54 protein-coding genes and 4 tRNA genes are annotated in these 50,046 nt (G+C 64.6%); 33 read left to right on the top strand and 25 right to left on the bottom strand.

Going from position 1 to position 50,046, the window contains the following annotated elements:
- Together Q319_RS24330 and Q319_RS0108250 are read left to right on the top strand one after the other, a co-directional pair.
- A partial coding sequence (locus Q319_RS24330; RefSeq protein ID WP_029481783.1) for an IS66 family transposase occupies positions 1 to 332 on the top strand: 332 nt, incomplete at its 5' end.
- Between the two features lie 74 nt (positions 333 to 406).
- Positions 407 to 1,057, top strand: coding sequence for an HD-GYP domain-containing protein (locus Q319_RS0108250; RefSeq protein WP_051655209.1), 651 nt, complete (start codon positions 407 to 409; stop codon positions 1,055 to 1,057).
- Between the two features lie 261 nt (positions 1,058 to 1,318).
- On the opposite strand, the gene Q319_RS0108245 is transcribed toward Q319_RS0108250, so the two are convergent.
- Both Q319_RS0108245 and Q319_RS0108240 read right to left on the bottom strand, forming a co-directional pair.
- Positions 1,319 to 1,393, bottom strand: a tRNA-Val gene (locus Q319_RS0108245).
- A gap of 101 nt (positions 1,394 to 1,494) precedes the next feature.
- Complete coding sequence (locus tag Q319_RS0108240) at positions 1,495 to 2,367, bottom strand: alpha/beta hydrolase (protein ID WP_029481780.1); 873 nt, start codon at positions 2,365 to 2,367, stop codon at positions 1,495 to 1,497.
- Between the two features lie 144 nt (positions 2,368 to 2,511).
- Between Q319_RS0108240 and Q319_RS0108235 the strand changes: the two genes are divergently transcribed.
- Positions 2,512 to 4,002: a lycopene cyclase family protein gene (locus Q319_RS0108235; protein ID WP_051655208.1), complete on the top strand. Its 1,491-nt coding sequence runs from the start codon at positions 2,512 to 2,514 to the stop codon at positions 4,000 to 4,002.
- Between the two features lie 180 nt (positions 4,003 to 4,182).
- The gene (gene sdaAB, locus Q319_RS0108230) at positions 4,183 to 4,848 is read left to right on the top strand and encodes an L-serine ammonia-lyase, iron-sulfur-dependent subunit beta (RefSeq protein ID WP_029481775.1); all 666 of its coding nucleotides are present in this window, start codon (positions 4,183 to 4,185) and stop codon (positions 4,846 to 4,848) included.
- Positions 4,849 to 4,908: 60 nt separating this feature from the next.
- On the opposite strand, the gene Q319_RS0108225 is transcribed toward sdaAB, so the two are convergent.
- Both Q319_RS0108225 and Q319_RS0108220 read right to left on the bottom strand, forming a co-directional pair.
- Positions 4,909 to 5,907, bottom strand: a complete 999-nt coding sequence (locus Q319_RS0108225) for a hypothetical protein (RefSeq protein ID WP_156039236.1) — start codon at positions 5,905 to 5,907, stop codon at positions 4,909 to 4,911.
- 98 nt (positions 5,908 to 6,005) lie between these two features.
- Positions 6,006 to 6,749, bottom strand: a complete 744-nt coding sequence (locus tag Q319_RS0108220; RefSeq protein ID WP_029481772.1) for an IclR family transcriptional regulator — start codon at positions 6,747 to 6,749, stop codon at positions 6,006 to 6,008.
- Between the two features lie 212 nt (positions 6,750 to 6,961).
- Here Q319_RS0108220 and hutU point away from each other — a divergent pair, with 212 nt between their 5' ends.
- The 6 genes from hutU (at position 6,962) to sdaAA (ending at position 13,860) form a co-directional block, all read left to right on the top strand.
- Complete coding sequence (hutU, locus tag Q319_RS0108215; RefSeq protein ID WP_029481770.1) at positions 6,962 to 8,644, top strand: urocanate hydratase; 1,683 nt, start codon at positions 6,962 to 6,964, stop codon at positions 8,642 to 8,644.
- Positions 8,641 to 9,261: a hypothetical protein gene (locus Q319_RS0108210; RefSeq protein WP_029481768.1), complete on the top strand. Its 621-nt coding sequence runs from the start codon at positions 8,641 to 8,643 to the stop codon at positions 9,259 to 9,261. Before hutU ends, Q319_RS0108210 begins: the two co-directional genes overlap by 4 nt.
- Entirely contained in the window at positions 9,258 to 10,169 is a 912-nt protein-coding gene (locus Q319_RS0108205) for an arginase family protein (protein ID WP_029481766.1), read from the top strand. Before Q319_RS0108210 ends, Q319_RS0108205 begins: the two co-directional genes overlap by 4 nt.
- Entirely contained in the window at positions 10,162 to 11,358 is a 1,197-nt protein-coding gene (gene hutI, locus Q319_RS0108200) for an imidazolonepropionase (protein ID WP_029481763.1), read from the top strand. The genes Q319_RS0108205 and hutI overlap by 8 nt, the downstream gene beginning before the upstream one ends.
- Positions 11,358 to 12,851, top strand: a complete 1,494-nt coding sequence (hutH, locus tag Q319_RS0108195) for a histidine ammonia-lyase (RefSeq protein WP_029481761.1) — start codon at positions 11,358 to 11,360, stop codon at positions 12,849 to 12,851. The genes hutI and hutH overlap by 1 nt, the downstream gene beginning before the upstream one ends.
- A gap of 118 nt (positions 12,852 to 12,969) precedes the next feature.
- Positions 12,970 to 13,860 carry an L-serine ammonia-lyase, iron-sulfur-dependent, subunit alpha gene (gene sdaAA, locus Q319_RS0108190; protein WP_029481759.1) on the top strand — a complete coding sequence of 297 codons (891 nt, stop codon included), beginning with the start codon at positions 12,970 to 12,972 and terminating at the stop codon, positions 13,858 to 13,860.
- Positions 13,861 to 13,961: 101 nt separating this feature from the next.
- On the opposite strand, the gene Q319_RS0108185 is transcribed toward sdaAA, so the two are convergent.
- The gene (locus Q319_RS0108185) at positions 13,962 to 14,576 is read right to left on the bottom strand and encodes a helix-turn-helix domain-containing protein (protein WP_029481757.1); all 615 of its coding nucleotides are present in this window, start codon (positions 14,574 to 14,576) and stop codon (positions 13,962 to 13,964) included.
- Positions 14,577 to 15,030: 454 nt separating this feature from the next.
- A complete protein-coding gene (gyrA, locus tag Q319_RS0108180; protein ID WP_029481756.1) occupies positions 15,031 to 17,466 on the bottom strand; it encodes a DNA gyrase subunit A in 2,436 nt (811 codons plus the stop codon).
- 226 nt (positions 17,467 to 17,692) lie between these two features.
- Here gyrA and Q319_RS24325 point away from each other — a divergent pair, with 226 nt between their 5' ends.
- From Q319_RS24325 to Q319_RS0108160, 4 genes are all read left to right on the top strand, one after another.
- Positions 17,693 to 18,364: a tyrosine-protein phosphatase gene (locus Q319_RS24325; RefSeq protein WP_245619049.1), complete on the top strand. Its 672-nt coding sequence runs from the start codon at positions 17,693 to 17,695 to the stop codon at positions 18,362 to 18,364.
- A 152-nt stretch (positions 18,365 to 18,516) separates the two neighbouring features.
- Positions 18,517 to 18,867: a roadblock/LC7 domain-containing protein gene (locus Q319_RS0108170; RefSeq protein ID WP_029481755.1), complete on the top strand. Its 351-nt coding sequence runs from the start codon at positions 18,517 to 18,519 to the stop codon at positions 18,865 to 18,867.
- A 76-nt stretch (positions 18,868 to 18,943) separates the two neighbouring features.
- Complete coding sequence (locus Q319_RS0108165) at positions 18,944 to 19,285, top strand: roadblock/LC7 domain-containing protein (protein ID WP_029481754.1); 342 nt, start codon at positions 18,944 to 18,946, stop codon at positions 19,283 to 19,285.
- The gene (locus Q319_RS0108160) at positions 19,282 to 19,602 is read left to right on the top strand and encodes a roadblock/LC7 domain-containing protein (RefSeq protein ID WP_029481753.1); all 321 of its coding nucleotides are present in this window, start codon (positions 19,282 to 19,284) and stop codon (positions 19,600 to 19,602) included. Before Q319_RS0108165 ends, Q319_RS0108160 begins: the two co-directional genes overlap by 4 nt.
- Positions 19,603 to 19,647: 45 nt before the next feature.
- On the opposite strand, the gene Q319_RS0108155 is transcribed toward Q319_RS0108160, so the two are convergent.
- The 6 genes from Q319_RS0108155 to Q319_RS0108130 all read right to left on the bottom strand — a co-directional run bounded on the left by Q319_RS0108155 (position 19,648) and on the right by Q319_RS0108130 (position 24,611).
- Positions 19,648 to 20,382 carry a zinc dependent phospholipase C family protein gene (locus Q319_RS0108155; protein ID WP_029481751.1) on the bottom strand — a complete coding sequence of 245 codons (735 nt, stop codon included), beginning with the start codon at positions 20,380 to 20,382 and terminating at the stop codon, positions 19,648 to 19,650.
- 77 nt (positions 20,383 to 20,459) lie between these two features.
- Positions 20,460 to 21,194, bottom strand: coding sequence for a triose-phosphate isomerase (gene tpiA / locus Q319_RS0108150; protein WP_029481749.1), 735 nt, complete (start codon positions 21,192 to 21,194; stop codon positions 20,460 to 20,462).
- Positions 21,194 to 21,511, bottom strand: coding sequence for an NIPSNAP family protein (locus tag Q319_RS0108145; protein ID WP_029481748.1), 318 nt, complete (start codon positions 21,509 to 21,511; stop codon positions 21,194 to 21,196). The genes tpiA and Q319_RS0108145 overlap by 1 nt, the downstream gene beginning before the upstream one ends.
- Positions 21,512 to 22,681, bottom strand: coding sequence for a phosphoglycerate kinase (locus Q319_RS0108140; RefSeq protein WP_029481746.1), 1,170 nt, complete (start codon positions 22,679 to 22,681; stop codon positions 21,512 to 21,514). It abuts the gene before it with no gap.
- Positions 22,682 to 22,881: 200 nt separating this feature from the next.
- Positions 22,882 to 23,877: a type I glyceraldehyde-3-phosphate dehydrogenase gene (gene gap, locus Q319_RS0108135; protein ID WP_029481744.1), complete on the bottom strand. Its 996-nt coding sequence runs from the start codon at positions 23,875 to 23,877 to the stop codon at positions 22,882 to 22,884.
- 197 nt (positions 23,878 to 24,074) lie between these two features.
- Entirely contained in the window at positions 24,075 to 24,611 is a 537-nt protein-coding gene (locus Q319_RS0108130; RefSeq protein ID WP_245619047.1) for a YceI family protein, read from the bottom strand.
- Between the two features lie 254 nt (positions 24,612 to 24,865).
- Here Q319_RS0108130 and Q319_RS0108125 point away from each other — a divergent pair, with 254 nt between their 5' ends.
- The 5 genes from Q319_RS0108125 to Q319_RS0108105 all read left to right on the top strand — a co-directional run bounded on the left by Q319_RS0108125 (position 24,866) and on the right by Q319_RS0108105 (position 28,540).
- Entirely contained in the window at positions 24,866 to 25,288 is a 423-nt protein-coding gene (locus Q319_RS0108125) for a DUF2946 family protein (RefSeq protein ID WP_029481741.1), read from the top strand.
- A gap of 43 nt (positions 25,289 to 25,331) precedes the next feature.
- Positions 25,332 to 25,775, top strand: coding sequence for a DUF1775 domain-containing protein (locus Q319_RS0108120; RefSeq protein WP_029481739.1), 444 nt, complete (start codon positions 25,332 to 25,334; stop codon positions 25,773 to 25,775).
- Between the two features lie 41 nt (positions 25,776 to 25,816).
- Positions 25,817 to 26,227 carry a copper resistance CopC family protein gene (locus tag Q319_RS0108115; protein WP_029481738.1) on the top strand — a complete coding sequence of 137 codons (411 nt, stop codon included), beginning with the start codon at positions 25,817 to 25,819 and terminating at the stop codon, positions 26,225 to 26,227.
- Complete coding sequence (locus Q319_RS0108110; protein ID WP_029481737.1) at positions 26,224 to 27,024, top strand: CopD family protein; 801 nt, start codon at positions 26,224 to 26,226, stop codon at positions 27,022 to 27,024. The genes Q319_RS0108115 and Q319_RS0108110 overlap by 4 nt, the downstream gene beginning before the upstream one ends.
- A gap of 103 nt (positions 27,025 to 27,127) precedes the next feature.
- On the top strand, positions 27,128 to 28,540 hold the full coding sequence (locus Q319_RS0108105; protein WP_029481736.1) for an aspartate kinase: 1,413 nt from the start codon (positions 27,128 to 27,130) through the stop codon (positions 28,538 to 28,540).
- 17 nt (positions 28,541 to 28,557) lie between these two features.
- On the opposite strand, the gene bshB1 is transcribed toward Q319_RS0108105, so the two are convergent.
- Positions 28,558 to 29,289 (bottom strand): bacillithiol biosynthesis deacetylase BshB1, encoded by a 732-nt coding sequence (bshB1, locus tag Q319_RS0108100; RefSeq protein ID WP_034414299.1) that lies wholly within the window; start codon positions 29,287 to 29,289, stop codon positions 28,558 to 28,560.
- 103 nt (positions 29,290 to 29,392) lie between these two features.
- Here bshB1 and Q319_RS0108095 point away from each other — a divergent pair.
- Positions 29,393 to 29,467: transfer RNA gene (locus tag Q319_RS0108095), tRNA-Thr, on the top strand.
- Positions 29,468 to 29,657: 190 nt separating this feature from the next.
- Positions 29,658 to 29,840 carry a hypothetical protein gene (locus Q319_RS26950; RefSeq protein WP_156039235.1) on the top strand — a complete coding sequence of 61 codons (183 nt, stop codon included), beginning with the start codon at positions 29,658 to 29,660 and terminating at the stop codon, positions 29,838 to 29,840.
- A gap of 148 nt (positions 29,841 to 29,988) precedes the next feature.
- Here Q319_RS26950 and Q319_RS0108085 read toward each other — a convergent pair whose 3' ends face one another.
- The 3 genes from Q319_RS0108085 to mnmC2 all read right to left on the bottom strand — a co-directional run bounded on the left by Q319_RS0108085 (position 29,989) and on the right by mnmC2 (position 32,710).
- Complete coding sequence (locus Q319_RS0108085) at positions 29,989 to 30,987, bottom strand: isocitrate/isopropylmalate dehydrogenase family protein (RefSeq protein ID WP_029481733.1); 999 nt, start codon at positions 30,985 to 30,987, stop codon at positions 29,989 to 29,991.
- Positions 30,988 to 31,073: 86 nt separating this feature from the next.
- Positions 31,074 to 32,066 carry an FAD-dependent oxidoreductase gene (locus Q319_RS0108080; RefSeq protein ID WP_029481731.1) on the bottom strand — a complete coding sequence of 331 codons (993 nt, stop codon included), beginning with the start codon at positions 32,064 to 32,066 and terminating at the stop codon, positions 31,074 to 31,076.
- A complete protein-coding gene (gene mnmC2, locus Q319_RS0108075; RefSeq protein ID WP_029481730.1) occupies positions 32,045 to 32,710 on the bottom strand; it encodes a tRNA (5-methylaminomethyl-2-thiouridine)(34)-methyltransferase MnmC2 in 666 nt (221 codons plus the stop codon). Before mnmC2 ends, Q319_RS0108080 begins: the two co-directional genes overlap by 22 nt.
- A 270-nt stretch (positions 32,711 to 32,980) precedes the next feature.
- Here mnmC2 and Q319_RS0108070 point away from each other — a divergent pair, with 270 nt between their 5' ends.
- The gene (locus tag Q319_RS0108070) at positions 32,981 to 35,632 is read left to right on the top strand and encodes a hypothetical protein (protein WP_029481729.1); all 2,652 of its coding nucleotides are present in this window, start codon (positions 32,981 to 32,983) and stop codon (positions 35,630 to 35,632) included.
- A gap of 107 nt (positions 35,633 to 35,739) precedes the next feature.
- On the opposite strand, the gene Q319_RS28215 is transcribed toward Q319_RS0108070, so the two are convergent.
- Positions 35,740 to 36,066, bottom strand: a complete 327-nt coding sequence (locus Q319_RS28215) for a hypothetical protein (RefSeq protein WP_034414284.1) — start codon at positions 36,064 to 36,066, stop codon at positions 35,740 to 35,742.
- Positions 36,067 to 36,357: 291 nt separating this feature from the next.
- On the opposite strand from Q319_RS28215, the gene sdhC reads away from it, so the two are divergent.
- From sdhC to Q319_RS0108045, 4 genes are read left to right on the top strand one after another with little or no spacing between them, the layout of a single operon-like run.
- Complete coding sequence (gene sdhC / locus Q319_RS0108060) at positions 36,358 to 36,714, top strand: succinate dehydrogenase, cytochrome b556 subunit (protein WP_029481727.1); 357 nt, start codon at positions 36,358 to 36,360, stop codon at positions 36,712 to 36,714.
- 1 nt (position 36,715) lies between these two features.
- Positions 36,716 to 37,093, top strand: coding sequence for a succinate dehydrogenase hydrophobic membrane anchor subunit (locus Q319_RS0108055; RefSeq protein WP_029481724.1), 378 nt, complete (start codon positions 36,716 to 36,718; stop codon positions 37,091 to 37,093).
- A 53-nt stretch (positions 37,094 to 37,146) separates the two neighbouring features.
- Positions 37,147 to 38,898 carry a succinate dehydrogenase flavoprotein subunit gene (gene sdhA, locus Q319_RS0108050; protein WP_029481723.1) on the top strand — a complete coding sequence of 584 codons (1,752 nt, stop codon included), beginning with the start codon at positions 37,147 to 37,149 and terminating at the stop codon, positions 38,896 to 38,898.
- A 53-nt stretch (positions 38,899 to 38,951) separates the two neighbouring features.
- Entirely contained in the window at positions 38,952 to 39,722 is a 771-nt protein-coding gene (locus tag Q319_RS0108045) for a succinate dehydrogenase iron-sulfur subunit (RefSeq protein ID WP_029481722.1), read from the top strand.
- A gap of 27 nt (positions 39,723 to 39,749) precedes the next feature.
- Here the strand turns inward: Q319_RS0108045 and Q319_RS0108040 are convergent, their stop codons facing one another.
- From Q319_RS0108040 to hemB, 4 genes are all read right to left on the bottom strand, one after another.
- The gene (locus tag Q319_RS0108040; RefSeq protein ID WP_029481717.1) at positions 39,750 to 40,106 is read right to left on the bottom strand and encodes a hypothetical protein; all 357 of its coding nucleotides are present in this window, start codon (positions 40,104 to 40,106) and stop codon (positions 39,750 to 39,752) included.
- Between the two features lie 10 nt (positions 40,107 to 40,116).
- A complete protein-coding gene (locus tag Q319_RS0108035; RefSeq protein ID WP_029481716.1) occupies positions 40,117 to 40,626 on the bottom strand; it encodes a hypothetical protein in 510 nt (169 codons plus the stop codon).
- 90 nt (positions 40,627 to 40,716) lie between these two features.
- Positions 40,717 to 41,304 carry a cyclin-dependent kinase inhibitor 3 family protein gene (locus tag Q319_RS0108030; protein ID WP_245619045.1) on the bottom strand — a complete coding sequence of 196 codons (588 nt, stop codon included), beginning with the start codon at positions 41,302 to 41,304 and terminating at the stop codon, positions 40,717 to 40,719.
- A complete protein-coding gene (gene hemB, locus Q319_RS0108025) occupies positions 41,301 to 42,377 on the bottom strand; it encodes a porphobilinogen synthase (protein WP_081845944.1) in 1,077 nt (358 codons plus the stop codon). The genes Q319_RS0108030 and hemB overlap by 4 nt, the downstream gene beginning before the upstream one ends.
- Positions 42,378 to 42,455: 78 nt before the next feature.
- Here hemB and Q319_RS0108020 point away from each other — a divergent pair, with 78 nt between their 5' ends.
- The 5 genes from Q319_RS0108020 to Q319_RS0108000 all read left to right on the top strand — a co-directional run bounded on the left by Q319_RS0108020 (position 42,456) and on the right by Q319_RS0108000 (position 45,287).
- Positions 42,456 to 43,436, top strand: a complete 981-nt coding sequence (locus Q319_RS0108020) for a heme-dependent oxidative N-demethylase subunit alpha family protein (RefSeq protein ID WP_029481710.1) — start codon at positions 42,456 to 42,458, stop codon at positions 43,434 to 43,436.
- Positions 43,437 to 43,446: 10 nt separating this feature from the next.
- Positions 43,447 to 43,914 (top strand): guanyl-specific ribonuclease, encoded by a 468-nt coding sequence (locus Q319_RS0108015; protein ID WP_342667884.1) that lies wholly within the window; start codon positions 43,447 to 43,449, stop codon positions 43,912 to 43,914.
- Complete coding sequence (locus Q319_RS0108010; RefSeq protein WP_029481702.1) at positions 43,911 to 44,309, top strand: barstar family protein; 399 nt, start codon at positions 43,911 to 43,913, stop codon at positions 44,307 to 44,309. Before Q319_RS0108015 ends, Q319_RS0108010 begins: the two co-directional genes overlap by 4 nt.
- A gap of 187 nt (positions 44,310 to 44,496) precedes the next feature.
- The gene (locus Q319_RS0108005; RefSeq protein ID WP_029481700.1) at positions 44,497 to 44,886 is read left to right on the top strand and encodes a hypothetical protein; all 390 of its coding nucleotides are present in this window, start codon (positions 44,497 to 44,499) and stop codon (positions 44,884 to 44,886) included.
- A 23-nt stretch (positions 44,887 to 44,909) separates the two neighbouring features.
- Positions 44,910 to 45,287 (top strand): inorganic diphosphatase, encoded by a 378-nt coding sequence (locus Q319_RS0108000; protein WP_081845947.1) that lies wholly within the window; start codon positions 44,910 to 44,912, stop codon positions 45,285 to 45,287.
- Positions 45,288 to 45,300: 13 nt separating this feature from the next.
- Here Q319_RS0108000 and Q319_RS0107995 read toward each other — a convergent pair whose 3' ends face one another.
- The 3 genes from Q319_RS0107995 to Q319_RS0107985 are packed head-to-tail and all read right to left on the bottom strand — an operon-like array spanning position 45,301 to position 48,305.
- On the bottom strand, positions 45,301 to 46,056 hold the full coding sequence (locus Q319_RS0107995; RefSeq protein WP_029481696.1) for an RNA methyltransferase: 756 nt from the start codon (positions 46,054 to 46,056) through the stop codon (positions 45,301 to 45,303).
- A 54-nt stretch (positions 46,057 to 46,110) separates the two neighbouring features.
- Positions 46,111 to 46,932, bottom strand: coding sequence for a hypothetical protein (locus Q319_RS0107990; protein WP_029481694.1), 822 nt, complete (start codon positions 46,930 to 46,932; stop codon positions 46,111 to 46,113).
- Entirely contained in the window at positions 46,929 to 48,305 is a 1,377-nt protein-coding gene (locus Q319_RS0107985; RefSeq protein WP_029481692.1) for a glycogen synthase, read from the bottom strand. Before Q319_RS0107985 ends, Q319_RS0107990 begins: the two co-directional genes overlap by 4 nt.
- Positions 48,306 to 48,440: 135 nt before the next feature.
- Here Q319_RS0107985 and Q319_RS0107980 point away from each other — a divergent pair.
- Positions 48,441 to 48,516: transfer RNA gene (locus Q319_RS0107980), tRNA-Ile, on the top strand.
- 24 nt (positions 48,517 to 48,540) lie between these two features.
- A tRNA-Val gene (locus tag Q319_RS0107975) sits at positions 48,541 to 48,615 on the top strand.
- Between the two features lie 173 nt (positions 48,616 to 48,788).
- Here Q319_RS0107975 and Q319_RS0107970 read toward each other — a convergent pair.
- Entirely contained in the window at positions 48,789 to 49,637 is an 849-nt protein-coding gene (locus Q319_RS0107970) for an AlbA family DNA-binding domain-containing protein (protein ID WP_162178629.1), read from the bottom strand.
- Between the last annotated feature and the right edge of the window lie 409 nt (positions 49,638 to 50,046).

Below are 50,046 nucleotides of genomic sequence, written 5' to 3'. Positions count from 1 at the left end.
CGGCCTCTCCCCCAGTGCCGGGCCGCCGGTGGAAACCCAAGCAAACCAAGGGCCGCAATCTGGCTTTACGGTGTCAGCAGCACCGGGGCGCGGTGCTGCTGTTTCTCGAACGGGATGACGTTCCCTTCGACAACAACCAGGCGGAACGCGATATTCGGATGTTTTGCATCAAACGCAAAATCTCAGGGGGCTTCCGTTCTGTCGCGGGCGGCGAGGCGTTCTGCCGGATTCGCAGCTATGTCTCCACACTTCGCAAGCAGGGCATGAATGTTTGGCAGGGCCTCGTGAGTGTCTTTCGCGGTGACATCCTCATGCCGAACTTCTCGCGCTGAGTAGTTACCGGGGTTTTTCCTCTGTTTCTCATCCTGGTGAAGCCACGGCGAAGCCCACAGCCGTAGCCTTGAGTATGTTGGTCTCCTCCCTGACCGGACGCCCCGCCACACCAGAAGCCAGCGGGGCCTGTGAAGCGGCGCTGCGGGCACTGGGACAGGCGCTGGAAGCCCATGACAGCGAGATGAAGGGCCACACGGACCGGGTGACCGAAATGGCCCGGTGGATGGCCGAGGCCCTGTCGTGGTCGCCGTCCCAGTGGCAGGCGCTACGCTGGGGGGCGTACCTGCATGACGTGGGCAAGATCGAGATCCCGGACACGGTGCTGTACAAGCCGGGTCCACTGGACGACCTGGAATGGGCGGTCATGCGCTCACATGTCGAAGAGGGTGTTCAGTTCGCCACGGCGCTGGGTTTTCTGCCTGATACGACGCTGTGCGTGATTGCCGATCACCACGAGCGCTGGGACGGCCAGGGGTACCCGGCGGGCAAGGCAGGGTGTCAGATCAGTCTGGCGGGCCGGGTTCTGGCGCTGTGTGACGTGTACGACGCGCTGGTCAGCGACAGACCATACAAGGCGGCGTGGACGCCGCAGGAAGCGCTGGCCGAGATCGGCGCGCAGGCCGGGCGGCAGTTTGACCCTGTATTGACGGAAGTGTTCGTGGCCTTGCTGCGGCAGCGCAGGGCAGACGCCGACTGGGCTGTTCTGAGTGGCTGTCACCAGTGATGCAGCGACGCGGGCCGGACCGTTGGGCGTGACTGGAGGGAGTCCGCGTCCAGCCAGTCTCCGGCCCTGTCCCGGTCTGTCTGGTGTGGCTCCGCAGACCGCGTGCCCAGTGGGCGTTGGAGAATCTGGTCGATAGATCGCCCATGACCCCGCCCCACATCGTCCCGGGCCTCGACTGACGTGCTACACCGGACAACCGGAAACGACCTGAACGTGTCCGTAAGCCAATTGGAAAACCCCGCACCAGGCGGGGCATTTTCGTGGTGGGCGGTATAGGATTTGAACCTACGACCACTCGCTTGTAAGGCGAACGCTCTACCGCTGAGCTAACCGCCCGCACGGGGGCCTATCCTAATGGCCCGGGCGAACAGGATCAAGGGGCAAAGTCAGTGGGGGGGGGGGAACAGGTGCGCCCACGCAGCCCATCTGCCCGGTTTTTACGGCAGTTTGTGTGTCTCAATGAAGTCGATCACCTGTTGCCGCGTGCTGCCCAGAAAGGTCAGGGGCCGCGCCATCGCCGCGATAATGGTGATGTGGTTCAGGCCCGGCAGCACCTTCAGTTCCGACGGCACGCCCGCTTTCTTCAGGGCCGCTTGCATGGTGACGCCGTTGTAGGGGTCCACCGTCGTGTCGTTGGCGGCCACCAGCAGCAGGTTGGGCGGCGCGTCGGGGCGTACATGGCGGTCCGGCATGATGTCATCTGGGTTGCCGCCCACTGGAAAGGCCAGGGCGGTGGGTTCACCCCGGAAGTCGTAGGTGTATGGCCCGGCCACGCCGATCACGCCACGCACCGCGCTGATGGGCACGCCCGCCTCCCTCAGCCAGCGGGCGTTGTCCACCACTTCCACGGCATTAAAGCCGCCCGCCGAATGGCCCATCACGAACAGGTTGTCGGGGCTGCCGCCGTAGCTCTGGGCCTTGTCGCGCAGCACTTTAAGGGCGGCGGCGGCGTCCTGGATGTAGTCCGGGTAGCGGTGTTCGGGGGCCAGACGGTAATTCATCACGCCTGTCACGTAACCCGCGCGGGCCAGCGACTCGCCCACGAACTTGTGACTATCCTTGTTGCCGTTCTGCCAGGAGCCGCCGTGGATGAACAGCACCACCGGGGCGTTCTGCACGTTCTTCGGCGCGTACACGTCCATCACATTGCACGGCGCGGGGCCGTAGGGCACATTCTGGGTCACGTTCAGGCTGCCGGTGAAGGTCACGGCGTTCAGGGTGTTCTGGGGCGAGCAGGCGGCCAGCGTCAGGCCCAGGGTGGCGGCGGCCAGACCCAGGCCAGCGGCGCGGGTGAATTTGCGTGAAGACATGAAAGAGAGGCTAATCCCGCCTTCCTGGCCCCGGTGCCGCCAAACGCACAGTTCGGCCCGAACCGGGCTTTAAATTGCTTTGGGAATTGTCGGGCGTCCGAAGCCCCACAGACCCACCGTCGTGGGGGCGCTAGCCTGCTGCGAATGCCTGTGGACGCCCTTTCAGATCAAACAACCGATGTGCTGGTGGTGGGCGGCGGCCCCTCCGGTCTGGCGCTGGCCGCCGAACTGGCGCGGCGTGGCCTCAGGGTACGCGTGGTAGCCCCGCATCCGCCGCAGCCGTTTGCCCCCACTTACGGCTCGTGGCTGGACGAGCTGCCTGACTGGGCGCAGGCTTGCACTGCTCAAGTCTGGACCGATGTGCGGGTCTACACCGGACCTCAGCCTACGCCCCTGCTGCGCCCCTATGCGCTGCTGGACAACCGCCGCCTGCTGGATAGCCTGCTGGAACGGGCGGGGGAGGGGCTGCGCTGGACGCAGGGCAGGGTGACGGGCGCGGAACAGCGGGGCAACCTGTGGCATGTCTGGGGCGAGGCGGGCGAGGAATGGACGGCCCGGCTGGTGGTGGACGCCTCCGGGCATGGCGGCCTGCTGCTGCCCACACCATTTGAGGGCGGCGCGGCGTTGCAGACGGCTTACGGCATCGTGGCCCACTTTCAGCGTCCTCCCAGCCCTCCCGGCTCGATGGTCTGGATGGATTACCGCGCTCTTCATCTGGACCCGAATGAAGTCCGAGCCGAGCCGACATTTCTTTATTCCATGCATCTGGGCGGGGACCGCTATTTCGTGCAGGAGACCAGTTTGATCGCCCGTCCCGCGCCCACCCGCGAATTCATGCAGGCACGTCTGTATGCCCGCCTGGAGGCACTCGGCACGCCCCCGCACGACACTGAATCCAACGAGTGGGTGGCCTTCCCGATGAACGCGCCTGCACCTGTTCCTGGCCCGATTCTGGCTTACGGCGCGGCGGCGGGGCTGGTCCACCCGATCAGCGGCTTTCAGGTGGCCGGGGCGCTGCACGACGCGCCGCGTGTGGCGGGGGCCATCGCGCGTGCGTTCGCGCAGGGGAGTGACGCTGCCGCCGCTGGCTGGGACGCCCTCTGGCCCCCGGAACGCCGTGCCGCGCGGGGGGTCCATCTGCTGGACCTGGGAGCGCTGCTGGAACTGCCGGGGGACCGCTTGGGGCAGTTTTTTGCGGCCTTCTTCCGCCTGCCCGCCGCCGAGTGGCACGCTTTTCTCGCGCCGCATACCGGGGTGCGCGAGCTGGCCCGCAGCATGCTGAAGGTGTTTGCACACGCCCCGAACGCTGTGCGGCTGCCCCTGGTCCGCGCCGCGCTGGCCCATCCCGGTGTCAGCCTGCGCGCCCTGCGTGAAGCGGCCCGCATGAAGGAATCTGCCCACATTTCCCATCCTCCAGACGCTGGCACAGGCCACTCTGGGGGCATGACCAAATCCGATGAAGCCCAGCGTGAAGCCAATAGTGGTGACGTGGACCAGCAGGAAGTGATTGAGGAGGGCATGCAGGGCGCAGTCGGCAACGTGAACGCCGACGCTCTGGCCCCCGGCATGGACCGCGAGGAAAAACTGGAAGAGCTGCGCGAGAACATGGCGGAAGTCAGCGGCCAGCAGCAGTAATCTTCAGTCAGTCCTCCGGGATTTCTTTTCCTCTCTCGTCATATGGGCGAGAAGGGATTTTCTTTCTGACACGTCCACCCGCCTTGCCTGCTCCGTTGTCGGCCCCAGACCCTCGTTGAGAGATGCCAGTGGTGGAGGGGGTGTACGGAACTGCGGTTTCCAGACGCCTATACTCCCCCCATGTCCCTCCTCGACATGATTGGCCCGGTGATGATCGGCCCCAGCAGCAGCCACACGGCGGGGGCCTGCCGCCTGGGTCTCGTGGCCCACCATCTGCTGGGGGAGGCCCCAAAGCGGGCCAAGATCGGCCTGCACGCCTCGTTTGCAAAGACCGGGCGCGGCCACGGCACGCATCTGGCGCTGGTGGCCGGACTGCTGGGCTTTCTGCCCGACGACGCCCGGTTGCCTCGCGCCTTTGAGGAAGCGGCGGCGGCGGGTCTGGAGTACGAATTCAAAGATGTGGACCTGGGCGACGTGCATCCCAACACCGCGCACATTGAGCTGTACGGCGATGAGGAGAAGGTCACGGTGCAGGGCAGCAGCACGGGCGGCGGCGTGATTCTGGTGACGGCGGTGCAGGGCCTGGGCGTCAACTTCGGCGCGTTCAGCCCCACCGTCCTGCTGCGCTACACCGATGCGGTGGGCATGATCGCCCGCATCGCCAGCACCATCGCCGCCGATGGCGTGAACATCGCCGCCCTGACCTGCACCCGCCAGACGCGCGGCGGTCAGGCGCTGCTGGCGATTGAACTGGACGCGCCCCTCAGTCCACAGGCGCTGGCTTTTCTGGACCACTGGCCGGACACCAACTGGGTGCGCCTGCTGCCCAAATTGATGGACGGATAGGCCGCGTCGTGCGCCTGAAAGCCAGAGACCGCCCCCGTCTCCTGGCCTTCGGACCGTTTCCTACTTCTTCGGCTTCAGCAGCAGTACCCGTGAGGTCTTGTCGTCGTTCAGCGGATGGCCCGAGGCCAGCAACCAGCCCTGATCGTTGATGACGCTGATATAGGAAAGGCTCCAGCCGTCCACCCGGATGGGCGCATAACTGCGGGCCGCGTGGTCATACAGGAAGATGTTGGTGTCCAGGGTGTTCACCACGGCCTGACCTTTGTTGTTCAGCGAATTCACGAACACCGCGTCCGAGCCTCTGGGCGGCGAGAGCAGCATTCCCTTGCCCGCGCCCGCCTCCCAGACGTGCAGGGCCGCGCCGTCGTCGTCGCTGCCCAGGATCAGGCCCGCGTCGTTGATGAATTCTGGGGTCCAGCCCTTCTCTGCGGCCCGCGTCACCTTCGCGCCCTGTGAGACGCCGTTTTTCGACACCACACTTCCCGCCGCATTGACCGCCGTGGCGGACACCTGCCCCAGTGGGATGATCTTGCCGCCCGGCTTCCACAGGTAACTGGCCCCCCCGGTCTGGGCCGAGGCGACGACGTTCAGGTTGGAGGAACAGCCCCGAACGCCCAGGAACAGCCCATGCGTCCGTGCGCCCGGAAAGGCGATGGGGCTGAAGGTCTTGCCGTCGTAATACAGCGGCGGCGTGCCGTTGAAAGTGTTGATGACCATGCGCCCGTCGTCTGCCAGACAGTGCCGCCCCGCCGAACTGGACAGTTCCCCGCCCCTGGCGGCGGCAGGCAGCGTGACGGGCTTGAGGGCCGCGCCGGACCACACGAACAGGGCGTCAGGAGTCTTGCCCTGCACGGCGGCGAGCAGCACCGCGCCCCTGGTGTTCAGGGCCAGTGGAAAGGTCTGGGTATATCCCGGCGGGACGGGCGCGACCTGAACGCTATATGTCGCCCCTTTCGGCGTCAGCGTGGTGGTGGGCAGCGGCGCGGCCCCGGCGCTGGAGGCCAGCAGGCCGAGCAACACGGGAACAACGGCGGAGGGAAGGCCAGGTCTGTTTCGCATGTTCACCCTCTGTCCGCCCGGCCAGGTGAAGGTGTCGCCCCACGAGCGTCACCGGAAAGGACATGGCAAAAGTGTAGGCGTCAGTGCGCGTGGGCGCATCACCCCTCCCCCCGGAACCCCAGCGTCCATCCCACCTCTGCCGCCGCACCATGCAGGGCGCGCAGCAGGCTTTCAGAGGCCGTCATCCGCGCCGTGGGCAGGCTGAGGCCCAGCGCCGCCAGAACCATGCCGCCCTCGCCGCGCAACGGCACGGCCAACCCACTTGTGCCCAGCGCCCACTCGTCCCGGCTGAGCGCGTGATTCTGCGTGCGGATGCTGCGGCTTTCGGCGTCCCAGGCGGTGGGTGTTGTCAGCGTGTGGGGTGTGAAGGCGGGTGCGGAATGGGGGAGAGCCTGCCCGGCCAGCGCCAGCAACAGCTTTCCGCTGGCGGTGGCATGGGCGGGCAACTCAAAATCCAGTTCTCCAGCCACGGGAGGTCCGTCGCGCCCCTGCACGCTGCGGGCCACACATAACACCTGATCACCGTGCAGCACGCAAAGGAAGGCCAGCAGATGCGTTCCGCGTGCAAGCCGTTCCATCGCGTCGTGGGCGGGGGCGTACCACGGCAGGCTGCCATACAGGGCGCTGCTCAGCTTCAGCAGCCGCCAGCCCAGCCGGTAGCGCCCCCGCCCCACCCGCACCAGCAACCCCGACGCCGAAAGCGTTTGCAGTTGCTCATGCACCGTGGACGTGGGTTGCCCCAGATGCCGCGCCACCTCTGAAAGCGTCCATTCGGTGCGGTCCGCGTCGAACAGTTCCAGCACGCGGACGGCGGCCTCAACGGTGGCATGGGTGCGGGGCATTACTGGGCCTGATTTCCGACAAGTGGATACAGTTTCTGGACCTCGTGCCTTCTCGCTGCGAAGTGCGGAAACAAGTGGCCTAACGCACAGGCCGCGATCCCCACAAGAGGTCCAGCCTTTCTGTCATTCTCCATTTCCAGCATCTTATCTGGGTTTCCGCCATACCCGGAATATCACTCCACTTCCGCCCTCTGAAGGCGAACCATAGGTCCATGACCTCAACCCAGCCAGATGCTCCCGTCATCCGCGCTCCCCGTGGCCCGCAGCGCACCGCCAAGGGCTGGATTCAGGAGGCGGCCAAGCGCATGTTGATGAATAACCTGGACCCGGAGGTGGCCGAACACCCACAGGAACTGGTGGTCTACGGCGGGCGCGGCAAGGCGGCGCGCAACTGGGAAGCCTTCCACAAGATCGTGGAAACGCTGGACCGCCTGGAAAACGACGAAACCTTGCTGATCCAGTCCGGCAAGCCGGTGGCCGTGCTGCGGACGCACGAATTTGCCCCGCGCGTGATCCTCGCCAATTCCAACCTCGTGCCCAACTGGGCCACCTGGGAGGAATTTGACCGTCTGGATCAGGCCGGATTGATGATGTACGGCCAGATGACCGCCGGAAGCTGGATCTACATAGGCACGCAGGGCATTTTGCAGGGAACGTATGAGACGTTCGCGGGCGCGGCGGACAAACACTTTGGCGGCAGCCTCAAGGGAACCATCACCGTCACCGCCGGTCTGGGCGGCATGGGCGGCGCACAGCCGCTGGCGGTCAAGCTGGCCGGGGGCGTGAGCATCACCGTAGAAGTTGATCCCACCCGCATCGCCAAGCGCCTGGAAACCCGCTATCTGGACGAGGTGGCCGACAATTTGGAGGACGCCATCAAGCGCGCCGAGTGGTACAAGTCGTTGGGAGAGGCCCGCTCGATTGGCCTGCTGGGCAACGCCGCCGAGATCATCCCGCAACTGGTGGAGCTGAACTGGACCCCGGATCTGATCACAGACCAGACCAGCGCCCATGACCCGATGTGGGGCTACCTGCCTATCACCACGCCGGATGAGGACGCCGCTGTGTTGCGGAAGGATCAGCCCGAGGCTTATAAGCAGCGGGCCTACGACGCGATGGCCGCGCACGTTCGCGCCATTCTGGAACTCCAGAAACGTGGTGCGGTGGCCTTTGATTACGGCAACAACCTGCGCCAGCGGGCCAAGGAGGCTGGGGTGGAAGATGCCTTCAATTACCCCGGCTTCGTTCCCGCCTTTATCCGTGATTCCTTCTGCGAGGGGCGCGGACCGTTCCGTTGGGTGGCGCTGTCCGGTGATCCCGAAGACATTTACGCCACCGACAGGGCGCTGCTGGACCTGTTCCCCGACGACGCCCGCCTGCAATCCTGGCTCAGTTACGCCGCCGATCAGATCGCCTTTCAGGGCCTGCCCGCCCGCATCTGCTGGCTGGGCTACCGTGAACGCGATAAAGCCGCGAAGTTGTTCAACGACATGGTGGCCGATGGCCGACTGAAAGCCCCCATCGTGATTGGACGTGACCATCTGGACGCGGGAAGTGTCGCCAGCCCTTACCGCGAAACGGAAGCCATGCTGGACGGCTCCGACGCCGTGAGCGACTGGCCTCTGCTGAACTTCGGCATTGGCATTGCCTCCGGTGCGGCGTGGATGAGCTTTCACCACGGCGGCGGCGTGGGCATGGGCTTTAGCCAGCACTCCGGTCTGGTGGCCCTCGCCGATGGCACCCCGGAAGCAGCCGAACGCCTGAGCCGCTGCCTGACCAACGATCCCGCGATGGGTGTGCTGCGCCACGCCGACGCCGGGTACGGGCTGGCGCAGGACGTGGCGCGGGAGCGCGGGCTGGATTTGCCAAGTCTGGGGATTGGGAACCGGACATGAGCGCCCTGACGCTGTTAGGTAGAGTCACCGCCTGCGCTGCGATCGTCGGGGCTGCCGCGCTGGGCCAGGCGCAAACGCCGCCCACGCCGCCCGTCACTCCGGTGACCCTGCCAGATGGGCGGATCATTCAAGTCAGCGCCCCGCCCGCCCAGGCCCACCCGGATGGGGGCTGGATGGACTGGCGACTCCATTTCAAACGGACCAGTCTGGACAGACGGTTTACTGCTCTGGGCTTCGTGCAAAGCTCAAACAACCCCAAACACGATCCGGTGGAAGTGCACCTGGTCAAGCCCTCTGGTCAGATCATCCCCCTCAAGAACAGCGACGTGTTCGACGTTCTCTGGACCATAGACGGGCAGTACCTGATCGGGCAGGGCAGCAACACCCTGAGACTCTGGAACACCAACGGCGGCCTCCGCGTCCGGCAACTGCCCCGGATGGACCGACTGGAAGTGATCCCAAATCTGGTGTGCATCGCGGTGCGAGACTTCACCGACAGCGCGGGGAATGAGACCGATGTCTGGACGGTTTACCGCCTGCACATCCCTTCCTTGTGGCCAGCCGGACAATTTAAACTTCCAGAAGAACCCACTGAACGCCAGAGGTTCTGCCGATGAGCCAGCCCACCCACCTTCCCTACGCCGGAATCCCCACCTTCGCCCGCGCGCCGTTTCAGCAGCCGGACGGCGACTGGAGCGCAGACGTGGCCGTGCTGGGCATTCCCTACGACATTGCCCTGGGCTTCCGCCCCGGCGCACGCTTCGCGCCGCGTGCCTTGCGGGAGGCGTCATTGCGGTACGTGCCGCCCTTTACCGGACTGGACGGCGTAACCCGTTTGCAGAACGTTTCCTTTGTGGACGCCGGGGATGTGGTGCTGCCCTCGCTGGAGCCGGAACTGGCGCGGGAACGCATCACCGCAGCGGCGCGGCTGGTCAAGGCGCGTTGCCGCCTCCCCGTCTTCCTGGGCGGCGATCACAGCGTCAGCTATCCGCTGCTGCGCGCCTTTAACGATCAGCCCGAATTGCACGTCATCCAACTGGACGCGCATCTGGATTTCACCGACACGCGCAACGACACGCGCTTCAGCAATTCCAGTCCCTTTCGCCGCGCTGCTGAGGAACTGCCCAATCTCGTTCACATCACCACCATCGGTCTGCGTGGGCTGCGCCATGACCCGGAGGCGGTGGCGGCAGCGCGGGCGCGCGGGCATACGCTGGTGCCGATGGATGAGGTAGAAGCCCGCTTTACCGAGATTGTGGGAGCCTTGCCCCCAGGTTGCCCGGTCTACCTGAGCGTGGATGTGGACGCCTTTGACCCCGCCGTGCTGCCCGGCACCAGCAGCCCGGAGCCGGACGGCTTCTCGTATGCGCTGGCCCTACGCCTGATCGCGGCCCTGGCCCGCTGCCATCAAATCCTGGCGCTGGACGTGGTGGAACTGGCTCCCAACCTTGACCCCACCGGACGCAGTGAGCTGATCGCCGCACGGTTGATCCTGGAAACGCTGTGCGAGGTGTTCCATGACTGAGACATTGTTCACCGGTATTTCTCAACTCGTCACCCCCGCCTCCGGCCCCCAGCGCGGCGCGGCCATGCGCGAGTTGACGGTGATTGAAAATGCCGCCCTGCTCGTCCGTGACGGTCTAATTGCCTGGGTTGGAGCTGAAAAAGAGGCTCCCTCTACCCCAGAGACACACGATCTGGGCGGTGTGGCTGTCGTCCCCGGTCTGGTGGATCCCCACACCCACGCCGTCTGGGCCGGGAACCGTCTGGCCGATTTTGAGGCACGGGTGGCGGGCGTTCCCTACGAAACCATCCTGGCAGCGGGCGGCGGCATCCGCTCCAGCATTGCAGCGACGGCGGCGGCTTCCATTGAGCAACTTGTCACGCTGGCCCGTCCGCGCCTCGTGGCCCTGCGGCACTCCGGCGCAACGACAATTGAGGTCAAGAGCGGTTACGGCATGGACTTTGAGGCCGAGGTGCGGATGCTGCGGGCGGTTCAGGTGTTAAGTCATGAGTTTGATTTATTGCCCACTCTGCTGATTCACGTTCCGCCCACCGAGAACCGCGAGGACTACGTACGCGGCGTCTGCGACACGCTGATTCCCGAAGTCGCTGCCGAATCCCTCGCCACCGCTGTGGATGTGTTCTGCGAGGCCGAGGCGTTCTCGGTGGAGGAGACCTGGCGAATCTTTGCTGCTGCTCAGGCTCACGGCTTGAAAGTTAAGCTGCACGCCGATCAATTTCACGCCATCGGCGGTACGGAGTTGGCCTGCTGGATGGGGGCATTGAGCGTGGATCATCTGGAGGCCAGTGGTCCGGCGCAGATTGCAGCGCTGGCCGCGTCTGAGACGGTGGCAACCATCCTGCCCGGCGTGACCCTGCATCTGGGTCTCCCCGCCGCGCCGGGCCGTGCGTTGATAGATGCGGGCGCGGCGGTGGCCGTAGGAACGGACCTGAATCCAGGCAGCTCACCACTGTTCAGCGTTCAAATGGCGTTGGCGTTATCGGTCCGCCTGAACGGATTGACCCCCGCCGAGGCATTGACCGCCTGCACCGTCAACGCCGCCGCCGCGCTCGGCCTGTCTGACCGGGGGAGCCTGAGTGCCGGAATGCGCGCCGATTTTCTGGCCCTGCACGACCCCGACTGGCGCGAATTGCCCTACACCCTGGGCGCGAACCCGGTGCGAGATGTATTTGTGAAAGGAGTGAAATGATGATTCTTGACCGCAGTTTGTCGCTGGAAGACTTTATCCGCGTGGTGCGCGGCGGCGAGAAAGTAGAGTTGTCAGATGAGGCGCGGGAACGCATTCTCAAGGCACGTGCCGTCATTGAGCGCATCGTGGAGGGCGGCGCGGCGGTCTACGGCATCAACACGGGCTTTGGCAAATTTGCCAGCGTGCGCGTGGGCAACGATGACCTCCAGCAGCTTCAGTACAACCTGATCGTGTCCCATGCCATTGGTGTGGGCGATTCCTTGCCCGCCGAGGTGGTGCGCGGCATGCTGTTGTTGCGGGCTGTTTCACTGTGCCAGGGCCATTCGGGTGTGCGCCCGGAAGTCGTGGAACTGCTGCTGGCCCTGCTGAACGCCGGGGCGCATCCAGTGGTTCCCGCGCAGGGCAGCGTGGGTGCGTCGGGCGATCTGGCCCCGCTGGCGCATCTGGCACTGGCGCTGATCGGCCTGGGCGAGATTGAATACAGGGGAGAGGTCCGTCCCGCTGCCGACGTCCTGAACGAGCTGAACCTCGCGCCGCTGACCTTGCAGGCCAAGGAAGGACTCGCCCTGATCAACGGCACGCAACTGATGGGCAGTCTGCTGGGTCTGGCCCTCGCGGACGCCCGCACGCTGCTGGGAACAGCCAACCTTGCGGCGGCGATGACGGTGGAAGCCCTCTACGGCTCGCACCAGCCCTTCCGCGCCGATCTGGTGGGTCTGCGCCCACATCCTGGCGCGGTGGCGGTGGCCGAACAGTTGCGCCACCTCCTGCGCGATTCTGAAATTGCCCCCAGTCACGCCGAATGCGGCAAGGTGCAGGACCCGTACTCTTTGCGGGCCGTGCCCCAGGTCCACGGCGCAACCCATGACGCGCTGGCCCAGGCTGCCCGCATTCTGGACACCGAATTCGCCTCGGTGACCGACAATCCGCTGGTCTTTCCAGAAACAGGTGAAGTCGTCTCAGGCGGCAATTTCCACGGGCAGCCGCTGGCCGTCACCGCCGACGCCCTTAAGGTGGCCGTGGCCGAACTGGGCAGCATCAGTGAACGGCGCTGCGAGCAGCTTCTCAATCCGGCCCTCAGCGGCCTACCGGGCTTTCTGGCCGCGCACGGTGGCCTCAACAGCGGCCTGATGATCGCGCAGTACACGGCGGCGGCCCTGGTCAGCGAGAACAAGGTGCTGGCCCACCCTGCCAGCGTGGACAGCATCCCCACCAGCGCCAATCAGGAGGACCATGTCAGCATGGGCGCGCACGGCGCACGCCAGTTGCGTCAGATTCTGGGGCATGTCCAGACCGTCGTCAGCATTGAACTGCTGTGCGCCGCGCAGGCGCTGGATTTCCAGCAACTCCGCGCAGGCGTGGGCGTGCAGGCCGCTTACGAACGTATCCGCGAAGTGGTGCCGTCTATGGAAGAAGACCGCTATTACCGTCCCGATCTGCTGCGTTTGCGGGAGCTGGTGGTGGACGGCGAGCTGCTGACGGTGGCCGGATAAAGTCAGGCGTCCGGTCTGTATGGACGCCATTGCCGTCCACACGTCTAGAGGACTCAGGCAGGCGCGTTAGCATGGGTATCTATCCCGCTGTTTCTCGCCCTATCTGGAGGACTTAATCATGACTACCCTTGAAGCCCTGATGAACGCCCCCGCCCCTGCCTCGGCCTGGGTGCTGGAGCGCGACTGCCAGGAAACCGGGCTAGACCCCCAGGACATCCGCGACGAGATGGCCCGCCGCATCCGCGAGATGCGGGACAGCATCGAGCGCGGCCTGAACAGCAACGCGAAAAGTATTACCGGCATGGTGGGCTGGAACGCCAAAGGTCTGTGGGATTCCCCCGACGCCCTGAACGCCCCGCTAATCCGCCGCGTGCAGGCGTATGCAATGGCCGTCAACGAGGAAAATGCCCGCATGGGCCGGATTGTCGCCGCGCCCACGGCGGGCAGCGCGGGAACCATCCCCGGCGCGCTGCTGGGCGTGGCCGATCACCTGGGTATCCCTGACGAAAAACTGGTGGACCCCATGATCTTGGCCGCTGGCGTGGGCAAGGCCATCAGCAAACGCATGTTCATCTCCGGCGCGGCGGGCGGCTGTCAGGCCGAGATCGGTTCCAGCGCTGCGATGGCTGCTGCTGCCGTGGTGGAACTGCTGGGAGGCACGCCCCGCGCCGCCGTACAGGCCGCCAGCATGGCCCTGATGAACACCATCGGTCTGGTCTGCGATCCGGTGGGCGGCTACGTGGAAGTGCCGTGCGTCAGCCGCAACGCCTTCTTTGCCGTTCACGCCGTCAGCGCGGCGCAACTGGCGCTGGCGCAACTGGAATCCTTCATCCCCCCCGACGAGGTGCTGGGCGCGATGGCCGCCGTGGGCCGCATGATGCCCGCCGAACTGCGCGAAACGGCGGAGGGCGGGCTGGCGCAAACGCCGACTGGGCTGGCTGTGACGGCCCGCATGGAAGGTCGGGGCGAGGACGGCGGCACAGGAATGGTTGAATTGCCGATGGCTTAAAAGTCGTCCTTCCCTGCCTGTAAAGCGCAAGCTCAAAAGAAACTAACAACAGAAAAACGCCGCTCTGGATAGATTCCAGAGCGGCGCAGTGTATAGAAGGCTTACGCAGCGGCGATGGTCGCCAGCGCCTTCTCGTTCTTGAGGGTGATCTTGCCGTAGCCTGCGCTGATCACGCCTTCGCGGCTCAGCTCGCCCACCACCTTGGTCACGGTCTCGCGCACGCTACCGACGGCGGCGGCCAGTTCGTCGTGGGTGGCGTAGATCATGGTGTCGCCGTTCTCGGTCTGGGTGGCCAGGGCCGTGTCCTTCAGCTCCAGCAACTCGCCAGCAATGCGGGCGCGCAGGCGCTTGCCCACCAGCCGGTAGATGCTCTCGTAAGCGCGTTCCAGGGTCTTGACCAGATGGGTGGTCACCACCAGATTGTCTTCGGCACTCATCAGGGCGGGGTTGATCACGTCGATGCTGCTGTCGGTCACGGCTTCGGCAAAGTAGGCGCGGTTGACTCCGGCCAGGGCTTCCTCGCCAAAGTATTCGCCGGGTTTGACATAGCGCAGGGTCAGGCCGTTGCCGTCGTCGTCCATGGTATGCACGCGCACCAGACCGCTGGAAACGCGGTACAGCATGTCGCTCTTTCCGGGGTAGAGGATGACGGCTCCGGGACGGTAGGTCACGGTATCGACGAAGGTGCGGGCGGTGCTGTGTTGGGTCTGGGTCATTGTGGTCGCCTCCTGGGCGTTTTCTGGGGAGATAGGGAGGTCGGGGCCATTCCCGACGTGCTTACAGTGTAACCTATCTCTACAATTTTGTAAACACTTTTGTTTCTTTAAATACCGTTTAGCTGACAAAGTTTGATGGTGAGCTGATGAGCGGAACCCCTGATCTGGACTGCAAAATCTCGCCTCGTGTCTCTGGGGTCACTCTCACCCCGACTTCATCTGTGATACGTGTCCAGAAGGTGTCAAGGTTCAATCTGGTCTTTTTCCAGCTTATGCCCAGATATTGGAGAAGGCTTCAGAATCGGAAACGGGCAGGCCAGCAGAGCGAGAACAGCGCCCGAAGCCAGTTGCCCCGGACGCCTTTTCTACCGCCTTTGTGTAAATTGTGGGTTAAATTCCGAACCCCTGTCCTAGAGAAAACGTCTGTCTCGGGACGTCGACTCCTGAATGAAGGTCAGACCTCGTCCTCGCGGCGGATCGGGAAGGCGCTGATCACGCTGTCCTTGTCGCCGATGTTGATGACCTTGACACCCTGGGCGTTGCGCCCCGTGACGCGCACTTCCTCCACGCGGGTGCGGATCACGGTTCCCTTGCGGGTCAGGACCATCAGTTCCTCGTCGCCGCCCACGCGCGCCAGGGTGACCAGCTTGCCGGTCTTGTCGGTCACGTCCAGCGTGATGACGCCCATGCCGCCGCGTCCCTTGGCCGGGTAATCGCCCACCGGGGTCCGCTTGCCCAGACCCAGTTCGCTGACCGAGAGCAGTTCGCTGGTGTCGTCGCCGTGCGGCACGAGGGCCATGCTGACCACCGCGTCGTCCTCACCCTCACGCAACCGGATACCGATCACGCCCTGGGTGGCGCGTCCGGTGTCGCGGACCTCGCCGCTCTGGAAGCGCATGGCCTTGCCGTTGCGGGTGGCCAGCACCACATGATCGTCGTCCTGCACTATCCCGACGCCGATCAGCTCGTCGCCGTTCTGGAGGTTGATGGCGATCAATCCAGCGGAGGTGATATTGCCGTAGTCGGTGATCATGGTCTTCTTGACCACGCCTTTGCGGGTGGCGAAGATAAAGCAGCCCTCTTCCTCGAAGCTGCCCACACTCAGGACGCTGGCAATGTTCTCAGTGTCGCGTAAGGAAGGCAGCAGGTTGCGCATGTGCGTGCCCTTGGCGTCGCGGCCCGCTTCGGGCAGGTCATAGATCTTCTCGTGGAACACGCGGCCCTGATCGGTAAAGAACAGCAGGAAGTCGTGCGTGCTGCCCACGAAGACGCGGGTGTTGATGTCCTCGTCGCGCAGCTTGCCGCCCGAGGCCCCGCGCCCACCGCGCTTCTGCTCGCGGTAGGCGTCCAGATTGGTGCGCTTCAGGTACCCGGCCTTGGTCATGGTGATCACCATGTCTTCCACGGCGATCAGGTCTTCCTTGGAAATGTCGTCTTCCAGAATGGAAATCGTGCTGCGCCGCTCGTCGCCGTAGCGGTCCCGGATGTCGCGGATTTCCTTCTTGATCTCGCGCCACAGCAGCTTCTCGTCGCCCAGGATCGAGCGCAGACGGGCAATGATCACGCTCAGCTCGTCATGCTCGGCCTGGATCTTCTCGCGCTCCAGCCCCACCAGCCGTTGCAGGCGCATGTCCAGAATCGCCTGCGCCTGAATCTCCGACAGGGTGAAGCGCTGCATCAGCGCGTCTCTCGCCTCGGCGCTGGTGTTGCTGGCGCGGATGCGGGCGATCACCTCGTCGATGTCGTCCAGCGCTTTCAGCAGCCCTTCCAGCACATGGGCGCGTTCCTCGGCCTTCTTGAGTTCATAGACGGTGCGGCGGGTCACCACGTCCTGGCGGTGGTCCAGGAAGTAGCGCATAGTGTCCACGAGGGGCAGCACGCGCGGCTCACCGTTGACGATGCTCAGGTTGATGACCGTGAAGGTGCCCTGAAGCTGGGTGTACTTGTAGAGTTGGTTCAGCACCAGCGTGGGAATCGCGCCACGCTTGAGTTCAATGACGATCCGTACCGGGTCCTTGCGGTCCGACTCGTCGCGCAGGGCGGAGATGTCGGGGATTTTCCCGGCCTTGTACATCGCCGAGATCGTCTGGATCAGATTGGTCTTGTTCACCTGATACGGAATCTCGGAAATGATGATCTGGTTGCGCCCGTTCTTTTCCTCGATGCGGGCCTTGCCGCGCACCTTCAGGCCCGAGTGCCCGGTGGCGTAGGCCTCGCGGATGCCCATCTTGCTGATGCGGCCCCCGGTGGGGAAGTCCGGCCCCTGGACGTGTTCCATCATCTCGTCCAGATTGATTTCCGGCTTGTCCACCATCGCCAGCAGCCCGTTGCAGATCTCGGTCAGGTTGTGCGGCGGGATGTTGGTCGCCATGCCCACGGCGATTCCGGTTGCGCCGTTGATCAGCAGGTTCGGCACCGCCGACGGCAGCACCGAGGGCTGCACGGTGGTGTCGTCGTAGTTGGGCTTCATGTCGACGGTTTCTTTTTCCAGGTCCGCCAGCACTTCCTCGGCCACCTTGGTCATGCGGGCTTCGGTGTAACGCATGGCGGCGGGCGGGTCGCCGTCGATGCTGCCGAAGTTGCCCTGCGGATGCACGAGGGGGTAACGGATGTTCCACCACTGGCCCAGGCGCACCATCGCGTCGTAGATGGAAGAGTCGCCGTGAGGGTGGTACTTCTTCATGACCTCGCCCACCACGGACGCGGACTTGGCGTGTTTCTGGTTGCTGTACAGGCCCTCCAGCATCATGGCGTACATGATCCGGCGCTGTACGGGCTTGAGACCGTCGCGCACATCGGGCAGCGCGCGGTCCACGATCACGTTCATGGCGTAGGTGATGAAATTGGTCTTGACTTCGCTGGTGATGTCAACGGGATGAATTCCAGTCATGTGGCTCCAGTCGGGGCGGGGTGAAACCGCCCGGCAATGTGGGGGTAATGGGGGCCTGACAACGCTGTCAGGAGTGAAACGATTCTAGCACATTATGTATGTGACGTAATGAAATTCGTTCCGTCGAAGGGGTTCCCTCAATAGGATCATTGTACCCGAAAATGTCGGCAAAGACGGTGATTCGCCTCGCTTCAGGGTGGGCTGACTGGCGGGCATTCTGTGCGTCATGCCAACTTCTCCCGACGGTGCGCTCAACTTCCGCCGCCCGCTGCCCGGCCTGTACCGCAGCGGCAACCTCAGCTTGCTGAGCGGGCAGGGGAGAGATGGGCTGCTGGCCCTGAACCTGGGCCGCATCCTCGATTTACGGACGCGAGCGGAGCGGGAGATCGACGCGCCTCCGTTTTTGGGACGGGTGGAATATCTGAACCTGTCGCTCTTGCCTCACCGTGTTCGCGAACTCAACGAGGCCAGTCTGGCAGGCAGCAATGGCGTCTCTAACTGCGCTGTTCTGGATCACGCCGCGAACAACGTCGTCAGCATCCTGGGGGCGATTCTGGACGCGCCGCCCGGCCCGCTGCTGATCCATTGCCATGCCGGAAAGGACCGTACTGGATTGATCGCCGCGCTGTGCCTGGAACTGGCTGGGCGCAGCCGCGAGGAAATTGCCGCCGATTACGTCGCCACCGGGCCGGAGTTGGTGGACTTTTATGCCGCCCTGAACGCGCGCATGACTCCAGAAAAGTGGGCGACTTACGCCTCTCTCGTTCCCACCGTCCCAGACGACATTCTGCGGCCCCTGGCCCACCTGGATTCAACCCGGGGCGGGGCGGTGTGGGGCCGTATCTGGCGGCCTACGGTTTCTCGGAGGACGAGGGGGCCGCGCTGGGCCGCAGGCTGATGAAGGGCTGAGCCGGAGTGAAGATTCACGCCTGCCGAATCCCGGTTGTCTACGTGTCAGACGCTGTCGTGCCTGTCGATTCGACTTTTCTCACCTCTGGCGCGGAATTTGTGCGTGATTTGAAATAGACCGTCCGTATCATGATCCTCAGAATGCTTGCTCTCCTCACCCAACTGGTCAAAGACGTGGACGGCGCGTGGGCAGCGGCCATTGGTGGGCTGGACGGCCTGCTGATCGAGGGCCACGCCATCACCGATACGGACCTCAACCTGCTGATCGCCGAACACGCCGGGCTGCTCGTGGCCGCAGGCACCGCCTATACCCAGACCCTGAACGCCGGGCAGCCCCGCGAACTGTACCTGCGCGGCGAACGCCTGAGCGTGTACCTGCAACCCATCCGCGCCGAATACTTTCTACTGCTGGCCCTGGACGCCCGCAGCAATCTGGGGCAGGCCCGCCTGTATGGCCGTGAGGCCGCCCGCAAGCTGGAGCAGACGCTGTGAGCGTAGACGCTAAAAATAGCGTGACCACCCCTATTCGAGAGGCCGCAATGCTGGCTTTGACGCCGAGGAACCAAGCATGAAGATTGACGTTCTGAACAACATTCCTGGCGTGATCGCCAGCGCCCTGGTCGGCCCTGACGGCCTGCCCATCGAATCCAACGGCGACGGCGGCGAGGTGCTGGCCGCCGAACTGGCCTCGCTGAGGACAGGTCTGGACCGCATGGGCCGCCGGCTGGGGTCCGGCGAGGTCACCCGGTTGGCCTTTACCAGTGACCGCATTGAGGTGGTGGCGCTGGCGGTGGGCGACTTCATGATGGGCGCGGCGCTGGCCCGCAGCAGCGATACCCGCGCCGCCCAGCAGGCCCTGGCCAAGCTGGCGCAGGAAGTCGACAGCCTGCCGCGCGTGGACCGCTCGTGATCGCCACACTGCTGGAGGTTCGCGGCGTGCGGCATACCGTGCTGGTCAGCCCGGCAGGCGAGGTGGTCGCCAGCGCCGGAATGTCCGAGGCCCAGATAAGCAGCGAACTGGGTCTTGTCGCGGCGGGCCGCGCCGTGATCGGCAGCCTGCAAAGCCAGATGGCCGCCGAGTCGTGGCAGGAAATCGTGCTGGATGTGGACGATGGCCCGGTGCTGCTGACCCCCCACGGCGATCAGGTGTTGCTGACCGCTTTCGACGATGTGGCGAACCTGGGCCGCGTGCGTTTTGCCGTGCGGAAGCTGCTGGGACTGGCGTAAACGCTGCTTAGCAGTTGGACGGAAGCGGTGTGGGTAGAGCGTTCTTTACGGCAGCATATATGGGGCGGGCAGCTCAAGGATGCGCAACGAAACCTCCTGCCCGTCCGGCGTGCTGCCCGTCTCTAACTGCGCCAGGAGTGCCGCAATCATCTGCGCGCTGTCGTCCACGACGCGGTTCATGGTGACCTCGCTCAGATAGGGATAGGGGCGGTTCAGTCTCAGGTCGCCGGGATTCCCATAGAAAGTCCGCAGATCATCCAGCCGGTCTGCCAGCGCCTCCGAAGGCAAAAAGGGAAGGGGAGAGGGTGGATTGACGGCGTTCACGACGACCCGCGCAAACACGTTGTCGGGGAAGTCGCGCAGATACTTGTGGTCCAGCCCGTACCAGTCGTCCTTCACACGGTCCCAGGCGGCTGCTTTATTCAGGCTGAATTCCGCTGCAAAGGTTGCTTTAGTCGGTTGCCCGATCAGGTGCATCCACAGGTTGTCAGAGACCAGATGCGTGAAATAGCCGAGGATGAAGCTGAAGCTCTGCCCATCTTTCTGCTCTGCCGGAAGCACATATTCGCGGTAAAACTGCAAATCCCGGATGTGGCCCTCGTCCTCCCCAGCCCGCAGGAAATGCGTGACGGTCTTCGGCGGATCGAAGACGGTCCAGTCGGCATTCGGACGCCCGGAATCGGGGGCGACGTTGCCCAGGATGAATGCCTGTGCTTCCAGCTCTGGCAGATGCTCCAGCAGGCGCTCGGCAATTCGGAAATGGCTCATCCAGGTTCCCACCCGCCCAGTTTAGAGCGGCCCAGACAGCAGAACTCCCCCACCCGGACCCGGACTGGGGGAGTTTCACGTTGCGCGCGTTACTTCAGAGCGTCGTTCATGCCAATCACGTCCGGCACTTTGAGGCTCGCGCCCCCCACCAGCGCGCCGTTCACGTTGGGCTTGGCGCACAGGGTGGCGATGTTGTCCGGCTTGACGCTGCCGCCGTAGAGGATGCGGATACCGTCGGCGTCGGAGCCGTAGCGCTCGATCAGCGCGTCGCGGATGGCGGCGGCCAGCTCCTCGGCGTCCTCGGCGGTGGCGGTCTTGCCCGTGCCGATGGCCCAGACCGGCTCGTAGGCAATGACCACTTCCGGCCCCACGCCGCTCAGACTGCCTTCCAACTGCCCCAGCGTGTAGGCCACCTGCTCGCCCTTCTCGCGCACGTCCAGGCCCTCGCCCACGCAGACAATCGGAATCAGGCCGTTGGCCTGGGCCTGTTTGGCCTTGGCGGCCACGTCGGCATCCGTTTCGTGGTGATACTCGCGGCGTTCGCTGTGGCCCACCACGGCGTATTTTGCGCCCACGTCCACCAGCATGGCGGCGCTGGTTTCGCCCGTGTATGCGCCGGATTCATGCGCCGACACGTCCTGCGCGCCCAGTGCCACGCCGGGGGGCAGGTGTGCGGCCAGCGACGCCAGCGCCACCGCCGGGGCCATGACCGCCAGTTCGGTGTCGTTGGCCGTCAGCTTCTCGCGCAGTTCCTCGGCCCAGGCGCGGGCCTCGGCGGGGGTCTTGTTCATCTTCCAGTTCAGGGCAAGCAGGTTCTGAGTCATCATGTCTCCAGCCCGTTCAGGACGGGTCTTAAGAATGTTCGGTCATTGCGGTGGATCAGCGTTGGCACTTCCCGGAACAGGTCCTGGCACACCGGGTCTGCCATCGCCTGCTCCCGGTAGCGTTCATAGTCCGCCAGACTGGTAAAGGTAAACAGCGCGTAGGCCAGATCCGATGCTCCCTCGGAGGGCAGGAAGTAGCCGTGATGCTGGCCGCCGAAGGCGTTGATCAGCGTGATCCACTTGCGTCCATACGCCTCGAACTCGGCCAGCCGCTCAGGCTTGACCTCGTAGGTCAGGAGGCAGGTGACGGGAGCCACTTACGCCATCGCCTCAACGCCGGGCAGAGCCTGCCCCTCCAGCAATTCCAGGCTCGCGCCGCCGCCAGTGCTGATGTGCGAGACCTTGTCGGCCTGCCCACTTTTGTTGATCGCGCTGACGCTGTCGCCGCCGCCGATGACGGTGTAGGCGTCACTCAGGTTGCCCACGGTGGCGGCAATCGCATTGGTGCCGCCCGCGAACGCCTCGAACTCGAAGACGCCCAGCGGTCCGTTCCAGAACACGGTTTTTGCGCCCTGGAGCGCCTCTTTGTATGCCTTCACCGTGTCCGGCCCGGCATCCAGGCCCTGCCAGCCGTCGGGAATCTGATCGCTCGGCACGACTTTGGTGTTGGCATTGGCATCGAAGGCGTCGGCGGCGATCACGTCGCTGGGCAGCATCAGCTTGTCGCCGTACTCGGCCAGCAGCCGTTTTGCCAACTCCAACTGGTCATCCTCGTGGATGCTGTCTCCAGTCTTGCCGCCGCGCGACTTGATGAAGGTGTAGGCCATACCGCCGCCGATCAACATGCGGTCCACTTTGGGCAGCAGGTTCTCGATGACCTTGATCTTGTCGCTGACTTTCGCGCCGCCGATGATGACCACGTAGGGCCGCGCCGGATCGTGCAGCAGCTTGCCCAATGCGTCTACCTCACGCTGGAGCAGCAGTCCCGCCGCGTGCGGCAGCTCCCCGGCCACGCCGCTGACCGACGAGTGCGCCCGGTGCGCGCTGCCGAAGGCGTCCAGCACGAAGGCGTCGCCCAGCCGTGCCAGTTTGGCGTTCAGGCCCGCGTCGTTCTTCTCCTCGCCCGCCTCGAAGCGCACGTTTTCCAGCAGGGCCACCGCGCCCGCCTTCAGGTTCCGCACCGCCACCAGCGTTTCGTCGCTGGAGGGCAGGCTGTCGATAAAGGTCACGTCCTGACCAAGTGTTTTGGACAGCACGTCCGCCACGGGTTTCAGGCTGTATTTCGCCTCCGGCCCGTTCTTGGGGCGTCCGAAGTGGCTCATCAGCACCACCGAGGCCGCGCCCATCTCCAGCAGCTTTTTGATGGTGGGGAGGCTGGCGGTCACGCGGGTATCGTCCTGCACCACGCCGTCCTTGATCGGCACGTTGTAATCCACGCGCACCAGCACACGCTTGCCCTTCACATCGAGTTGATCGAGGTTTTTCATCGTTTCTCCTGTAGATAAAAAAGATGGCAGAAGGCATCAGCCCTCCACCATCTGCGGGCGATGTTTATACGGATTCCGTTTGTTTCGTGGAGGAATCGGAACAGCGCCGATCCCTCCACTCCACGCCCGGAACCCGTTTTTCTCCTGCTCGCTCCGCTCGGATTACGGGCGTTTTCAACACCCTCTAATCGGAGTCCGTATTAGACGCCTTTTTCCTGAACCAGTTCCACCAGATCGGCGATGCGGTTGCTGTAGCCCCACTCGTTGTCGTACCACGAGAAGAACTTGACGAGGTTGCCCATCGCCATCGTCAGGCCGCCGTCGATGATCGCGCTGTGCGAGTCGCCCACGATGTCCTGAAGCACGATGGGGTCCTCGGTGTAGCTGATGATGCCCTTGTGGGTGGTCTCGGCGGCCTTGCGGAACACGTCGTTGACCTCTTCCACGGTCACGTCGCGGCCCAGGATGACCACCACGTCGCTGATGCTGCCCACGGGGGTGGGCACGCGCAGCGAGGTGCCGTCGAACTTGCCCTTCAGCTTGGGGTATACCTGCGAGACGGCCTTGGCCGCGCCCGTGGAGGTGGGGATGATGTTGATGGCGGCGGCACGCGCGCGGCGCAGATCGCTGTGCGGCAGGTCCAGGATGCGCTGATCGTTGGTGTAGCTGTGGACGGTGGTCATGATGGCCTTCTCGATGCCGAATGCCTCGTCCAGCAGCTTCATCGGCGCGCCCAGGCTGTTGGTGGTGCAGCTCGCGTTGCTGATGATGTTGTGGTTCTTGGGATCGTAATCCTGCTCGTTGACGCCCAGCACGATGGAAAAGTCCTCGTTCTTGGCGGGGGCGGTGATCAGCACTTTCTTCGCGCCGCCGGCCAGGTGCTTGCTCGCGCCCTCACGGCTGGTGAAGATGCCGGTGGACTCGATGACGATGTCCGCGCCCATCTCGCCCCACTTGATGTTGGCGGGATCGCGCTCGGCCAGGGTGTGGATCTTCTGGCCGTTGACGGTCATGCTGTCGTCGTCGTAGTCCACGGTGCCCTTGAAGCGCCCGGCGGTGGAGTCGTACTTGAGGAGTGTCGCCAGCGTCTTGTTGTCGGTCAGATCGTTGATCGCCACCACGTCGATGCCGCGCTCCACCAGAATGCGGAACACCAAGCGTCCGATGCGGCCAAACCCGTTGATCCCGACTTTCATCTTCCCCGTGTTGTTTCCCGTCATGTTGCCTCCAGTCTTGAGGGCCGCCAGCCCGCAGCGGAACAGCCCACTGTGGGCGGCGACAGACCTCTCATGGCCCAGTCTAACGGCTGGCGTCAGTTTCGGCTTGGTGTCTCATCTACACCAAAGCGTAAGGTTGACAACATAGACAGGTCAATACGCGGCTGGGAGGACGTTCAGCGCGCGGTCAGCACGAACTCCACATTCACCGTGATGACGTCGGCCCCGCCGGGGTAGCGCACACCGTACTCCAGCGGATTGAATTTGAACTGGGTGCTGACATTGACGTTATTCGCGCTCAGGGTGGCCTTGACCGGAACGCTGACGGGCTTGCTGACCCCCCGGACCGTCAGGGTGCCGCTGGCGGTGGTGGCGAGGGTCTGCCCCGCCGTCAACCTGCCGCCCGTCAGTCTGCCGAGTTTGAAGGTGGCGTTCGGGAATTCCTGGGTGCCCAGTGCGCCTTTGGTATGGCTGTCGCGCAGGCTGTTGCCCGTCTTCAGCCCCAAGAGGGGAACCGTGACTGTGCCTGTGGTGGCAGCCAGATCATCGGTGTTCAGATCGACGGCGCTGATGACGCCTTCCACCGTTCCCTTGACGTTTACGAGGGTGACGCGGTACTCGAAGGTGGCCTGCCCACTGGTGGCTGCGTAGGGTGCGCCCGCCGCCGATGCCCAGCCCAGGAGTCCAGTCAGCAAAAAGCGGGTCCGTTTCACTCTTCGATGGTAGGCGGCAGGGCGGCGGGAAACAGTGGCCCCTCCTGCGAAACGGTGCTGGTCACAGGCGACTGTTCGTGGCGACATCAACCGCTTCGGCACCCTGATCTGGACCGTCGGTCTATGGGCAACTGGAACGGGTGCCCGAAAATCTGTCTGCGGGTCCGCCGTGCCAGAACATCTTCAGGGATTTAGGTCTGCCAAATATTCGGGACAGTTGACGCGGCAGGGAAGTCTAGACTGGCCAGAACTTGATGCCCCTCCGTGCCACCGAAACTTACCTCAGACGCCTGCTGGCGGTGCTGACGGTGGTGGCCGCCTTTGCCTTTCAGGCGCGGGTGGGCGGCATGGTGGACCTGCCGATGCCGGGGACATTGGGCATGGCGCAGATGGCCGGACACCCTGGACACCAGATGGCCGGGATGCCTGCCGGGCATTCCTCCTCCGCCACGCTTCCAGTTCCGCAGCCCCAGCCCGGTCACGGCGACAGGGAAAGCCACAAACACGCCGCGCACTGTCCCTTCTGCGTCACCGGGGCCTTTGCGCTGGAGGCGGGCGTCCTGCCGCTCCCCACGGCCTCGCCGCGCCAGATTTCTCAGCCATTGCCCCTGGCTGTGGCCGACGTTCCTGCCGCGCCGCGTCATGCCGATGCCCGTGCGTCACCCGTTCTTCTCTGAAAACCCTGTACCCCAACACCCTTTTCAGAGGAGAACTTCTAACATGCAAAAATTTCTCATGCTGTCCGCCGCCCTGCTGATGTCCTTCGCCGCTGCCCACGCCACCGTGAAAACCGAGGCGGGCCTGAGCGAATCTGCCGCCGGAAAGTCCGAGATCTACCGCCTGAATGTGCCTGTCGAGAAGGACCTGGCCACCACCCAGATTCGTCTGGTGGTTCCCGCAGGCGTGGGCATCAGCCGCTTTCAGACCACGCCCGGCTTTTCCCGCACCGTGAGCAAAAATGCTGATGGTCTGGTGACTGAAGTGGTCTGGAAGGGCAACATCGAGCCGATGGAATATGCCCGTTTCTTCTTCCAGGCCGTCAATCCGGCCCAGCCCGGCGAACTGGTCTGGAAGGTCTACCAGACCTACGCCGACGGCAGCGTCGTGGCCTGGGATGACACCCAGCCCGACAAGACGCCCGCCAGCAAGACCGCCGTCAAGTAACTGACTGGGGGCAGGGGAGACTCTGCCCCCCTGGAGGCTGTATGCGTTTCACCTTTACCCGTCTAATAGTTCTGTTGCTGGCGCTGGTGCTGGGCACCGCCAGCGCCCACACCGCCGTCGCGTCCATCATCCCCGCCGCCGATTCCACCGTCAGCGCCCCGAAAGAAGTCGTCCTGAAATTCAGCGAACCCATTGAACTGCGCTTTTCCACTTTCCGGGTGATGGCGCTGGGTGCCGACATGGAGCCTGTGGACGGGGCCAGAGCTGCCCTGGCCCTGAAGGCCGACGCCCCCACACTCGTCAATCTGCCGCTGAGCGCCAGGACTCTGGCCGCGCAACTCCGCATCCCCCTGAAGGTCAGCCTGAAAGCTGGAGCCTACGTGGTGGCCTGGAAAATTCTGTCCGAGGACGGCCACCCGGTCACGGGGCACAGCGTCTTCACGGTGAAATGACCGCTGAACTGCTGCCCAGGCTGCTGCTGTACCTGGGTGCGGTGCTGCTGGTGGGAGGCGTGGCAGCCCGCCGCGTGCTGACGCCGGGGCATCCGGGATTGGTGTGGCCGGGGGCCGGATTGGTGTTGCTGGTGCTGGGCGGCGGTCTGGGCGTGTACACCACCCTGGCCGCGCTGGGTTTTACGGCCCCCGCCGACATCCTGGATTATCTGACCGACACGGTGGGGGGCCGCGCCGTGCTGATCCTGTGGATCGGCGGTCTGGTCCTGCTGGCCGCCGAGATCGCGGAATTGACCTGGCTAGCGACGCTGGGCGCTTCTGGTGTACTGCTATGGGGGCTGGCCGGAATCGGACATGGGGCCTCGCACGGTCAGCTTGTTCACGTCTTGCACACGCTGCACGCTGGGGCGATGTGCCTGTGGGTGGGCGGCGTCTTCGCCCTGCTTACGCGGCGCGGGGCCACGGCTGCCCTGGCCCGCAAGTTCACGCCCTACGCCCTGGGTTCGGTGCTGGTGCTGGGCGTCAGCGGCGTGTGGATGTCGCTGGAACATGCGGGCAACCTGCTGCAACTCCCTGCCTCGGGCTACGGGCGCACGCTGCTGCTCAAGGTGGCGCTGGTGGGGCTGGCGCTGCTGGTTGCCGTGGTTGTTCGCCGCGCCTTTGCCGTGGGTCAGGGCGTGCGCCCACGTCTGGCCGCCGAGGCGTTGACGCTGCTGGCGGTGCTGGGTGTGACCGCCTCGCTGTCGGGACAGGCTCCGCCGACGCACGGAACCGGGATGGAACATTCGGGGCACTGAAGCCGAATCTGGCGGGGAGCGTGGGAGTGGTCCGCGTTCCCTTTTCGTTGGCTGCCCAGACTTCCTTTCCTTTACCTGTCTGCCTCGCCCCATACTGACGCCCATGAGCGACACCCTTCTCGTGATGAAATTCGGCGGCACCAACATGCAGGACGCCAGAGCCATTCGCCACAGCGCCTCGCTGACGGGCCGCAGCCTCTCGGCGGGCGTGCGCGTCGTGGTGGTGGTCTCCGCGATGGCCGGGGTGACCAACGGCCTGCTGGCCCTGGCCGACGCCGCCGAGTCCGGGGACATCGCTGCCGCCAACGACGAGATCGCCGCGCTGCGGACCCGCCACTTCACGGCGGCCCAGGAACTCGGCGCGGCCCCCGACAGCCCCACGGTGCGCGACATCCGCGAAATGCACGAAACGCTGCGGCAGGCGGTCTACGGCGTCTACCTGCTGCGCGAGCTGACCCCCCGCAGCCGGGACCTGATCGTGGCCTTCGGTGAGCGCCTCTCGGCCCCGCTGATGGCCGTGGCGCTGGAGGGCCAGGGCTTCCGCGCCCACCACCTGACTGGCGGCGAGGCAGGCATCCTGACCGATCATCACTTTGGCAACGCCAAGCCGCTTCCCACGACCTACGAGCGCGTCAAGGACCGTCTGAGCGGGCTGCTGGCTGCCGGGGTTACACCCGTGGTGTCCGGCTTCATGGGCGAGACCGAACGCGGCGCGATCACCACGCTGGGGCGCGGCGGCACCGATTTCTCAGCCACGATCATCGGCAAGGCCCTGGGCGCGAACGAGGTCTGGGCCTGGAAGGACGTGGACGGCGTGATGAGCGCCGATCCGCGTGTGGTAAAGGATGCCCGCAATATCACGGTCCTGAGCTACGGCGAGGTCATGGAACTGGCCTACTTCGGCGCGAAGGTGCTGCATCCGCTGGCGGTCACGCCGTTGCAGGAAAGCGGCATTCCGCTGCGGGTCAAGAGCGCCGCCGACCCTGACTTTCCCGGCACGCTGGTGCAGGCCCAGGCCCAGGACGAGGCCGGGCAGCCCGTCAAGGCCGTGACCGCCATCCGCAACGTGTCCATCATCAACATCAGCGGCGCGGGCGTGCTGGGCATTCCCGAGGTGATCGCCAGCGTGTTTGATGCGATTGCCCGCGAGAACATCACCCTGCTGATGGTGTCCCAGAGCAGCTCCATGAGCAACGTCTCGCTGGCCGTGCAGAGCAGCGACGCCGAGCGCACACTGGCCGCCCTGCGCGCCGGGGTCAGCCGCGAGCTGAAGGTGGACCGGCAGTCGGATGTGGCGGTGCTGGCCATCGTGGGCAGCGGCATGCGCGGCCAGAAAGGGGTTTCGGCGCGGCTGTTCACGGCGCTGGCGGGCCAGGACATCAACATCCTGATGATCTCGCAGGGCAGCAGCGAGTTGAACATCTCTGTGGCCATCGAGGGCGCTCAGGTGGACGATGCCACCCGCGCCGTGCATGCCGCCTTCGGGCTGGGCGTGCGGGCGCAGGCGGCGGACTGATCCGCCCTCAGCCACCCCTATAACGCCAACGGGTCCAGCAGCAGCGGGTCCTCGGCCTCGAAGGCTTCGGCGTAGCGCACGCGCGCCAGCGTGCCCCAGTAGCTCTGGCGTGCGCGGCGGCGGTCGATGATCTCGGGCGTGACCGTCTCAGAAATGGCTGCCCCCGAAAACTGGCTGTCGTGGGCGCGGACGGCGGCTTCCCACTCCTGTTGCACGCCGCCCACGTCGATCAGCAGACCGGGTTGAATGTCCGCGTTGCCCTGGTACAGCAGCGTTCTGGCAATGCGCCACGGCTCGCCGTCCAGATCGGCCTTGCGGAGCTGCGCCAGATGCACGGCCCGCCGCGCCAGATGGTAGGTGCCGAAGTGGTCCGGGTGCCGGTCCTTGTGGTGGGGCACCAGCAGCACGCGCGGGCGCACGGCGCGCAGGGCGGCGGCCAGGGCGTGCGCGGCGCTGTGGTTGTCGGTCAATTCGCCGTCGTTCAGGCCCAGATTGCCGCGCCAGTGCAGACCCATGATGGCGGCGGCCCGCGCGCACTCGGCCACCCGCACTTCCGGCGTGCCCTGCGTGCCCCGTTCCCCGCGCGAGAGTTCCAGAATGCCCACCGCGCGCCCAGCCTGCGCCAGCCGGATCAGCGTGCCGCCCGCGCCGATCTCGGCGTCGTCGGGGTGGGGGGCCAGGCACAGCCAGTCCAGCGGCTGGGGCATGCCGTGAACCGTCTGGAAGGGATGGGGCGGCGGCTGGTTCATGTTGGACAGCATAGGCGGGATGCGGTTGCTCCGGGAAGCGCATCTGCCTTGACACTCCAGGGCGGCGTGCCTATACTCCCTGAGCCTTGTGCAAGAAAAGCAGGCCAGTGTAGCTCAGTGGTAGAGCAACTGATTCGTAATCAGTAGGTCGTCCGTTCAACCCGGATCACTGGCTCCAAGAAAAACCCCCGCCTGGCGCGGGGCTTTCTTTTTTGCTCTCTCGTCTAGAATGTTCAGGAGAGCCAGGTTGTCACCACGGGATAGACGAGCTTCAGTTGGCAACGCCCGCAGCCTGCGGAAAAAGATCGTTCAGACCAAAGACTGCTTCCTTTCGCTGGTCGTCGTAAAAACGGATATATGTCCGCAGCGTGAATGCCACGCGTCCTGACCAGCATCTGCGTGACATCCAGCGGGCGCAACTTCTCGAACTTGAGGTGGCCTGGGTAGGTTGTGACGTCGTGACTGACAGTGTCCCGACAACTCTGCACGGCGACAACGCCGCGCCCGCCACGCACCTTTCGCCAGAAGGCCGGATTGCTGCGCGGGGCTGATGGGCCTCAATGTGACGCCACGCTCCGAGTTTCAGGCACCGCGCCCCACCTCTATTCGTGTATTCGTGGCGACGATGGCTCTGGCAGGTTCAGGGTGCGTTCCAGATGCACCCACCCGCCCCATTACTTCAAAAGGTCACTGAACGGTTTACAGGGCCGCAATCACCGCGTCTGTAAACTCTTTCGTGCCTGCCGTGCCGCCCAGATCGCGGGTGCGCGGACCTTCGGTCAGCACCTTGTTCACGGCGTTGTCGATGCGCCTGGCCGTCTCGTGATCGCCCAACTCGTCCAGCATCAGCACGGCGGCCAGCATGGTGGCGGTGGGGTTGCTGACGCCCTGCCCGGCAATATCCGGGGCACTGCCGTGGACCGACTCGAAGATGCCGAACTTGTCGCCCACGTTGCCGCTAGCGGCGATGCCCAGTCCGCCCACCAGCCCGGCGGCAAGATCGCTGAGGATGTCGCCGAACATGTTGGTCATGACCATCACGTCAAACTGGCGCGGGTTGCGGACCAGTTGCATGGCGGCGTTGTCCACGATCATGGTGCTGGTGTTCAGGCCCTCGACGCTTCTGGTGTGGTCCAGAATGGTGTTCAGGAACAGGCCCTGCGTCACGGGCAGCACGTTGGCCTTATGCACCACGGTCAATCTCTTGCCCCGTTTCATGGCCAGTTCGGCGGCGTATTTGCCGATCCGCAGGCTGGCCTCGCCCGTAATCACCGTGTCGGCAATCGCCACGTCGCCGTAACGCCGTTCCTGCTCCACGTACAGGCCCTGGGTGTTCTCGCGCACGATCACCAGATCGACGTTCTCGTACGCGCCGGGAACCGGGCGGGTCTTGGTGGGGCGCACATTGGCGTACAACCCGTACTTCTGGCGCAGATGCCGGATCGCGCCGGAAAAGCCAGGGGGTTTTTCCCCGGTGGGGCTGGTGGCCGCGCCGAACAGTGTGGCGTCGGTGTTTTCCACCGCGTCGTAGGTGGCCTGCGGAACGCTGGTGCCGTGGTCCAGGTAGTACTCGTACCCGGCCTCGGCGTCCACGTACTCGGCGCTGAAGCCGGCGGCGTCCAGCAGACGGCGGGTGGCGGGGATGACTTCGTGCCCGATGCCGTCGCCCTCGATAGAACAGATGCGGTATTTCGCCATAACAGACAGTCTAGTTCAGAGCCGTCCTTTGTGAAGTGCGTTACCGGGCGTGTGACGGCAAAGCGCGGGAATCTTCCTTTGACACCCTATCTGCCGGCTTGCACAACCTGCGCTGCCAGCTCGCGCGCCAGCAGCGGCCCCAGCAAAAAGCCTTTGCTGCTCAGGCCCGACAGGTGCCACACGCCGTCCTCACCCCGCCCAGTCTTCAGCCCGGAGAGGCGAGAACCGGTCCAGCGCCCGGTCACGCTCACGCCGCTCAGGTCTGCCAGCGCCTCACCCTTGCCCAGCAGCCAGCCCAGCGAGGCCAGCGGCAACGCCGGTGCCCGCCATCCCTGCGCCGGGGTTTCGTAGGTCGCGCCCAGCACACCGCCCTGCGCGGACGGAGCCAGATACGCGCCGAAACTCAGGGGCACGTCTGCCGCCGCCCGGTCCAGCGTGAGCAATGTGCCCATGCGCTGTGTTCGGTTCTCGCCCGCCCAGCCGGAGCCGATGGAGCCGCCGCAGTGAATGACGGCGTGAAAGCTGGCGAGAGTGGGGCCGTCCCCCCCCCGCAACGTGGCCGAATGGGCCGTCCAGCTTGGCACCTGCCCCCGGATTACGGCTGCGCCTGAAGCCTCCAGCAAGGCCCGCGTGAAGGCCGCGCCGTCCACCCAGCCGCCTTCCGGCAGCCACAGGGCGTGTGCCCAGGCGGGAGGCAGCGGCACGGGCAGAGCGTCCCGGCTCAGCCAGCGGTGCAGCAATTTGGGCGGGAGGTTGCGCTCGAAGCGGGCGCGGGCTTTATCGTCGGGGACAGGGCGCAGCATCCCCGTTTGACCGTGCGGGACGCCAAAACCTGCCGCCTCCAACTCGCGGAGTAGTTCCCAGGTCAGCCGCATTCCCTCCAGCGCCCGCGCGTCCACGCCGCCCGACTGGCCGCGCACCGGGTTGATCAGGGCAGACGGCACCGAACTGGCCGCGTGGAGTCCCGCATCGATGACTGTGACCTGTGCGCCCAGTCTGGAGAGGAAATAGGCAACAGACGCTCCAGCGATGCCGCCGCCGATCACCAGAGTCCGGGTCACCGCACGGCCCGCAGGCATTCCCGTTTGCCCGGCGCTCCGGGTCTGCGTTCCACGTTCAGCCCCGCTGCGGCCAGGGCGCGGCGCACATGCCCGGCGGCGCTGTAGGTGGCCAGCACGCCGCCCGGCGCGAGGGTTGCCGCCAGCCGCGAGATGAAGTCCGGCGTCCAGACCTCCGGGTTGCGCGTGGGCGAGAAGCCGTCCAGATACAGTGCAGTGGCCCAGTCCTGCGGCAGATCGACACTGAGGACATCTGCAAAATGAACGGTCAGGCGCACGTTTTCGGCTTCGATCTCGAACGGGACGTGCGGCCAGCATTGCAGGACCTGTTGCCAGGCCGGATGCTCTGCGCCCACCTCGTTCTCCGAAACTGCGCGCAGCAGTTCGGCGGGGGCCGGGTCAAATTCGTAGGCCACGTAGTCCAGCCCCACGCCGCGCGCCGCCGCGTCTGCCAGCGTGGCCCGGAAATTGACGCCCAGACCAAAACCGATTTCCAGCACCCGTGGGGCCGGATGCGCGTCAGTGCGCGTGCCCTCCACGAAGACATGCCGCGCCTGGGTGTGTGCGCCGTGCCTGGAACCGTATGTCTCGCCAAAGCGCAGGTTGTGGGCCGTGCGCGAGCCGTCGGGCGTCTGGATGATCTGGAGTGGGGGCGGCGGGGACATTAGAGCTGAGAATAGTGCAGGGGTGCTGGCCTGTCGGTGGCGCGGAATCTACTGAATTTTCCGTACTTCAATCTTAATGAACGGTGGGGTGACCCACAGAGAGGGCAAAATTCCACATCTCAGCGGGCAGATGGAATATTAAAATTCTGAAGATTTATGAAGAGACATCTACTTCCCCCGGCTTTTCTCGGTCTGACAGCCCTTCTCGCCTCCTGTGGCGGAGGTGGTGGAGATTCCACTCCCGCGCCCTCTTCCAGGTTCGCACTTACCGTGAATGTCACGGGCGTGCCCAACGCCCCGGTCAAGGTGACCAACACCACCAGCAAGGCCACCCTTTTTGACGGCCCTCTAACGGGGAGCAAGACCTTCGGCGATCTGGCCGCCGGGAGCTTGTTGAGTGTTCAGGGTGGCGCGGTTGGTGGTTACGCCACGTCACAAGTTCAGAACGTGACGCTGGACAGCAATAAGAGCGTGACGGTGGAATACAGGTCGTCCGGTGCGGCTGGAACGGCAGTCAGCAACACGCTGATCTCGGGCAAGATCGTGGGGACCGATCTTCAGATAGGCAGCGCCTTTCTGATCGGCTCCAATCCACAAAATCCCCTCTTTGGCGAAGCCGCCGTCACAAACACGCTTCTGACCCTTGATCTGTCCCGACTGACGCCCAGCGGCCCTGATCTGGCCGACAACTTCTACGTCAAAGGATGCAGCGGAGACAACAGCGATCCCAGCGCCCGCGTGTTGGACAGCCTGAGCCTGAACGCCTACAGCCCTCAGGGTGACCTGATTGGGACGGTGGTGGAAAAGGTGGTGGCAGGCCCGGACACGACGCTGCCCAACGCCTTGATCTACCGTCTGTATTCAGATCGGCCATTTACATTCAAGGGCGAGTGTGTCCTGACAACTGCCAGCGGCACTGTATTTACTGAGAAAAACGATCTGAAGGTCGTCAAGGGCTGGAACACCCTGGTCCGCTCTGTAGAAGACAAGGCCATCACCATTCGGAACGCGGCGGCAGGCAACCGCGCAGAATTGACTTTCATCCCTGCGTCGCCAAAAGTCTCGGTATATCTCCAGCCCGCTACACTCAATTTCAACAGCGATCAATCCATCACGGTGGACGCCGATCTGATCCAAGTGGGCAACTATTCCGGCACAGTCAACCTGTCCACGAATCTTGCGGGCCTGAGCGTCGAACCCTCCACGGTCACGCTCACTCCTCTGCCCAGAATTGCGGCTCAGGCCCTGAATGCACCGCCCGCCCGTCTGGCAGGGTTAGCGATACAGCCGCAGAAACTGACAACCAGATTGAAATTCAGCTATACCGGCACAGAGAATTTGACCGATCAGGCTTTCAGGGTGCTGGTCAAGGACGCTGGCGCTCAATCGCTGGGGGGCGGTGACGGCAGGATCACGGTTCGCCGCCCTGGCATCGACCTCTACGTCTACACTTCTCCCCTGACGCTGGGCCGCAGCAGCACCGTGGAAATTCCCTTCGTTCTGACCAGCGTGATGGGATTTGGCGGCGCGGTAACGGTCACTGCCGAGAATTTGCCAGTTGGCGTAAAAGCGACGTCCAAGACCGTCAGTGTCACCAGCGACAGGCCCGCCACCGCCAGCCTGACCCTGACCAGTGATGCCTCGCTCAAGCCGGGGGTGACCCCGGTCACCATCACGGCGCGGGGTGAGGGGCGCATTGCCAGTGCCAGCCTGAACCTGGAAGTCCCCAAACCGTCCGTTGCGGTGTCTATCGTCAATGCCTATAACGAAGTTGCGGTTTATCAGGGGGGAACTGGCGCTATTGAAGTCCTGGTCAGCAGCGCGTTCGGGTTTCAGGGCGCGACGACTCTGAAGCTGACTGGTTTGCCTGAAGGCGTGACAGCGGCACCGGTTTCCGTTCAGGTCAGGCCGATGGAGTCAACCACATTGAAGATACCGCTCGTCGTTGCCACAGACGCTGATCTGGGGACCAGCAGCGTACAGGTGACTTCACCGGACAGTGCCCGGCCAGACGGTGACGGTCCACCCGTGCGTCTGACCGTTCGCCCAAGCCGTGTGGCGCTCGGGTATATCAGTCAGGCGGGCCTGGCGTCGGGCGACGCGGGAATCTGGGTGGCCCGCGATAAATATGACGTTGGCGGCTTTACGACGACGCTCAGGCATGTCGTGGGTGGCAAAGATACCGCCGCTATTGCGGTGACAGGCCCTGTTTACCAACTTCTCAGCTTGCCAGACGGGCCGGTTCTTGCGCTGGGCTCAGGCATGACGTGGGTGGTGACCGATCAGGGTGCTGTTCCGACTGCGGTTGCACCGGACGGCGTGGCTTCTGGGGCGGTGGATCATCTGGGCCGGGTCGTGTTCATCCAGAGTACCTATGCTGGAAGCGGCTACCAGTTTCGGCTGGCCCGCTGGACACCGGCCACGGGCGCTCTCGAAAGTGTGGACGCAGTTCAGGCGTATGGCTCTGGCGGACAGTTCTTCCGCAGCAACAGTGGGCGGTGGATGCTGTACCGTCCTCAATATTCCGCTGGCGCACTCAAGATCAATGCGGTGACAGGTGAAGTGACCAGGCTCAACCTGAACAATGTTCTCAGCAGCGTGGCACTGGATGACAGCGGAACCGTGTATTTCACTGAGAATGGGCCTCTGCAACGGCTGAATGCCAACGGCACAGTCACCATCTTCAACGATACAAATCCAGGCACCCTGATCGGCTTTGACCGAAAAAGTCTAACGCTCCTGTGGAGTTTTTACAGCAACGGCATTGGACGGCTTGATCTGGATGGCAACAGGTTCACTAACATTCCACTGGGCAATACCAACCGGGCCGTGACACTCGCTGGCGGCGGAATAGCCGCGTTGACCTCCGATTTCAGTCCCGGTGAAGGCGTGGATATTAGTTTTCTGACCACTTTGCGCTGATTCCCACCAACCTCAACCTCCGTCTTTCCACTCAATTCAATCTTCGTCAAATTTATGGGGCCACGCAAGATTGATCGCGGTGGCCCCTTGTCAGTTTCTATTCAGCGTCAGTCCAGTTCCATATCGATCATCAGCGGGTTTTCCTTGCCGTCCTTGCCACCGGCCCGCACATCTGGAATACCAATGGGTGTGCTGCGGTCCATCTCCCTGGCCGGCTCGCCGGGCTTAACCCAGCGGGTGCCGGGGCCAGCCGGACCGGCATTGTGGGCCGGGGCCACCGGGTACGCGGCCAGCCGGGCGGCCCGCAGGATCGAATCCAGCTCGGGCGAACTCAGCAGGCCCTTGGTTTCCAGGGTACTCAGCAGGCCCAGCACCAGCTTGCGCGTGAATTCGGCCTCCTGCTCGGGGGTCTTGAAAGGATTGGCATCGCTCATGCGGCCCAGAGTAGCGCGTGTGTGCCGTGGCCGTGGGCCGCCTCTGCGCGGGGGCTGCTGCTTGCTGGGTGATTCCCCGGCGGGTGACAGCTCTGCTGGACAGCCGTGGGCCGAACCGGGACGTCAGACATGGGGGCGGGTGTTATTCTGGGGAGGTTGAAAATCACCGAATAGAAACGGTCATGATGGTTACCCACACGGCAAAATGTCCGCCTTAAACTACGGGCTGAGAAGAAGTCCGGGCTGTGGGTTCAGGTTGAAAAGGCCCACGGGCAACCTGGGGAGGAACGAATGTACAAGGGAAGAGAGGGGCAATGGGCATTCTTGCTGCACCGCCTGTCGGGAATCGCGATCCTGGCTTATCTACTGATTCACGTCTTCAGCATCGGCTCATTCATCTTCGGTGAGCGGTTCTATATGACCATTCACGAGATCTATGACATCTCTTTTTTCCGTATCGGGCTGGTCTTCATCACGGCTGCCGTGGTGTACCACTCCTTCAACGGCCTGCGCATCGTCGTGATGGACTTTACCGGGGCGGGCGTGGCCTACCAGCGCCAGATGTGGTACGGCGTGATGGTTGTGACCGTGATCAGCGGGCTGTACGCCGCCTGGACATTGCTGCCGCGCCTGCTGGGAGGGTACTAGGATGATCCGCGCAAGAACTTTCATCGACGCCAAGACGCAGTCCCACAGCAACGCCGAGCTGAACTGGTGGATCTTCATGCGCATCAGCGGCCTGATCCTGATGTTTCTGGTGCTGGGCCACATCTACATGACCTTTATCCAGGTCTCTGAGTCCGACGCCACCTTCACGGCGGTGGTGGGCAAGCTGGCCAACCCGGCGTGGAAGTTCTACGACTGGTTGATCCTGGCGCTGGCGCTGATGCACGGCACCAACGGGGCGCGGTATTCCATCGAGGATTACATTCGCAGCCGCCCCAACCGGGCCTGGGTCAAGGGCGTGTTCTACACGGTGGTGGGCATGGTCTTCGCCTTCGGGACCATCGGACTGTTCTCCATCTGATTTCGATCAGGCCGCCCGAATTTTTCTGGGCAGGCCAAAGGACGTAAGCAACCATGCAACATCGTTATGACGTACTGGTAATCGGCGCAGGCGGCGCGGGACTGATGGCTGCCCTGTACGCGGCCAAGGGCAATGTCTCGGTGGCGTGTATCTCCAAGCTGTACCCCACCCGCTCGCACACCGGCGCGGCGCAGGGCGGCATCGGCGCAGCTCTCGGCAATGTCGCCGAGGACCACTGGGAATGGCACATGTTCGATACCGTCAAGGGCGGCGATTATCTGGCCGATCAGGACGCCGCCGAGGTGTTCTCTAAGGACATCATCGACGCCGTGTACGAGCTGGAACACATGGGCCTGCCCTTCTCGCGCACCCCGGACGGCAAGATCGCCCAGCGCAAGTTCGGCGGCCACACCCGCGAATTTGGTAAAGCCGCTGTGGAACGCAGTTGCTACGCCAAGGACCGCACTGGCCACATGATCCTTCAAACGCTGTACCAGCAGAACGTCAAGGAAGGCACCAAGTTCTTCAACGAATTTCACGTCACCGACCTGCTGATCGAGGATGGCCGCTGCCGGGGCGTGGTGGCCTACGAACTCTCCACCGGCGAGACCCACACCTTCCATGCCAAGGCCGTCATTCTGGCGGCGGGCGGCTACGGGCGCATCTTTAAGATCACAAGTAACGCCCTGACCCTGACCGGCGACCTGATGAGCATCTACTACCGCAAGGGCCTGCCGCTGGAGGACATGGAGTTCTACCAGTTCCACCCCACCGGCCTCGCCAAGCTGGGCATTCTGGTCACCGAGGGCATTCGCGGCGAGGGCGGCATTCTGCGCAACGTCAACGGCGAGCGCTTCATGGAACGCTACGCACCCACCATCAAGGACCTCGCGCCGCGTGACATCGTGTCGCGCAGCATCATCAGCGAGATCCGCGAGGGCCGGGGCGTGGGCCGCGACGGCGACGCCGTCAACATCGACCTGACCCACCTGCCGCGCGAGGTCATTGAGGGCAAGCTGGCCGAGATCACCGATCTGGCACGCACCTACCTGGGCATGGACCCGGTCAAGGATCTGGTGCCGGTGCAGCCCACGGCGCACTACGCGATGGGCGGCATTCCCACGGACCTCAATGGCCTGTGCCTGAGCGATGGCAACGGCGGCAGTATCGAGGGGCTGTACGCGGCGGGCGAGCAGGCGTGCGTGTCGCTGCACGGTGCCAACCGTCTGGGCACCAACAGCCTGGGCGATCTGGTGGTCTTTGGCCGCCGCGCCGGCATCTACGCCGCGCAGTACGCCCGTCAGGTGGAGTTCCCCGACTTGCCCGACGATCCCCAGCGTGAGACTAAGGACCTGTTCGACGGCCTGAAGAGCGGCAGCGGCAAGGAAAACCCGGCATTGATCCGCAAGGAAATGCAGGAATCCATGATGAACAACGTGGGCATCTTCCGCAACGGCCCCGACATGGAAGCGCAGGTCGAGATCATCAAGGAACTCAAGGCCCGCTATCAGGACGTGAACGTGGCTGATCCCAGCCTGCGCTACAACTCCGAACTGATCGAGGTGATGGAACTGGGGTTCATGCTGGACTGCGCCGAGGCCATGACCGCCAGCGCCCTGAACCGCACCGAGTCGCGCGGGGCGCATGACCGCGCCGACTACGGCACCCGCGACGACGTCAACTGGCTCAAGCACAGCATGGCCTACAAGGATCTGGACAATCCCGGCAAGGTCCTGATGGGCTACAAAGACGTGGCGCTGAAGGGATTCACCCGCGCCTTCGAGCCCAAAGCCCGCGTGTACTGATCCAGCACAGTGGGGACGGGCGAGCAGGCCAGCCGGTCCCCGGAGGAAATTCGATGACCCAAATGCAACACGAGACCAGCACCGCTCCCGCCGCTGCCAAGCAGGCGCTGCCGATGCTGCACATCAAAGTCAAGATTCTGCGCTTCGATCCCGAGAAGGACCGCAAGGCGCACTGGGAAACCTACGAAGTCGAGGCCCAGGCCGGGGACCGCGTCCTTGACGTGATCAACGAGGTCAAGTGGTATCAGGATCAGAGCCTGACCTTCCGCCGCTCGTGCATGCACGGCATCTGCGGCAGCGACGCCATGCTGATCAACGGGCGCAACCGCCTGGCCTGCAAAACGCTGGTGCGCGACGTGGCCAAGGACGGCGGGACCATCACCGTCGAGCCGATCCGTGGCCTGAAGGTGGAAAAGGACCTGCTGGTGGACATGGAGCCGTTCTTCGACTCCTACAAGGCGATCATGCCGTACTTCATCAACGAGTCCCCGGCCCCCGCCGCCGAGCGCATCCAGTCCGAGGAAGAGGCCGAGCGCATGGCCCACTCCAGCAACTGCATCCTGTGCGCGGCCTGCACCACCAGTTGCCCGATCTTCTGGGTCAACGGCTCTTACCTGGGACCCGCCGCGATTGTCCAGGCGCACCGCTTCATCTTCGACAGCCGTGACGAGGCCACCCAGCAGCGGCTGAACATCATGAATCAGAACACGGGCGTGTGGCGCTGCCGCACAGCCTACAACTGCACGGAAGCCTGCCCGCGCGATATTCCGATCACGCAACTGATCGAGGAAGTCAAGCGCGCGGTGATGTACCAGCAGGCGTAAGCAAAAGCTCAGGGAAGGGCGCGGAGGCTATGGCTTTCCGCGCCCTGCTTTTTGCGGTTCGAGCCAGCGAATCCTTTTGCCCTGCCCGCGTGCATATTCGATTTCTGTCTGGGTGGTTTCGCCCACGTAGCCGCCCACATTGACGACCAGAATCTCGTCGGCCAGATCAATCTTGCGGTGGTGGAGTTCGGCCAGCCGTTCCAGCGCGGCTTGCTTCTCTTCCCCCGTCAGCCCGGTAAAAATCTCAGCGTCGGAGCGGAGGTGGCTGCCGACGCTCAATACCATGCGGCCCGCCAGCGTTTCCGCCAGGGAGGCCGCATCAAATTCCTTCAGGAAGCGCACGCTGCCGCACAGGCAGACGATGACCGGGCGGTCCTGACTCAAAATTTGCAGCTCAGAATTGCAGGGCGTATTTCACGCCGTCGTTGCCGGTGCATTCGCCGATGCCGTGTTCGGACTCGTCCACGGTGATGGTGCAGGTCAGGGTCAACGTTGGGGCAGTGGCGGTGCGGGCGATCAGGTTGCCGTTGCGGGTCACGGCGGCGCGTGGGCGAGGGGTATCCACGCGGGTGCCGATGCCCACAGCAGCATTGCTGCCGACAGCCGCCGTGCCGCCCAGCGACAGGCTGACACCCAGGCCAGCGGGCAGGGGGCTGGTGGTGCCGCCGTTCAGGATGGCGGTGCGCCCGCTGTAGGTCTGGCCGCCGATACGGATGGTGGCGTTGTCGGCGCTGAAGGGATCGCCCAGACGCGGTTGCAGCGTGCCGCGCGTGAAGCTGACCGTTCCCTCCTGCCCGGTGACGCTGTTGACGATGCGGCCCACCTGCGGGCCAGTGACGGTGGGGGCGCAGGAGGCCAGCACACCCGCGAAGGCGGCACAGAGGAGGAGAGGAGTCAGTTTCATGGTGTTCTCAGTGTATGCGCCGGGCCTGACGGGGCCATGAGCCTGAATGTCGGGGGCGCTCACCCTGCGGTGCGGAATGCGGCGCAGATCTCAGGAACGGTTCGAGACGGGCAGTGAGTCGGCGAAGTCGTGAACGAACTGCACCTGCTCCCTCGTTTCGATGGCCTTGCGGTCACGGGTGGCCCGGACCAGTTCGATGGCCCGGTCCGCCGTCATGCCGCCCTGCACCAGCAGGCAGGAGGCGGCCAGTCCCGCGCGCCCCAGTCCGCCCCGGCAGTGGACCACCACGCCGCGCCCGTCGAGCAGATCAGTCATCAGTTCGTCGATGAAGGCGGCAAAATCTGCGCGCTTGCCGGGGGCGTGCTGATCGGGGATGGCGTAAGCCTTGATCTCCAGATTGTTCAGATCGGCGGCGGCGTGGTAGCCGTCCATGCCCAGCATGTCGAACTCGAAATCCTCGATCAGGGGGGCCAGCACCTGAACGCCGTCTGCTGCCAGGGTCTGCATGTCCTCGTGAACATCGCGGTCATGCGTCACGCCCTTCTGGATCACGCTGCGGCCCTTCTTGCCGGGGGCGAAGGTCAGGCCGAGCCGTCCGGGCCACATCCCAGTGGGAATCCAGTCCACGCGGATGGAGTTTTCAGGCTTCGGGCTGCCGGGAGGAGAGGAATGGCTCACGCCCCATTCTCCGGTGCGGTGTCTTGCCCAGCTATGACAGGCACGGGCATCACGGGCCGCAGCGCGTCTTCCTGCAACACGTCTTCACGCAGCCAGCGGGCGGCGTCCAGCGCGTGGTAGGTGATGATCGCGTCGGCCCCGGCCCGGCGCATGGCGGTCAGGTTTTCCAGCACGGTGCGGCGCTCGTCCATGAAGCCCAGTTGCGCGGCGGCCTTGACCAGCGAATATTCGCCACTGACGTTGTAGGCCACCAGCGGCAGATCAAAGTTGTCGCGCAGCAAGCGAACCACGTCCAGGTAAGCCAGCGCGGGCTTGACCATCAGTGTGTCCGCGCCCTGCTCGGCGTCCAGTCTTGCCTCACGCAGCGCCTCGCGGTGGCCGCCCGCCGGGTCCATCTGGTAGGTGGCGCGGTTGCCCACGCTGGGGGTGCTGCCTGCCGCGTCACGGAAGGGGCCGTAATACGCGCTGGCGTACTTGACCGCATAGCTCATGATCGGAATGTCTGTAAAGCCTGCCGCGTCCAGTGCCGCACGGATGGCCCCCACCTGACCGTCCATCATGGCGCTGGGGGCCACCACGTCGGCTCCAGCGCGGGCCTGGGAAACGGCAGTCAGGGCCAGCAGTTCCAGGCTGCGGTCATTGTCCACCGTCCACGCTTCGGCCCCGCTCTGGCCGGGCACCTCGCACAGCGGGCCGCAGTGGCCGTGATCGGTGTACTCGCACAGGCAGGTGTCGGCCATGACGGTCATTTCCGGCACTGCCACCTTAATGGCCCGCGTGGCGCGCTGGATGATGCCGCCTTCGGCATACGCGCCGCTGCCGTGTGCGTCCTTATGGTCAGGAATGCCGAAGAGAATGATGCTGGGCACCCCCAGCCGTAGCGCCTCACGCGCTTGGGCCACCGCGCCGCCGATGCTGTGGCGGCTGACGCCTGGCATGGAGGCGATGGGCGACTCGTCCGGCAATTCGTGGACGAAGACCGGGTAGATAAAGTGCGCCGGGCTGAGGTGGACTTCGCGGGTCAGGGCGCGCAGGGCGGGGGTGCGGCGCAGTCGCCGGGGACGTTCAGGCATGCAAGCAGGCTAACGCGGACGCGTTTCCAGAATTGGAAGGTGAGAGGGTGGCTACCCTCCATCTGCCACAATTTCTCCATGCCCGCGCCCACCATCTACCGCCCCTTCCTGAACGGCGTCTACACGGTTTCGGCGGGGCTGTTCCGGCTGGGCGTGCAGCCGATCCCCTGGCGCGAGGACGGCGCGGTAGAAACGCACACCTTCGCGCTGGAGGGCGATTACGAGCGTTTTGTGGTCAGCAAGTGGGCGGCCCACCGCCGGGCGTTGCACGAGTACGCGGGCGAGGCGAACCTGTCGCCCGACTTGCGCGCGGCGGCGCTGGAATTCACGGCGCGGACCCTTGCTGCGGAAAGCGGCGGGGCGATGGTTTGGGACGGGCAGACCTTCCGCAATGCCCTGCTGGGCTGGGAAGCGCGGCTGGACCTGCGCCAGGGAGGTATGGAAGACCTGCGCCGCTTTGACGCGCCGCTGGCCGGGTTGCGCGGTGATTTGCAGCCCACGGGCGCATTGGATTTTCTGGGTCTGAACGCCTCCGAAGACCTGGCAGTCATCGCGCGTGACCCGCAGACCGGACGTGACTGGCTGGCGGCCACGCATGTGCTGTCGCCGGAGCGCTGGGACCCCCGTGACAAGCTGGGACGGGACTTTGTGGCGGTGCATGTTCCGGTGGCGGGCAGCGGCCCCATGAACGCCACCGCACCCCGGCTGGTGGACGCGGTGATCGGGCGCGGACCCTTCGTGCGCTTCGCCTGGGGTGTCGCGCCGGATGATCGGCTGGACCATCATTCCAGTACCGTGGAGGCGGAGGCCCCATTTGATCCCGACACGGCATTCGTGCGGGTGGAGCGGCAGACACTGACTGGCTTTCCGGCGGCACACGGGGCGCTGTTCACCATCCGGCCCTATCTGTACCCGCTGGAAGTGGTGGTGCAGACGCCTGCTTACGCCCGTGCGCTGGCGGCGGCGCTGCGGACCATGACGCCCGAGCAACAGAGTTACAAGGGTTTGCGGGGGGTGATGCCCAAGCTCCTCATCTGGCTGGACGCACGGGCGCTCTAGAGTGAGGGACGTGAAGCTGCGCGCCCTCCTCCTGACACCCTTGCTGGCTGCCTTCCTCGCCGCGTGCGATCTGCCCGCCGGGGGTCAGGACACGGCGCAGCACCAGAATCAACAGAGCCAGACCCAGCAGACACGGCCTCCGGCCCAGCAGGCCCCGTCAGCCTCCAGCCGTGACCCCCAGAGTGGCCTGCGCTGGGTTGGTACCAGTGAACTGCCGCGCGAGGGCACGCAGCTTCTGCGGACCATCTCCAGGGGGGAAAGATTTCGGTACAGCAAGGACGGCACGACCTTCGGCAACCGCGAGCGCATCCTGCCCCGGCAAGGCAGTGGTTATTACCGCGAATACACCGTCCCCACCCCCGGCGAGAGTGACCGGGGCGCGCGGCGCATCGTGTGCGGCGGCCAGCCGGTGACCAGCACCGCCGAGTGCTACTACACCGCCGATCACTACGCCAGCTTCAGGAGGATTCGCCCGTGATCCAGGTGTTCGATCAGGCCCCAGTCGGCATTCAGAAGGCCCCACACGATCCGCGCATCCTGGCCGCCGGGTATCAGGTGGCCCTGCGCGAAGTCGCCTTCTCGGATGTTCACGACAAGGACTCGCTGATGCTGGCCATGCTGCGCGGACTGGCGCTGACCGACAACTTCGGGCGCAACTGGGACGCGCTGTACGACGTGCTGACTGACCCCGAGGCGCGGCCCGCCAAGCTGGGGCTGCTGCTGTGCGACTTCGAGCATTTCCGCAAACGCCACCCCCGCCTGAGCGGCGAGCTGGAGGGCGTGATGCTCGACGCCCAGCGCGACGCTGCCGGGCAGGGCCGCCAGTTGTGGCTGCTGGCAGAGGAACTGGAGAGCGATCCAAAGAGCTGGTAAACCCTGCCTGGACATATCTATCAGGACACGGCCTCCTGCCGCCGTCTCTTCTGAAATGTCAGCGGAGAGATGAGAAGCTGTCGGGCACGGCATGAACCTACAGAGTGCAGGAGGGGAGACAGGGGGAGACAGGGCGCTCCCCCGCTGGCATTGCCGCATTCACACCTGAAGGCTCTAGCATGCCGCCATGCCCGCTTTTCTGCGTCCCGCCCTGCTGTGCGCGCTGGCCTTTCCGCTGATCCTGGGCCTCGGCGGGTGCCGCTATAACTTCGTGCCGCTGTTGCCCCCGGTGGTGGCCCCGAATCTGCCCGTGCGCGTCACCGAGGCCAGTCTCAGGCGTGACGGCGATCAACTGACCGTGACTGCCACCGTGGATGGCCGCTTCGAGCCGGGCTTTCTGAGCGTCAAGTGGTTCGACAGCACCCGCGCTATAGGCAGTGACAGCGTGTATCTGGATGCCAGCCAGCGCACGGCGACCTTCAAATTGACCGCCCCCGATGAGGGCGCATACCGCGCCGTGCTGTCCTTCGGCGGCGCGGTGATGCGGCAGGTGGAACTGTACGAGGTTCTGCCCTGATTTCTGCCTCTTACCGGGGTGTGGTGGAATGGGCGGCGGGAACGCGCGAACGTTTCGTGTGGCGCGAAGGTGGGCTTGAGCCGCTGCGAACCGAGCCTCACGCCGCCCCAGTCAACTACGGCTGTCTGCCCGGCACCCTGAATCCCGCCGACGGCGCGGAGATCGATGCGGTGTGGCTGGGACCAGCCGTGACGGTTGGGACCGTGCTGGAGTTGCCCGTGCTGGGATTACTTCACCTGCTGGACGGCGATCACAAGGTTATTTTTGGGGCAGATGCTCAGGCCGACGCGGGGGCACAGGCGAAGCTGCTGGCCTGGTTTCCCCCCGAACGCGGCGCGAGGTTACTGGACGCTTCAGGGGCGGTGGCGTGGCTGGAATCGCTGAACTCTAAATCAGTTTGAGATTCCAGCCCGCTCAGTCCTGATTCTGCGCCTCGATTTCCTGCCCTGGCCTCGGTTCTGTGGTGCCGCGTTTCGCCGCGTCCTCCACCTTCCACTGTACCTGCCGCAGCAGGCCCCGGAACAGGCGGCTCTCGGCGCTGTTCATTAACGCGCGGTCCAGCAGGGCGCGCCACAGGCGCAGGGTATGGCGCGCGCGCACGGCGTCGGTGTAGCCGATCAGGTGCATGGTGTCGTGCAGGTGGCCGTACATGGCCTCCATTTCCTCGCGGGTGGCGGTCTTGCGGGTGCGGTCCAGCGGTTCGTCCTGGCCTTGCAGGAACTCGTAGCAGACCAGCAGCACGGCCTGCGCCAGATTCAGGCTGGCGTAATCCCCGGTGGGGATGCGGACCGTCATCTGGCACTGTTCCAAGTCCGCGTTGGTCAGGCCGGATTCCTCCGGGCCGAAGACCAGGGCCGGGGCGGTGGCCGCGCGCACAAAGGGCCGGATCTGCGCCGGATGCTGCGGCTGCGGCAAATCAGAGCGGATGCGGGCGCTGGTGCCCACGCTCAGGTCGCGGTCCGCCAATGCCTCGCGCAATGTGGGGTAAATCGTCGCCCCGCGCAACAGGTCCGCCGCGTGGACGGCCATCGCCACCGCCCCCGAATCCAGATGGTTGCAGCGCGGGGCCACCAGCCGCAGGTCTTTCGCGCCCATATTCAGCATGGCGCGGGCCGCCGATCCGATATTGCCGGGGGTCTTGGGGGAAACGAGGACGACAGCCAGAGTCACGGGCGGAATGCTAGCAGGCCAGCGGGCAGGGATGTGGGGAAGACGGCGTGTCTCTTAACCCAGCGCCAGAATCGGTGTTTCCTCCATCACGCCCAGCCCCAGCTTGAGATCGTGGGCCAGTTCCTCCGCCGTGTCTCCCCAGGAATCCACGTTCACCCGCGTAATGCCAGTGGCGCGCAGCCGGGTGTTGACCTCATTCAGCAGCGCGGCGCGCAAATGGGTATGCCGCCACTCGGAGGCCACGCCGGGCGAGTCTATCCGTGCCTCGCCGTCCTCGATGGCCGCGCGGCACACGCCCACACCGCGCCCCGTGTCGTCCAGCGCGATCACGCTGAGGTGCGAGTCGAAGCCGCCCGCTCCGTCTGCCGCTGCCTCGGGAGCTACGGCGTGGTGGCCGACGCGGTCCTCGTAGGTTCGCAGGGCTTGCAGGCGGGTTTCGGGATCAGAGACTTCAGCCAACGGCAGCAACGGCACACCAGCAGGCGGGTCCACATGGCGGTACGGCACGCGCCCGCTCAGGCGGCGGTACGCGCCCACCTCGCGCAGCCCGGCGGCCAGCAGCGCCTCGGGGGGGAAGAGGTAGCCCTCGGCAAACACGTAAACCCGTCCCACTGCCTCATGGGCTGCCCGGACCAGGGCCAGCGCCACCCCGTCGCGCTGCGGGCCAGGAAACACGCCGCCCACCAGTTCCGCGCCGTGCTGCGGGCTGGGCCGGGTACCGATTGCGCCCAGCAGTTCCTCCCCGTCACCCAGCGCGACAAAACCCGCCGTGCAGGCGTCGGCCATCCAGGTCAGGTCCTCCGGGGACGCGCCGTACAGGGCCGCGAATGCAGGCAGCAGTTCGGCGGGCGGCAGAGCTTGAATCTCGAGGCTCACCGGCTCAGTCGCCTGTACAGGGCCATGTACTGCGCCGCTGGACCCTGCCAGCTAAAGTCCAGCGCCATCGCGCGTTCCATGCGGGCGTGCCACGCGTCCGGGCGGTCATACTCGGCCCGGGCATCGGCGCAGGCGGCGCTCAGGGCCTGTGGGGTGGCATCAGCAAAGCGGAAGCCGATGTCGGCGGGCACCGTGTCCACCAGCCCCCCGGTCAGGCGCACCACCGGCAGCGTGCCGTAGCGCATGGAGATCATCTGCGACAGACCGCACGGCTCGAAGCGGCTGGGCATGGCGAAGATGTCGGCCCCGGCGTAGATGCGGTGCGCCAGCGGTTCGTTCAGGCCGCCAGCAAAGGCCACGCGTGGGTGCTGCGCCCAGCCGGAGAGCGCGGCGCTCAGCAGCGGATCGCCGCCGCCCAGCACCACCACGTTCCAGTCCTGCGTCAGCTCGGGCAGCGCCTCGATCAGCAGATCGATCCCCTTCTGATCGGCCAGTCGGCTGACCACACCCAGGATCGGCGCGTCGTCCAGCCCAAATTCCTGCCGCAGCAGGGCGGTGGCCGCCGCCTTGCCCGCCGGGTCCCCAAACTGCGGCACGTCCGGGTCGGTGCGCGGGTTCCAGCGCTCCTGGTCCAGCCCGTTCAGGATGCCGCTCAGACGGCCCTCGATGGTCAGGCGGACCAGCAGACCCTGGAGGCCCTCGCCGTATTCGGGGGTGGTGATTTCCTGGGCATAGGTGGGGCTGACGGTGGTCACGGCGTCCGCAAAGGTCAGGCCCGCCTTCATCAGGTTCAGGTCGCCGTGATACTCCAGCGCGTCCGGCCCCAGCGTCCACTGCGGCAGGCCCGTCCAGCGCGCGGCCTCTTCGATGTTCCAGCGGCCCTGGTATTGCAGGTTGTGCACCGAGAACACGGTCTTTAATCCGGCCAGATGCGCGTAGGCCACCACCAGCCCCGATTGCCAGTCATGTCCGTGGACCACGTCCGATACCACCCCGATCTGGTGCAGTACCGACAGCACCGTGCGCCCGAACAGGCAGAAGCGGTGGACGTCGTCGTCGAAATACAGCCCTGGACGGTCAAACTCTGGCAGATCGATAAACAGATACTGCACGCCGCTGCGAACGATCTCGCCCACCCGGACCTCGAAGATCGGGGCGGGGCCGGAGGTCAGTTCCGGCAGCACGCCGCGCCACAGTTCGGTGGGCTGCCCCGCCAGCGAGCCGTACCATGGCGAGACCACGGTGACTTGCATGGATGGGGTGGTCTGCGCGCCCAGGCCCGCCAGCACTTCTGGCAGGACGCCCAGCACGTCGCCCAGCCCACCCGAACGCGAGAACGGAAACACTTCCGAAGCCACATGAACAACACGCATGGCTGCTACTGTACCTGCCCGCACCCCCCACAGGCCCGCGCGGGTTTGACAAGCTGCGGGGCCGTTGCTACACTTCCCCTCGCCTGAAGACCCGCCGCACCCGTGGCAGTTTGGAAGGAAAGTGCCAGAGGCTGCGGGCCTTTAGCTCAACGGTTAGAGCAGTCGGCTCATAACCGATTGGTTGCCGGTTCAAATCCGGCAAGGCCCACCAAAGCACGATCATGCACAACGGTTCGGGCGGTTAGCTCAGTGGTAGAGCATTCGCTTCACACGCGAGAGGTCGTAGGTTCAAGTCCTATACCGCCCACCAGAAAAGACCCGCCTAGCGCGGGTTTTTTCATTTGTTGTCCCCAGAGGTGCAAAAGCCTGACAGCCATTGACAGCCAAGTTGGCGAAAATGGCTGTTTTTGACGTGGATTTTGAATATCGGCTGCATATCTTGCCCCCTCTCTTTTCTTCGCAGATGGGAGGGGGCAAGGGTCTTCAAGCCCAGCGCGTGCGGACGTACTTGGTCATCTCGCGCCCCCCGGGGATCTCTTCGGCCTTGTTGCCCATGCGGACGTACAGCGCCTCGCGTTTCTGGCCGCCCCGGTCCGTGACCAACACAAACGTTTCTTCCGCGCCCGCTGGAATTTCCACGCGGCAGATTTCCAGGCCGTCCAGCGTCGGGAAGGACACGGCCAGCGCCGCCGCCACCGTTTGCCCCAGCGCCGTACCCACCACCCCGCGCAGATGCCGCTCAAAACCGTCCCGGTCCCCGATCTTGTTAGAGGAAGCGTAGTCGGGGGCCAGGCCCAGCCCGCGTCCGGCGTCGTTTACGCCGATCAACAGCGTGCCGCCTTGGGCGTTCAGGAAGGCGGCCACTTCCTTGACGATCACGGCTTCCAGCACCGCCGTCAGTTCCTTGCTGGGCGGGCTGCCGTCCACCGGCACGCGCATGGACGATTTGAACTCCACGCGGTCTGTTTCGCCGCCCCCCACCAGACGCACCAGTTCCGGGTCCCCTTCCGGCGGGGCGAGGTCACGGAAGGCCGCCAGCGCCGCGTCCTTGACCTCCTGCGCCACCAGGGGGAACGTTGCCAGGATGTGGGTGAACTCGGCTTCAGTCAGGCCGTACAGGTGGGCCACGCGCCCGTCGAGTTCGGCGCGCAGGGCGGCCCGGCCCGCTTCATCGGTCACGCCGTCCAATGATCCGCGCAGGCCCGCCGCTTTTGCCAGGTCATCGAATTCCGGCGCGGTGCAGATGAGCCGCGCCGCCGCCTGAACGATGGGTTGAAAATCGGGGTCAGCAGCGGTGAGGCGCGGAACAGGAAGTTGGTTGAAATAAAACATGTTGACGTGGGAGGAAATTTTTTGCCGCATAACCCAGTCGGCGGCAAAGCTGTTCAAAACACCAACCAAAAATAAAAGGTTGGATTTCTCCAACGAAGCAGAGTAGTTGATGGTGTTGCCAAGGAGAACATTTCAGTACCGGACAACTCGATTTCAATAGCGTCCTGAACAGCATTTTTGACATTTGAGCATTTGGTTGTCATCTGGGACGGCGAAAGGCGGCTTCTTGGAGTTATGAGACACGAAGAAGCCGCCCAAATCGACGCGATCAAGTTTGCCCAGCTCTTGAAAGAGCGCTTCCCCTTTTTGCGACGCGATACCTTGCAACGCGTCGAAGACGCCATGTGTTCGCTGATCGAGCAACGCTCTACCAATCAACAGCAGTGGTCCCAGGCCATGCCTGGGACCA

Source organism: Deinococcus marmoris DSM 12784, from assembly GCF_000701405.1.
GTDB lineage: Bacteria > Deinococcota > Deinococci > Deinococcales > Deinococcaceae > Deinococcus > Deinococcus marmoris.
This window is presented reverse-complemented; position numbering and strand designations above follow the sequence as displayed.

Coding starts and splice junctions, on each gene's coding strand:
- Q319_RS0108250 (WP_051655209.1), top strand. CDS start 407: ATGTTGGTCTCCTCCCTGACCGGACGCCCCGCCACACCAGAAGCCAGC.
- Q319_RS0108240 (WP_029481780.1), bottom strand. CDS start 2,367: ATGTCTTCACGCAAATTCACCCGCGCCGCTGGCCTGGGTCTGGCCGCC.
- Q319_RS0108235 (WP_051655208.1), top strand. CDS start 2,512: ATGCCTGTGGACGCCCTTTCAGATCAAACAACCGATGTGCTGGTGGTG.
- sdaAB (WP_029481775.1), top strand. CDS start 4,183: ATGTCCCTCCTCGACATGATTGGCCCGGTGATGATCGGCCCCAGCAGC.
- Q319_RS0108225 (WP_156039236.1), bottom strand. CDS start 5,907: ATGCGAAACAGACCTGGCCTTCCCTCCGCCGTTGTTCCCGTGTTGCTC.
- Q319_RS0108220 (WP_029481772.1), bottom strand. CDS start 6,749: ATGCCCCGCACCCATGCCACCGTTGAGGCCGCCGTCCGCGTGCTGGAA.
- hutU (WP_029481770.1), top strand. CDS start 6,962: ATGACCTCAACCCAGCCAGATGCTCCCGTCATCCGCGCTCCCCGTGGC.
- Q319_RS0108210 (WP_029481768.1), top strand. CDS start 8,641: ATGAGCGCCCTGACGCTGTTAGGTAGAGTCACCGCCTGCGCTGCGATC.
- Q319_RS0108205 (WP_029481766.1), top strand. CDS start 9,258: ATGAGCCAGCCCACCCACCTTCCCTACGCCGGAATCCCCACCTTCGCC.
- hutI (WP_029481763.1), top strand. CDS start 10,162: ATGACTGAGACATTGTTCACCGGTATTTCTCAACTCGTCACCCCCGCC.
- hutH (WP_029481761.1), top strand. CDS start 11,358: ATGATTCTTGACCGCAGTTTGTCGCTGGAAGACTTTATCCGCGTGGTG.
- sdaAA (WP_029481759.1), top strand. CDS start 12,970: ATGACTACCCTTGAAGCCCTGATGAACGCCCCCGCCCCTGCCTCGGCC.
- Q319_RS0108185 (WP_029481757.1), bottom strand. CDS start 14,576: ATGACCCAGACCCAACACAGCACCGCCCGCACCTTCGTCGATACCGTG.
- gyrA (WP_029481756.1), bottom strand. CDS start 17,466: ATGACTGGAATTCATCCCGTTGACATCACCAGCGAAGTCAAGACCAAT.
- Q319_RS24325 (WP_245619049.1), top strand. CDS start 17,693: ATGCCAACTTCTCCCGACGGTGCGCTCAACTTCCGCCGCCCGCTGCCC.
- Q319_RS0108170 (WP_029481755.1), top strand. CDS start 18,517: ATGCTTGCTCTCCTCACCCAACTGGTCAAAGACGTGGACGGCGCGTGG.
- Q319_RS0108165 (WP_029481754.1), top strand. CDS start 18,944: ATGAAGATTGACGTTCTGAACAACATTCCTGGCGTGATCGCCAGCGCC.
- tpiA (WP_029481749.1), bottom strand. CDS start 21,194: ATGACTCAGAACCTGCTTGCCCTGAACTGGAAGATGAACAAGACCCCC.
- Q319_RS0108140 (WP_029481746.1), bottom strand. CDS start 22,681: ATGAAAAACCTCGATCAACTCGATGTGAAGGGCAAGCGTGTGCTGGTG.
- gap (WP_029481744.1), bottom strand. CDS start 23,877: ATGAAAGTCGGGATCAACGGGTTTGGCCGCATCGGACGCTTGGTGTTC.
- Q319_RS0108125 (WP_029481741.1), top strand. CDS start 24,866: ATGCCCCTCCGTGCCACCGAAACTTACCTCAGACGCCTGCTGGCGGTG.
- Q319_RS0108120 (WP_029481739.1), top strand. CDS start 25,332: ATGCAAAAATTTCTCATGCTGTCCGCCGCCCTGCTGATGTCCTTCGCC.
- Q319_RS0108115 (WP_029481738.1), top strand. CDS start 25,817: ATGCGTTTCACCTTTACCCGTCTAATAGTTCTGTTGCTGGCGCTGGTG.
- Q319_RS0108110 (WP_029481737.1), top strand. CDS start 26,224: ATGACCGCTGAACTGCTGCCCAGGCTGCTGCTGTACCTGGGTGCGGTG.
- Q319_RS0108105 (WP_029481736.1), top strand. CDS start 27,128: ATGAGCGACACCCTTCTCGTGATGAAATTCGGCGGCACCAACATGCAG.
- bshB1 (WP_034414299.1), bottom strand. CDS start 29,289: ATGAACCAGCCGCCGCCCCATCCCTTCCAGACGGTTCACGGCATGCCC.
- Q319_RS0108085 (WP_029481733.1), bottom strand. CDS start 30,987: ATGGCGAAATACCGCATCTGTTCTATCGAGGGCGACGGCATCGGGCAC.
- Q319_RS0108080 (WP_029481731.1), bottom strand. CDS start 32,066: ATGCCTGCGGGCCGTGCGGTGACCCGGACTCTGGTGATCGGCGGCGGC.
- mnmC2 (WP_029481730.1), bottom strand. CDS start 32,710: ATGTCCCCGCCGCCCCCACTCCAGATCATCCAGACGCCCGACGGCTCG.
- Q319_RS28215 (WP_034414284.1), bottom strand. CDS start 36,066: ATGAGCGATGCCAATCCTTTCAAGACCCCCGAGCAGGAGGCCGAATTC.
- sdhC (WP_029481727.1), top strand. CDS start 36,358: ATGTACAAGGGAAGAGAGGGGCAATGGGCATTCTTGCTGCACCGCCTG.
- Q319_RS0108055 (WP_029481724.1), top strand. CDS start 36,716: ATGATCCGCGCAAGAACTTTCATCGACGCCAAGACGCAGTCCCACAGC.
- sdhA (WP_029481723.1), top strand. CDS start 37,147: ATGCAACATCGTTATGACGTACTGGTAATCGGCGCAGGCGGCGCGGGA.
- Q319_RS0108045 (WP_029481722.1), top strand. CDS start 38,952: ATGACCCAAATGCAACACGAGACCAGCACCGCTCCCGCCGCTGCCAAG.
- Q319_RS0108035 (WP_029481716.1), bottom strand. CDS start 40,626: ATGAAACTGACTCCTCTCCTCCTCTGTGCCGCCTTCGCGGGTGTGCTG.
- hemB (WP_081845944.1), bottom strand. CDS start 42,377: ATGCCTGAACGTCCCCGGCGACTGCGCCGCACCCCCGCCCTGCGCGCC.
- Q319_RS0108020 (WP_029481710.1), top strand. CDS start 42,456: ATGCCCGCGCCCACCATCTACCGCCCCTTCCTGAACGGCGTCTACACG.
- Q319_RS0108005 (WP_029481700.1), top strand. CDS start 44,497: ATGCCCGCTTTTCTGCGTCCCGCCCTGCTGTGCGCGCTGGCCTTTCCG.
- Q319_RS0107985 (WP_029481692.1), bottom strand. CDS start 48,305: ATGCGTGTTGTTCATGTGGCTTCGGAAGTGTTTCCGTTCTCGCGTTCG.
- Q319_RS0107970 (WP_162178629.1), bottom strand. CDS start 49,637: ATGTTTTATTTCAACCAACTTCCTGTTCCGCGCCTCACCGCTGCTGAC.